The organism is Flavobacterium sp. K77, assembly GCF_021608205.1.
GTDB lineage: Bacteria > Bacteroidota > Bacteroidia > Flavobacteriales > Flavobacteriaceae > Flavobacterium > Flavobacterium turcicum.
The window spans coordinates 57,672-115,342 of sequence record NZ_JAKIHO010000006.1 but is presented as its reverse complement, the minus strand read 5'-3'; the positions used below and the strand labels follow the sequence as shown (position 1 = coordinate 115,342).

Sequence of the window (57,671 nt, the reverse complement as noted above, 5' to 3'; positions counted from 1 at the left end):
TGAATCTGACGGAAGGTATTGGCGCCGGAATGCTTTATCCTAAAACTAATACTACCTTACTTGGCAAAGAGCGTCACGACGATTTTCATGTATCCGGTTACGGAGCTTCAGTAAAAGCTGGATTGAATATAACTTTTTTCAAACATTTTTATATTCAAGGAGAAATCAAAGGTGGTTACATCAACATGCCTGATATTCGCACCACACAAAGCACCGAAGATAGTGCTTCACAAGAATTTTTCTTTTTACAAAGAATAATCGCTTTTGGTGGGATATTTAAACTATAACACTATCACAATAATTCAAAGTACAAAAAAACAGATTCTACAACAAAGAGTCTGTTTTTTTGTTTAAGATTTAATGTTAAAAACATTGTGATAAAATTACCCGTGTAATAGACAAATATTGACTAGATTTGGAAACGAACTGTTTAATCGTCAAAACAATATATAAACATTTCTTAATTTTTTATTTAGCTTAGAAACAGTATCATTAGGTGAAATAATCATGACTAAAAACAAAGAAAATCCTGATTCTGAAGGAATTTATCATTTTGATAATTTCTTTAAAATATCTGCAGACTTTATTTGTATTGCAGGTTTTGACGGTTATTTTAAAAGAATAAATCCAGCTGTTTCTCGAACATTAGGATACACAGAAGCAGAACTTTATGCTAGACCTATAAGTAGTTTTGTGCACGAAGCTGATTTAAAAAATACAATTGAAACCAGGGAGCAGGTCTACAAAAACAAACCACTTCTTAATTTTGAAAATCGATACTTAACAAAAAGTGGAGAAATCATTTGGTTGTCGTGGACTTCAATGCCTGTAATGGAAGAAAAGTTAGTATATGCTATTGCAAAAAATATTACTCATACAAAAAAAAGGGAAGAAGAACGCAATATTTTACTAGCAAAACTAACTCAAATCAATAAAGAACTTACAGTACTTTCACATAAAACTTCGCATGATTTAAAATCGCCACTGAATAATATGCTTGCTGTTTTCAACTTGATAGACACTTCTAAAATTGACGATAACGAAACTCTAGAATTAATAAACATTTTACAGGAAACAAGTCAAAATTTAAGAAATACACTTAATGATTCACTTGATCAACTAGTTGTTAATGAAAATTTACACGCCCAAATTGAAACTGTAAATATTCCCGAAACTTTGGCGTTAGTTACAGCCTCAATCAAATCATTGGTTTTAAACTCCAAAGCTACTATAGCAACTGATTTTTCTGCTTTTGACGAAATAGATTTTAATAAAGGCTATTTGCAAAGTATTTTTTTAAACCTGTTAAGCAATGCCATTAAATATAGTAAAGCTGATAGTTCACCAAATATTTATATAAGTACAAAATATAATAATGGTATCAAACAATTAATTTTTAGCGACCAGGGAATTGGTTTTGATTTAGAAAAAGTAAAAGATAAAGTCTTTGGCCTCTATGAAAAATTTCATGATAATTCAGACAGTAGTGGCATCGGATTGTATCTGGTTTACAATCATATCAGCAGTTTGGGCGGCAATATTTCGGTTAATAGTAAAACGAATGAAGGAACCACTTTTACCATTTCGTTCAAATAATTTTAAAAACCTACAAAACATAAAAAAACCTGTCTCTTTCAAGACAGGTTTTTTATTTAAATATAATTTTGAATTACATTTTTGCTTTCAAAGCTTTTGCCTCAGCAGTCATTTCAAGAGCATTATAAACACCTAATAATGTTTTAGATACATCTTGATTTGTTGGGTTTAATTCAACTGCTTTTGCTAAGAATGGAATCATTGCTTTGAACAAATCTTCTCTTTTCTTTTTCAATTCATCGTAACGTTTTTGATCTTTAGTAGAATTTCCTAATTTATTCATCTCATCAATGATTACCTTCTCATCTTCCAATTTCATGGCAGCAAGATTAATGTAAGCATTCACGTATTGAGGATTGATATCGATTACTCTTTTATAATATTTCTCAGCATCAACTACGTTTTTCGCATTAGCGCTAAGAACACCCAAATTAAAAATTAGCTCGGCATCATTCGGATTCTTTTCTAAAATTTCAGAAACTAGTTTTTTGTAAGTGTCATAGTCTTTCGTTTCTAGGTACAAATTAGCTTCGGTCAAAGCCAAAGACCCATCTTCTGGATTTGCTTTACGTGCCTCTGAAATTGCTTTTTTAGCCTCCTCAACTCTTCCTTTTTCAACCAAGATTAAAGCCATGTTTTTAATAATCTCTCCTCTTTTTGAAGGTACAACCTCTGTTCTTGGTTTTTCATGTGTACCAAGTTTCACCATACGGTCTCTTTCTTGTGCAGTTGTAAAGTAATCCTCTTGAGAAGTTAACTTATTTACTGCAAAAAAACTGGTGCCCTTACCAGAATAATTCAAAGTTTTCAGAGTCCCATAAAGTTCCAAAGCTTTGTCGTAATCTTTAGCATTTACATAAGTTGAAGCTGCATAGTACAAATTGATTGTATCTTTTTTATCTAACAAATAGGCATCATATAACTTTTTAGAACTTTCTGCATGTTTTTCAATTTTAGAATCTGCAATAGCACTATTGATCAATTTAATTTTGATATCAGTTACTGATTTTGTTGCTTGTGCAGAAAATTTTGATTTCCCTGAAGCTTTTTCAGCATCAAGCAAATCTTGAAAAGCTTTTGCAGCGGTTGAAAGACTAGCATCTGTATTTACATTTTTATTAGCTAAATCTAGGTATGTATTTCCTTTAACAAAAAAGAATTGTGCCTTTTCAGCATCTGCTGCATTAGCAATTAATGACTCCGCCTCAGTTAAAAATGTGGCCGCCTCTTGAGATTTACCACCTTTTAAAGCCTTTTCAGCAGCTTTAATTTGGTCTTTTTGAGCAAAAGTAGTTACTGATATCAATAACGCTGATGCTAATACTACATATTTACTGTTCATGGTATTCTAATTTAATTTATAATTGTTTTAATTTATGTTTATTCTTCAGATTCTTCTTCGTCTTCAACATCTTCGTCGTCCTCGATAACTTCATCTTCGTCGTCTTCATCTTCTTCAACAACTTCTTCCTCTAGCACTTCCAATACAGGTTTAACTCTTTCGATAGCAACTGTTTCTAAAACATTTCCATCCTCATCAACAACAACCTCGGCAACATCGTCTTTCATAACTTTAGTTACCGCCGCGATTGAGTCTTTACCTTTCAAATTGATCAATTTCACTCCTTGAGTTGCACGCCCCATTACACGTAAATCTTCAATTGCCATTCTGATTGTAAGTCCTGATTTATTAATAATCATTAAATCATCAGCATCAGTAACTGCATTAATCGATATTAAGTTTCCTGTTTTCTCGGTAATATTAAGTGTTTTGACACCTTTACCACCACGATTAGTAATACGGTACACATCTTCTCCATCCTCGTCAACTAATTTGGTACGTTTTCCGTATCCGTTTTCAGTTACAACAAGAATTTGTGAATCGTTAATATTATCTTTAGCAACAGTAACCATGCCAATTACTTCATCCGAATCGTCTTTCAAGCTAATTCCGCGAACTCCAGATGCTGTTCTACCCATCGGTCGCGTTTTAGTTTCCTCAAAACGAACCAGTTTACCTGATTTAACCGCTAAAATAATTTGACTTTCGCCATCAGTTAATTTTGCTTCAAGTAACTCATCACCTTCTTTAATTGTAATAGCCGCCACCCCATTTACACGCGGTTTTGAGTATTTTTCTAATGAAGTTTTCTTCACTTGACCTTGTTTTGTAACCATAATTAAGTTGTGACTATTGATATAATCTTTGTCCTTAAGATCTTGGGTACAAATGAAAGCTTTCACTTTATCATCGCTTTCAATATTCACTAAGTTTTGAATTGCTCTACCCTTAGCTGTTTTGCTTCCTTCTGGAATTTCGTACACACGCATCCAGAAACATTTCCCTTTTTGGGTAAAGAACATCATATATTGATGGTTTGTAGCTACAAACATGTGTTCTAAGAAATCTTGATCACGAGTTCCTGCGCTTTTTTGTCCAACTCCACCTCTATTTTGAGTTTTGTATTCTGTTAAGTTGGTACGTTTGATATATCCTGCATGCGAAATTGTAATTACAACATTTTCATCGGCGATCAAATCCTCAATACTAACATCTCCACCAGAATATTGAATAGTAGAACGACGCTCATCGCCATACTTATCACGAATTTCTTCGAGTTCTTCTTTTATCAAAGCCGTTCTCAAATTAATATCAGCTAATAATGCTCTTAAATGATCAATCAATTTCATGATCTCTTCGTACTCCGCTCTTAACTTGTCTTGCTCCAGACCTGTTAATTGACGTAAACGCATTTCAACAATGGCACGAGATTGAATATCAGATAACTGAAATCTCTCCATCAATTTGTTGCGAGCTTCCTCCGTATTTTTAGACGCCTTAATCAATGCTATTACTTCGTCAATATTATCCGAAGCAATAATCAATCCTTCTAAAATATGAGCTCTTTCTTCGGCTTTGCGCAAATCAAATTGTGTTCTACGAATAACCACATCATGACGGTGCTCTACAAAATAATGAATCATATCTTTCAGATTCAACATTTGCGGACGTCCTTTTACCAAGGCGATGTTGTTTACACTAAATGAAGACTGTAATTGTGTAAACTTATAAAGTGTATTTAAAACTACGTTTGGAGTAGCATCACGTTTTAAGATGTACACAATACGCATTCCGTTTCTATCCGATTCATCACGAATATTAGCAATACCATCGATTTTTTTATCGTTTACCAAATCAGCAGTACGCTTAATCATGTCTGCTTTATTGACTTGGTATGGAATTTCAGTAACAATGATACACTCCCTTCCATCTACTTCTTCAAAACCAACTTTAGCACGCATGACAATACGTCCTCTTCCAGTTTTGAAAGCTTCACGAACTCCTTCGTACCCATAGATAATACCTCCTGTTGGAAAATCAGGTGCTTTAATATGTGTCATCAACTCGTCAATCTCAATATCGTTATTGTCGATATAAGCTAATGTTCCATTAATTACTTCGGTAAGGTTGTGTGGTGGCATGTTAGTAGCCATACCTACTGCAATTCCTGTTGCGCCGTTTATTAATAAAGTCGGAACACGCGTGGGCATTACTTTAGGTTCATATAAAGTATCGTCAAAATTCAATTGAAAATCGACTGTTTCTTTTTCGATATCTGCCATGATTTCTTCAGAAATCTTGCGCATTCTAGCCTCAGTATAACGCATTGCTGCAGGACTATCACCATCAACAGACCCAAAGTTACCTTGACCGTCAATTAATAAATAACGCATGCTCCATTCCTGAGCCATACGCACCATGGCATCGTATACAGAAGTATCACCGTGTGGGTGGTACTTACCAAGAACCTCTCCTACAATTCTTGCGGATTTTTTATGGGCTTTATTTGAAAAAACTCCTAAATCATACATACCATAAAGAACTCTTCGATGTACAGGCTTTAAACCATCTCTAACATCTGGAAGCGCTCGAGATACAATTACAGACATTGAATAATCAATGTAAGCTGACTTCATTTCATCTTCTATGTTAATAGGAATTAACTTTTCTCCTTCAGACATAAGTTGTTATATTAAAATATTATATTAGTTTCAAAACGTGCCAAGATACACTTTTTAGATTTTTTTTTACCACTTTACAGCAACATATTTCAATGATTTATTAACAAAATCAAACCCGCTTTTAGTTGATAATTTAAGGTAAATTTAACTCTTAAATCGTGATATTTTTTGTCTCTTAGCTGACATGCGCAACAAGAGGAACGGTTTTTGTTTTTCAAAATGCAATTCATTAAATTTACGAGATCAAATATATAATATGGATGATAATTTTTCACCAAGAGTAAAAGACGTTATAACCTACAGTAAGGAAGAAGCCTTACGTTTGGGTCATGACTTTATAGGTACTGAGCATTTAATGTTAGGTATTTTGAGAGATGGCAGCGGAAAAGCGATTCAGATATTGAACAACCTAGATATTGATCTAGAACATTTGCGCCGAAAAGTAGAAATATTAAGTCCTGCAAGCCCTACCCTAGAGGTCAATGTAGAAAAGAAAAATTTACATTTGACTAGGCAGGCAGAGCGCGCCTTAAAAACTACTTTTTTAGAAGCAAAAGTATTCCAAAGTACCTCGATAAGTACCGCACATTTGCTGCTATGTATCTTAAGAAACGAGAACGATCCTACAACCAAGCTATTGAATAAGCTAAAAATAGATTATGATATAGCCAAAGAACAATACATTAATATGACGCCAAACGACGAAGATTTCAGAGAAAACTTGCCACGCAATGAGTCTTACAATGACGATTCAGGACAAGATGACAGTTTGAAAGAAGGAACTTTCAACAATCCGACAAACAAATCCAATAAAAAATCAAAAACTCCAGTTCTGGACAATTTTGGTCGTGACTTAACCGAAATGGCCGAAGAGGGCAAGCTAGATCCTGTCGTAGGACGCGAGAAAGAAATAGAACGCGTATCGCAAATTTTAAGCCGTCGCAAAAAAAACAATCCTTTACTTATTGGTGAGCCCGGAGTGGGAAAATCAGCAATTGCCGAAGGTTTAGCGCTCCGCATTATTCAAAAAAAGGTTTCGCGTACACTTTTTAACAAACGAGTGGTAACTTTAGATTTAGCAAGTTTAGTAGCTGGAACAAAATACCGCGGACAGTTCGAAGAGCGTATGAAAGCAGTCATGAACGAACTTGAAAAAAACGATGACATTATATTGTTCATCGATGAAATCCATACTATTGTGGGAGCAGGTGGCGCTACAGGTTCATTGGATGCATCTAATATGTTTAAGCCGGCTTTGGCTCGTGGAGAAATTCAATGTATTGGAGCTACAACTCTTGATGAATACCGTCAATACATTGAAAAGGATGGCGCATTGGAAAGACGTTTTCAAAAAATCATTGTTGAACCTACATCAGTTGAGGAAACAATTACGATTTTGAACAATATCAAAAACAAATACGAAGATCACCACAATGTGACCTTTACACCTGAGGCAATTGAAGCTTGTGTAAAATTGACCGACAGATATATGTCTGAGCGATTTTTACCAGACAAAGCAATTGATGCACTTGACGAAGCAGGTTCGCGTGTACACATTACCAATATCGAAGTACCAAAGCAAATTTTAGATCTTGAGCGTCAGTTAGAAGAAGTTCGCGAGATGAAAAATGTAGTGGTTAAAAAACAAAAATACGAGGAGGCTGCAAAACTTAGAGATGATGAAAAACGCATCGAAAAAGATCTTGCTATTGCTCAAGAGCAATGGGAAGAGGACGCTAAAAACAACCGCATAGAAGTTACAGAGGACAATGTTGCCGATGTAGTTTCCATGATGAGTGGCATACCGGTAAATCGTATTGCGCAAACAGAAAGTAACAAGCTTGCCAAATTACCAGAGCTAATTGAGAACAAAGTTATTGGTCAAAAAGAAGCCGTTGTTAAAATAGCACGCTCTATTCAGCGTAACCGTGCAGGATTAAAAGACCCAAATAGACCAATTGGATCGTTTATCTTCCTTGGTCAAACAGGAGTTGGTAAAACGCAATTGGCTAAAGTTTTAGCAAAAGAATTATTCGACTCAGAAGATGCGTTAATCCGTATTGACATGAGCGAATACATGGAGAAATTTGCCATTTCAAGATTAGTGGGTGCGCCTCCAGGATATGTAGGCTATGAAGAAGGAGGTCAACTTACTGAAAAAGTAAGAAGAAAACCTTATTGCGTAGTGTTATTAGACGAAATTGAGAAAGCACATCCTGATGTATTTAATATGTTACTTCAAGTTCTTGATGACGGATTTTTAACGGATAGCTTAGGCAGAAAAATTGATTTTAAAAATACAATTATCATCATGACATCTAATGTGGGTGCTAGACAGTTAAAAGATTTTGGTCAAGGCGTTGGATTTGGCACAGCTGCAAAAGTGGCTCAAGCAGATGACAATTCGAAAAGTATTATTGAAAATGCTTTGAAGAAAACATTTGCTCCTGAATTTTTGAACCGTATTGATGATGTTATTGTTTTCAATGCACTTGAAAAACATGATATTGATTTAATTATCGAAATCGAACTGAAAAAACTATATGCTCGTGTGGCTGAATTGGGTTATAATTTAAACCTTTCAGATACTGCAAAAGCATTTATAGCTGATAAAGGGTTTGACAAACAATTTGGTGCTAGACCACTAAAAAGAGCGATACAAAAATATGTAGAAGACACACTCGCCGAAGAAATAATTACTTCAAAAATTCTAGTAGGCGACGAAATATTCATGGATATAGAAGAAGGAGCTCAGGAATTAACTGTAAAAGTGCACAAAGCTGGAGAAGCTACCAATTTGTAAAAACCACTTTTTAATTGATAATAAACCCGTTACGTTTTTATAACATAACGGGTTTATTCTTTACAGTAAACCAACATTTTGTGAAAACAAATAGCTACATTTGAATTTTAAAATAAGATTAAATCCGCAATTTATGTCAGATAATAAAGTAATTTTAGGTAGCGAAGAATGGTGTTCTTTTCCAGAATTAGGCATTCCTACCATAAAAGCCCGTGTCGATTCAGGTGCTAAAACATCAGCATTACATGCCATTAACATCGCACCCTTTATCAAAAACGATAGTAACTGGGTAAAATTTGACATCAATCCCATTCAAAATAACTTAAAAACAGTAATTCACTGCGAAGCTCCACTAGTAGACAAACGTATTGTAAAAAGTTCAAGTGGTTTTAGAGAACACCGCTATGTAATCCAAACTAATGTTCAACTTGGTAGCGGGCAATGGCCTATAGAAATGACTTTGACCAATCGTGACTCCATGGGTTTTCGTATGTTATTGGGTCGTGAAGCAATGAGCGGAAGAGTTTTAGTTGATCCTGAACAAAAATATTTACTAGGACAGCCTTCCAGCGATACTTTAAAAGAATTGTATAAAAATTCAGAAAAAGCAAGTTCAGGATTACGCATCGGACTTTTGGCCAGTAACCCAGAATTATACAGCAACAAACGTATTATGGAAGCCGGCGAAATGCGAGGCCATGAAATGCACTTTTTGAACATAAAGGAGTGCTACATGAAATTGGATGCTAAAACTCCTGAAATTCACTATCGTGGTGGTAAGATTCTAAATCAATTTGACGCGATAATTCCGAGAATAAGACCAAGTATCACTTTTTACGGCTGTGCTTTGACAAGACAATTTGAGGCTTTAAAAGTTTATTGCTTGAACTCATCTAATGCTATTACTCAGTCGCGTGACAAATTATACTCTTTACAATTGTTACTCAATCATGGTGTTGCTATTCCTACAACGGGATTTGCAAATTCACCTTTGGATACTGATGATTTAATTAAAATGGTAGGTGGCTCTCCTTTAATTGTAAAATTACTTGAAGGTACCCAAGGAAAAGGTGTTGTTTTGGCAGAAACTAAAAAAGCTGCGGAAAGTGTTATTAACGCCTTTAAAAGCTTAAATGCTAATATTTTGGTTCAAGAATTCATAAAAGAAGCTAATGGTAAAGATATTAGATGCTTTGTAATTGACGGAAAAGTAGTTGCTGCTATTCAACGTGAAGCAATGCCAGGAGAATTCAGAGCTAATATTCACCTCGGGGGAACTGCATCAGTTATTAAAGTGACTCCAGAAGAAAAGAAGATCGCCATTCGTGCAACTAAAGCAATGGACTTAAAAGTGGCGGGTGTTGATATTATTCGATCTTCAAAAGGCCCCTTGTTACTTGAGGTAAATTCTTCTCCTGGTCTTGAAGGTATTGAAGGAGCCACCAATAAAGATATTGCTGGCGAAATGATTAAAGCAATTGAAAAGAACTTCAGACAAAAAATAGAGCTTAAATAAATTCCTGATGGACTTTTCATGCCAATAAATGATTTAAACTTTGATCTGCCTGAAGAAAAAAATAAAATAATAAACCTAAAAAAATGAACGAGTACTTAACTATAATTCTTAGAAGTAGTGCCGTTTATTTTTTTATGGTGGTTGCATTACGGCTCTTTGGAAAGAAAGAACTATCTCAGTTGAATACAGCCGATGTTATATTAATTTTACTCATAAGCAATTCAGTCCAAAATGCAATGGTTGGAGATAATACCAGTTTATGGGGCGGACTAGCAGCAGCTTCGGTTCTTTTTACTATTAATTTTACTTTAAAAAAACTAATGTACAAATACCCTAGTTTTAGTAATTTCATGCAAGAAAAACCAGAAGTATTGATCCATAATGGTAATCTCGATTTTAAATCATTAAGCAAATTGAACATCACATCGGACGAGTTAAAAGAAGCTATGCGCGAACACGGAGTCGAACATTTTAAAGATGTAAAACTTGCAATGTTAGAAATTGATGGTAATATAAGTATCATTTCAGGCAAAGAAAACATTAGACAAACCTTCCACAAACGAAAAAATACTCATCATTCGAAACAGCCCACGAGTTTTACAGATCTATAATGATATTATATAGTACGAAGTCAGAAAAAAATAGCTATAAAAAAAACCATTCTGAGAATGGTTTTTTTTTTATAATATTTTGTTTAGATAAAAATGCGAAACAAGTAATAAACAAGTGCAGCTAATATTGCTGAGATTGGAATTGTAAGTACCCAAGCCCACATCAAACTTACTGTCATTCCCCATCGAACAGCTGAAACACGTTTTGTTAAACCTACACCAATAATAGAACCAGTGATCGTATGGGTCGTACTAACAGGAACTTTAAAATGCTCTGTAAAATACAATGTTAATGCTCCTGCAGTTTCTGCCGCGACACCTTCAAATGAAGTTACTTTTGTAATTTTAGATCCCATTGTCTTAACAATTTTCCATCCACCACTCAAAGTTCCTGCTGCAATGGCAGAGTAACATGCAAGCGGAATCCACTCCGGCATTTTGAAAACACCCTCATCGTTTGGTAAAACAACATCCAACCACTCAGGCATCATATCTTGTGAAATACCGCTTGTTTGAATATACACTGTTACAGCAGCAGCTATAATTCCCATTACTTTTTGAGAATCATTTCCACCATGCCCCAAACTAAAGGCAGCAGAAGACAGTAATTGCATCTTCTTTAACCATTCTGTTGATTGATGTAAATTTAAGCTACTAAAGATTAGACAAAATCCACTTATTGAAAGTACTATGAACGCTACTAAAAACCACTTGATGTTGTGTGTTTCAAAAACCACACTCCAAAAATGCGATTCAAAACGAGGTTTTACAATAGCATCGTAATAAATCATTTGACTTTCAACAAACCAAATTGTCAGTAAGATTACAAAAACAGTAAATATTTTTGGTCCAATTTCTCTTTTGGAAGCATTAAGCAACCAAATAGAAATTAAATAAGACATTAAAGCACCCAATAAAGGAGCTAAAACGATAAAAGCAATGATAACAAGAACTCCAGAAGGGAAACCTCCATCTTTACCGGCTGTGTACCAGTTTACAGTGTCGTACCAGTAGGCTGTCTCCATTTCGGCACCTGTACCTGTAGTATAAGAAGAAAAACCGTGCACCATTAAGGCATGAGCAATTGCTGCTCCAGCAAAACCACCAATTAAAGTATGTGACGAACTAGAAGGAATACCTTGCCACCATGTAAATAAGTTCCAAATAATGGCTGCAATAACACCGGCTAGAATTACTACCAAATCAATTTCCATGGTGTTGGCTGTTTTTGCAACAGTATCTGCAACACCAAAACCAAAAACCCAGTATGCCAAAAAGTTAAAAAAAGCGGCCCACACAACGGCTTGAAAAGGCGTCAAAACCTTTGTAGCAACTACAGTCGCAATCGCATTAGCAGCATCATGAAAACCATTGATGTAATCAAAAATTAATGCTAAGACTATGATTACTATTAAAAGAGTAAATTCCATATTTATAATTTCAGAATAAAACGGATTGAATTAAGAGTGCTTCACAGAAATAGATTCTAAAACACCTGCAACACTTTTGCATTTATCAGTTGCCGTTTCTAAAACAGATAATACTTCTTTGTACTTGATGATGTTTTTTGCATCTGTTTCATTTTCAAACAAATCTAAAACCGCTTTGTCATAAACGTTATCCGATTTGTTTTCTAATTTATTGATACGAGCACAAGCATCAGTGATATTCTTCATTTTTTTCAAATCTCTCAATTCGCGAATAGCAACATCGATGTTTTGACAAGCTTCTAAATTGATTTCAGTCAACTTACGAATCGATTTCGTGATTTTGTCAACTTGGTACAAACGCATTCTACTTGCTGCACCGTGAAGGTTACCTGCAACGTTATCAATAGCAGTAATTAACGAGTGAATATCCTCTCTATCAAACGGAGTAATGAAATTTCTACTCAATTCTAAGTTAGTTTGACGGGCAATGTCCTCTCCTTTTTGTTCCAACACATCAATTTTTTGAAAAAGAATTTCACGCTCTTTCAAAGGTAAATTAACTGCTTCGTGTAAATTTTCAGCAATTTCAATCAAATTGCTTGAAGCTTCTTCGAAAAGAGGGAAGAACTTTTTGTCTTTTGGAACCAAAAATTGGAAAAAATTATTAATGTTCATTTCATTTAAATTTAGTTTGGCAAAATTACTTCATTATTCAGCGCGAATGTTAAGTTAACATTAACAAATCGCTTTCAATATCGAAAGAGTTCAAAAAAGCAATTGTCTTTTCGATATCATAATGCAATATTCTGTCTTCTTTGACAAACGGGACTTCGCCGCGGTAAACTATCAAAAAACTTTCTATGAACGGACTAGACTGCAGAGGTCTTCGATAAGCTATTGCTTGAGCTCCTGTGAGCAGTTCAATAGCTAAAATACGCTCCACATTTTCAAGAACTCGTAAGGCTTTCGTCGCTGCATTTGCACCCATACTCACGTGATCTTCTTGGCCATTACTAGATACAATGCTATCAACGCTTGCAGGAGTTGCCAATTGTTTGTTTTGACTTGCAATACTTGCTGCGGTGTATTGCGGAATCATTAAACCCGAATTCAATCCTGGATTATCAACCAAAAACGGAGGCAAATTGCGCGTTCCTGAAATAAGCTGAAAGGTTCTACGTTCAGAAATACTACCTAACTCCGCTAATGCAATAGCCATAAAATCAAGCGCTAAAGCTAATGGCTGACCGTGAAAATTTCCTCCAGAAATAATCTGATCTTCGTCTACAAAAATATTTGGGTTATCGGTTACCGAGTTTATTTCTATCTTGAAAACTTGCTGTACATAGGCAATAGCATCTTTTGAAGCACCATGAACTTGCGGCATACATCGAAAAGAATACGGATCTTGAACCTGAACTTTTGGCTGTGAAATAATTGTACTTCCCTCTAAAAATTCTTTAATCCTTTCGGCTGTTGCCAATTGTCCTTTGTGAGGTCTGATTTGGTGAATTAACGCATCAAACGGTTCTATCCTGCCATCAAAACCCTCCAATGAAATGGCTCCAATTAAATCTGATAAATACGAAATTTTAGCTGCTTTCAAACTTACATAAGCTCCATAAGCACTCATAAACTGAGTTCCGTTCAATAAAGCCAATCCTTCTTTTGATTGTAAAACAATAGGTTCCCAATTAAAAAAACGCATTACCTGTTCAGTCGGAACTATCTTGCCCTCAAAATACACCTCTCCTTCTCCAAGTAAAGGCAATGCCAAATGTGCAAGCGGAGCCAAATCGCCCGATGCTCCCAAAGAGCCTTGTTCATAGACAACTGGCCAAATTTTATTGTTGTACATAGCAATCAAGCGCTCAACCGTTTCGAGTTGTACACCGGAATAACCATAACTCAAAGACTGAATTTTTAAAAGCAACATAAGCTGCACAATGGGTAAAGGGACCTTATTTCCGGTACCACAAGCATGCGACTTGACTAAATTTTCTTGTAATTGCGCTAAGTTATCCTTGGAAATTTTGACATTACAAAGTGATCCAAAACCTGTGTTAATGCCGTAAATGGGTGTTGCTTGCAACTCCATTTTTTTGTTTAAGTAGGTTCTACAACTTAAAATTTTGTCTTTGCTCTCCTCCGATAAGCACAGTTTTTTATCTTGATTGATTATTTTGTGTAACAGATCAAAATCAAGAGTTTCACTTGTAATATAATGCGTTGAATTCATCGGTTTTCTATTTGGAAAGTAAAAGTGATTAATTCTTTAGGATTACACAATACCAGTTGCATTTTATTTCAAAAAAAGATTGAACAAATCTTAATGATTCTGGTGAAAACTGTAAGTGAGATACATAGCTTTTAATGTAGTTCACAACTAGAATTCGAATCAAATCTTCATTTCGGGGTATTGTTTCAGCTAAAACCCAGGATTTATTTCCTACTTTTTCTTGATCAAAAAAGGAATATAAATACGAATACTGAGATATGACCGTACTAAAAACAACCAATCTTTAGCAATTCTTAATTTAAAACTACAATAATCAAATATTCACAAAAAGAGCATTTTAGACTTTCATTTCTACAAAAAACCTTATTTTTGAAAAACAATCATGGAACAAAAAAATTACATACTAGTTTCTTCTAAATCGATCTCAACTGAGGCGATTACTACCATGACGTTTACTACAACTACCACTACCCCTTTGGGGTAAACAATCTACATATAACCAAGTATTTTTATTTGTCTCCTATTTACAAAGAGACCAAACTACAGTTGTAAAAAGGTATTTACAACAATAAAATACGATCTCATTCACACAAACACAGCACACAACTTTATACATTACAACACATGAAAGTCTTAAAATTTGGTGGCACATCAGTAGCCAATGCCCAAAATATAAAATTAGTTTTAGAAATAATTGAAGAATCAAGATCAGGAGAACACTTAGTTGTAGTGGTTTCTGCGTTTAGTAAAGTCACTGATTTACTACAACTCGCATCGCAAAAAGCAGCACAAGGCGATGATAGATTCAAAGAATTAGTAGCAGAAATCGAAACCAAACATTTAGAAGCGCTTAAAGCATTGATTCCTGTGAGCGAGCAAAGTGCTTTGTTGAGTCATATAAAACGTATCATCAATCATCTTGAAACTTTATTGGATGGCTGTTTCTTGCTGGGCGAACTATCTGCTAGAACATCAGATACAATACTGAGTTTTGGTGAACTACTTTCAGCATACATTATTTCTGAAGCTTTACAGCAAAAAATAAAAAACAGCGGTTACAAAGACAGTCGCGAACTTATTAAAACTGATAGCAGTTTCGGAAAGGCAAGCGTAAATTTTGAGGTAACGAATGCTTTAATTCAAGAGTACTTTCAAACAAACAATCAGGAAGTTGTGATTATGCCTGGATTTATAGCTGCTTCAACAGAAGGAATTACTACTACTTTGGGGCGTGGAGGTTCAGATTATACGGCAGCAATACTTGCAGCAGCCTTGCGAGCGCATCAATTAGAAATTTGGACGGATGTAAACGGGATGTTTACTGCAAATCCTAAAATTGTAAAGCAAGCCAAACCAATTGCAAACTTGTCGTATCAAGAGGCTATGGAATTGTCTCATTTTGGAGCCAAAGTACTTTATCCGCCAACAATTCAGCCCGTTTTACGCGAGAGCATTCCTATTTTGATTAAAAACACTTTCGATCCCACTGCCATTGGCACCTATATTTCGAATGACATTTTTACGCAAAATAGTCCCGTAAAAGGCATCACTCACATCGATTCCATTACATTGGTAACTCTTGAAGGTTCAGGAATGATTGGTGTTTCTGGATCATCAAAACGTCTTTTTGAAGTGCTTTCACAAAAAAACATAAACGTAATTTTTATCACACAAGCTTCTTCGGAACATTCTATTTGCATCGGAATTTTAAATTCAGATGCTGACACAGCTGAAAATGCCATCAACAAAGCCTTTGAAATAGAAATTTCTCAAAATAAAATTCAACCTTGCATCGTTGAAAAAAATTTATGCATTATCGCTTTGGTTGGTGAAAACATGAAAAATCATCAGGGATTAAGTGGCCGAATGTTTAGTACTTTGGGTAAAAACAATGTCAATATTCGAGCAATTGCTCAGGGTGCTTCTGAACGAAACATATCAGCAGTGATTAATGAGCGTGATGTAAAAAAGGCTTTAAACACGCTTCACGAGAACTTTTTTGAAGAAAACACCAAGCAATTGAACCTTTTTGTGATGGGCGTAGGTAATGTAGGCGAAAAATTCATTGAACAAATTCACCAACAGAAAAAATTCCTAAAAGAAAAATTAAAAATCAACTTACGTGTTATTGCTTTATCAAACTCACGTAAAATGTATTTTGACGAAGACGGAATTTCTTTAAAAGAATGGCAATTTTTGCTAGACACAGGCGATGCAGCTGATGCTTCTCTGTTTTTCAAAACAGCCAAAGAACTCAATTTACGTAACAGTATATTTGTAGATATTACTGCAAATGAAAGCGTTTCGCAAACCTATGAACATTATTTAAAACAAAATATTGCCGTAGTAACTTGCAACAAAATTGCTTGCGCATCTGAGTTTGATAATTATAAAAAATTGAAAAAATTATCTCGCCAATACAATGCGCCATTTTTATTTGAAACCAATGTTGGAGCGGGTTTACCAATTATTGACACCGTAAAAAACCTGGTGGCATCTGGAGATAAAGTCAATAAAATTCAAGCCGTTTTATCGGGTAGTTTAAACTTTATTTTCAATAATTTTAATGAAAGCAGCAGTTTTCATGATGTAGTTAAAGAAGCAGGTGTTCAAGGATTTACCGAGCCTGATCCGAAGATTGATTTGAGTGGAATTGATGTAGCGCGTAAAATTTTAATTCTGATTCGTGAAAGTGGCTACAAAATGGAAATTGACGAAATTTCAAACGAATCTTTCCTGCCAGCAGCTTGTTTGGAAACATCAAACAACGAGGCCTTTTTTGCATCATTAATTTCGCATGCTGATCATTTTAACACCATACTTCAAGAGGCAATTGCTAAAGATTCGCGATTAAAATATGTAGCTCAGTTTGAAAATGGAAAAGCTAATGTTGGCTTGCGTTTCATCCCGAAAGACCATCCTTTTTACAATTTGGAGGGAAAAGACAATATCGTGCTCTTTTTCACAGACCGTTACTCTGATCAACCGTTGCTAATTAAAGGAGCTGGTGCAGGAGCTGCAGTAACCGCTTCCGGAATTTTTGCTGATGTGATTCGAATTGGAAATATTTAAAAAATAGTTTAAAGTCTTCTTAGTTTAAAGTTTCAATTTCAAGAACTGAAAACAACTTTAAACTTAAAACAAAAAATCATGAACGAAATAAAGTTATTTTGCCCTGCAACAATTGCCAATTTATCCTGCGGATTCGATGTTCTAGGTCTTTGCTTGGAAACCGCAGGCGATCAGATGATTGTTCGAAAATCTACTGAAAAGGGAGTTCGAATCATCAAAATAGACGGTGCTGATTTACCTTTGGAAACCGAAAAAAATGTGGCTGGTGTCGCAGCTCTCGCGATGCTGGAGCAAATTGATTCGCCATTTGGATTCGAAATTGAAATATACAAACGCATCAAAGCTGGCAGTGGTATTGGCAGTAGCGCAGCTAGTTCAGCAGGCGCCGTTTTCGGTATTAACGAATTATTGGATAAACCATTTACTAGGAAAGAATTGGTATTATTTGCCATGCAAGGCGAAAAGTTAGCAAGCGGAAATGCACATGCTGATAACGTGGCGCCTGCACTACTTGGCGGTTTTACACTTGTTAGGAGTTCGAGTCCGCTTGATATTGTAAAAATTCCAAGTCCAACCGATTTATATGCAACCGTTGTTCATCCTCAAATTGAACTCAAAACTTCTGATGCCCGCTCCGTATTAAAACAAACCGTTTCGTTAAAAAGCGCCATCACACAATGGGGAAATGTAGGCGGCTTGGTTGCTGGCTTGTACACGCAGGATTATGAATTGATTGGTCGCTCGTTACACGACGAAATTGTCGAACCACTTCGTTCTGTATTGATTCCTGGTTTTGATCTCATTAAAAAAAGTGCTTATGCAAATGGCGCGCTCGGCTCTGGAATTTCAGGTTCTGGACCTTCAATTTTTGCCTTGAGCAAAGGACTAGAAACTGCCAATGCTGTTGCAAAAGGCATGAGCAAAGTATATGATGCAATGAATCTACCTTACGAAATACATGTTTCAAAAGTAAATGATGAAGGAATTAAAATTATCTAAACGATAATTTCAGTTGCTTACAAAGCAATAATTTAAATTAAAAAAATAACACAACTACTTACAACATTAAGCATGCAATACTATAGTTTAAACCACAATGCCCCAAACGTTACTTTTCAAGAGGCCGTTGAGCAAGGATTAGCCAGCGACAAAGGTTTGTATTTCCCAGAATCGATAACACGACTTCCTGATAGTTTTTTCGAAAATATTGAGAAAATGAGTCATGAGGAAATCGCTTTCGAAGCCATTAAACAATTCGTAGGAGACGAAATTCCTGGAGCAATTTTAAAACAAATCATTTCAGAAACACTTTGTTTTGATTTTCCTGTTGTTGAAATAGAGAGTAATATTTTTTCACTTGAATTATTTCATGGTCCAACCATGGCGTTTAAAGATGTTGGGGCAAGATTCATGTCACGATGCTTAGGCTATTTTAACTCTGATAAAAATAACAGCCACAATACCGTTTTAGTGGCTACATCTGGCGACACAGGAGGTGCAGTTGCAAGTGGTTTTTTGGGAGTTCCTGGCGTTGACGTTGTAATTTTATATCCTTCAGGAAAAGTAAGCGACATTCAAGAGCGTCAATTGACAACCTTGGGGCAAAATATAACAGCACTTGAAGTTGATGGTTTTTTTGATGATTGCCAAGACATGGTTAAAAAAGCCTTTTTAGATGAAACATTGCGACACAAAAATCTTACTTCGGCTAATTCAATTAATATTGCGCGTTGGTTGCCGCAAATGTTTTACTTTTTCTTTACCTACAAAGCTTTAAAAAAACACAACAAACCTCTAGTTTTTTCGTGCCCAAGTGGAAACTTCGGCAACATTTGCGCGGGAATTGTAGCCAAAAAAATGGGTTTACCTGTTCAACATTTTATTGCAGCTACAAATGTAAATGATACCGTTCCACGCTTTTTAGAAGAAGGAAAATACAATCCTAAACCATCAAAAGCAACCATTTCAAATGCAATGGATGTAGGAAACCCGAGTAATTTTATACGCATTCAGGAGCTTTACCAAAATGATTTAGCAGAATTCAAAAAAGATTTTAGTTCGTTTTCATTTACTGATGAGGAAACCTTGGTTGCAATGAAAAATATATTTGATAAATCTGGCTATGTTGCTGAACCTCACGGCGCGGTTGGCTACATTGGTTTAAAACAAGAATTACAAAACCATCCTGAGGCTATTGGTATATTTTTAGAAACAGCCCATCCCATTAAATTTTTAGATACTGTAGAGCCTGCTTTGAAGATAAAACTACCAATTCCGATGCAAATTGAACCAATATTAAACCAAGAAAAATTGAGTGTTTCAGTACGAAATTATGAGGATTTGAAAAACTATTTGTTACAGAATTAATCCATTAGAAACAAAATTATATAAGGAATTCAAATGTGCGGTTTACGATGCGCCTTTTTTATATCTTTGACATCCTAACACGTAAAAAATGATGATTACCAAAGCAACCGCATCTGATATCACGGCACTCAACACATTGATAAATTCGGCTTATCGCGGCGAATCCTCTAAAAAAGGCTGGACTACAGAAGCCAACATTTTAGAAGGTTTGCGAACCACCGAAAGGGAATTAGCAGAAACCTTAAATGATCCGAAAAATACTATCTTAAAATACACTGATCAAGACAAAATTATTGGTTGTGTTTTGTTAGTTCAAAAGGAAAATCAACTGTATTTGGGAATGCTGACAGTATCACCCGAATTACAAAATGGAGGTGTTGGTAAAAAACTACTTCAAAAAGCTGAAATTCATGCCAAATCACTTTCATTACCCAAAATTGTAATGACAGTAATATCTGTTAGAGAGGAACTAATAGCATGGTACAAACGCAATGGTTATACAGAAACAGGCGCACGCGAGCCATTTCCCTCAAGTGATGTCCATATTCCGATTACAGCTGAGCCACTAGAATTTTTAGTTCTCGAAAAGGTACTTTAAGAAAACCATTTGGGTTACAAAACCATTTCTTCAAATAGGCGTTGGGTAGTTAAATCTAAATCATCGCACAGTCCCGCATGCGGACGAGAAGTTTGTATCACAGAGCTGCGCAAGGCGGTTAACCATCTAAAACGAGAAGGAATATCAAACTGCGCTATTGGGCCTGCTTGTTTTTCGCCATGCGCAATTTTTGCCAAAGCCTCGACATTTAATTGCAGTTGTTCAACGTCTAATTCTTTCGAAAATAATTGCAATTTCAAAGCATTGATGGTAAAAAGAACTTTAATAAATTTGGCTTTTTTACAAAACAGAATGACACCAACATTGAGAAATTCTTCGCGCTCAACTTGAGGTACCACTCGTATTACCGCGTACTCATATAAGTGTTTTTCTTGCATTTTGCGCTTCTTTTATAAAAATTTCAGAATGTTGTAATCGGGTCGTTAAAAAGTTGAAATACACTTGGCGGATTTGTTCAGGAGTTTCATCTGTATCTTCCCAATGCAACCAAACTTCAGGGATTAAATTGACAATTTCTTGTAAAACCTTAGGCGTTAAAAGAGTTTTACTAGCAGCATCTACTTCATCAAGTAACGTAGCTTGTGGCAAAAGTACATGATCTTTAATCAACCCAAAAGGACTTTGTGCATGCTTCTCCCATGTAGTCCAAGAATGATGAAAGTACAAACTAGCACCGTGATCAATCAACCACAATTCTTTTTTCCACAACAACATATTAGTATTTCTAAACGTACGATCTACATTGGTAATAAAAGCATCCAACCAAACAATTTGAGAAGCTAATTTAGCATCAACTTGCGTAACTACAGGGTCAAAATTAATAGCACCAGACAAATAATGCAGTGCCAAATTAAGACCTTGACTACCTTGTAGTAAATCTTGAATTTCTTCATCTGCCTCTGAGCGACCAAAAGCTTCGTCAAGGTGTGCAAAAACCAATTCAGGCATTTTCAAACCCAAAAAACGAGCAATTTCTCCCCCAATTAACTCCGCAATAAGTGCTTTTACACCATGCCCTGCTCCTTTAAATTTTAAGACATATTTAAAATCATCATCGGCTTCAGCTAATGCGGGCAACGATCCACCTTCCCGTAAAGGCGTAATGTAACGCGTCACGTTTACTGTTCTCAGATGCAGTGTTTTATCCATAATTTAATTGGCTAAGGCATTTTTACCTATTTGCAAATTTACAAATAAGTGCTGTAAAATATCAGAATTAGCACCAATACTATTTATTGGGCATTGCTAATCGAATGAATCGATATTCATTTTCCTAACCGATAATCAAAAAACACAACACCGAAAACGATTGAAATAATCCCTCAAAGAACCTTTGTCACACCGAATAAAATCAATAAATTAGCGACTTAAAATTTTAGATTCAACACAATGAAAAATACTGCGCTAACGCACATACATGAAAGTTTAGGAGCAAAAATACTACCATTTGCAGGCTTTAACATGCCTATTTTATACGAAGGAGTTAATGCTGAACACGAAACCGTACGTAACGCGGTAGGTGTTTTTGATGTTTCGCACATGGGCGAATTTTTGCTTACGGGACCAAATGCTCTAGCTTTAATCCAAAAAGTAACATCAAATGATGCAGCTACTTTAACTATTGGAAGAGCGCAATATTCTTGTTTACCTAATGCTGATGGCGGAATTGTAGACGATTTATTGGTGTACAAAATGAAAGAAGAGCAATATCTTTTGGTCGTAAATGCATCAAACATTGATAAAGATTGGGAATGGATTTCTAGCCACAATGATTTAGGTGTAGATATGAAAAACCTATCAGACGACTATTCACTTTTAGCTATTCAAGGGCCAAAAGCAGTTGAGGCAATGCAATCATTAACTTCTGTTGATTTAGCGTCTATTGCCTATTATCATTTCGAAGTGAGTGACTTTGCAGGGATTGAAAATGTTATTATTTCAGCAACGGGATACACAGGTTCAGGCGGCTTCGAAATTTATTGCAAGAATGATGAAGTAGAGCAAATTTGGAACAAAGTTTTTGAGGCAGGTGCTGCATTTGGAATCAAACCAATTGGTTTGGCAGCTCGTGATACTTTACGACTGGAAATGGGATTCTGTTTGTACGGAAACGACATCAACGATACCACCTCGCCATTAGAAGCTGGTTTAGGCTGGATTACAAAATTCAACAAAGATTTTGTGAATGCCGCAAATTTAAAAGAACAAAAAGAAAAAGGAGTTAGCCGCAAATTAGTAGCTTTCGAAATGCAAGAACGTGCCGTACCAAGACACGATTACGAAATAGTGAATGCTGAAGGAACTATAATTGGTATTGTAACTTCAGGAACTATGTCGCCTTCTATGAACAAGGGAATTGGATTAGGATACGTTACCACAGAAAACAGTAATATTGATCGTGATATTTTTATCCGAATCAGAAAAAATGATGTTCCTGCAAAAGTAGTTAAGCTACCTTTTTACAAAAAATAATCCTTTAAAGGATCTTAAACAAAAAACCGGTAAGCAGTAGCTTCCGGTTTTTTTTATCTCGAACTTCAAGAAATTAGTTTATTTTTTATGAATTGTGATGCTTGCTTTCTCCCCTTTCTTTAAATTCGACATTAAGTCAAAAGAGGTATCTCCATCAAACAAAGTAATTTTAGCGGTATTAGGGGCTATTGTACCTTCGTTAATTGCTTCAATTTTAAACTCATTTTTAGTCCCATCCAGAAATACTTCGATAATTCTTTTAGCATTGGTTAATTTATGCTTGGTCAGAATTAATTTGTTATTTTGATAAATATTTACCACATCGCCATCTTCTTTACCAATGTCGTAAATCTCCATTTTAAATTTATTCGATCCCCAAAAAACATTTAAATTTTCATCGTTACTCAATCGATTTGTTTTTAAACTGTCCAAGACTTTCAAAGGATTAATATTCTCTTTAGTTTTCACATCAACCTTATTCGATTTTTGAATGCGATTATTTACCTTATTGACCAAATTATAAAGTTTAGTACTTCCTATTAAAACAAGTGTACCATCAATACACTTCTGTTTATTTTTGTACAAACCTTTAAATGCTCCTTCTAATTTACTAGTACTTTGCACCAACTTTAATTTTCCTGAGAAATTAACAAAACAAAATGCACTCTGCTCAAACTTTGATTTGGTGTACACAATATTTGTTTCGCGGAACTCAAACAACTTTAGTTTTTTATTATAGCTACCTTCTATTAAATTTTTGGTTTCATGCTTACCTGCTAAATCAGTAATTGAATAGCCCTTTAATTTTCCGTTCAATTCCTCAAAAACCAAACGGTATGTGATAACACTTTTTTCATTTCCATTCAGTTTTAATGCTCCAAGAAACTCATAATTATTTTGTGAAAATGCTTTTTCTGCTGTTAGGAAGTATCCTAGGAGGCACAGAAAAAAAATTGTTCTTTTTTTAATAAAAATATACATCGGTATTTTAGTTTTTTATTTATATTTGGCACAAACTTAAACTTTTTCTTATGAAAATCAAATTACTTTTTACAGTTGTACTGTTATTTTTAGGTGTTTTGACAACAACCTACGCGTCTTTCCCTGTGCAAAGAGCAACGAGTGAAAACACTACAGTAGTGAACACTCAAGAAGATGAGTTATCATCTCCAGCCGCTATTGCAAGCGGAAAAAGCCAATTGATAGCTTTATTATTAGCTTTTTTCGTTGGTGCAATTGGTATTCACCGTTTTTACCTAGGGTACACTTGGCAAGGAATTGTTCAGTTGTTAACATTCGGAGGTTGCGGAATTTGGGCTTTAATTGACTTAATTCGCATCATCACTGGAGATTTACAACCAAAAGGAGGTTCATACTCTACAACACTTTAAGACAACCTAAAAATGCGTAAAGCTTATTTTTACCTTTCGAATCTTGTATTGATATTAGCGCCAATTGTTTTGCTCTTTTTACCGAAAACTTTGTTTGATAATGGAGAAAGCACTTGCTTGTCTGTAGTATTGGCAGGAATTGAATGTTATGCTTGCGGACTCACAAGAGCTGTAATGCATTTTATTCATTTTGACTTTATTAAAGCTTGGGAATATAACCCACTTTGCTTTGTTGTAGTACCGATGCTATTTGTCATGTGGCTAAAAGCAATTTACGATATTCAAGGTAAAAAAATGCCGGGCATTATAGGTAGATTAACTTATCCAAAAGAGGCTTAGGCCTCTTTTTTTTGCTTTATTTTTTTATATTTGCACTTCAAAATAATTAATAGAAATGGGAAGAGCGTTTGAATTTCGAAAAGGAAGAAAAATGAAACGTTGGTCAGCAATGGCCAAAGCGTTTACCAGAATTGGTAAGGATATCGTGATGGCTGTGAAAGAAGGTGGACCAAATCCAGAAGCCAACTCCAGACTAAGAGCGGTGATCCAAAACTCGAAGGCAGTTAACATGCCAAAAGAAAATGTGGAACGCGCCATCAAAAAAGCAACTGACAAAGATACAGCTAACTACAAAGAACAATTATTTGAGGGTTACGCTCCACACGGAATTGCTATTTTAATCGAAACAGCAACAGATAACAATAATCGTACAGTAGCCAACATTCGCAGTTATTTCAATAAATGTAACGGTACTCTAGGAACGCAAGGATCTGTGGAGTTTATGTTTGACCACACTTGTAATTTCCGTATTCCGAATAACAACCAAGATATCGAAGAACTCGAATTAGAATTTATCGATTTTGGTGCAGAAGAAATTTTTGCTGATGAAGATGGTATTTTAATTTATGCGCCTTTTGGAAGCTTTGGAACCATCCAAAAAGAACTAGAAAGTCGCGGAATAGAAATTCTTTCTTCAGGTTTTGAAAGAATTCCACAAATTACTAAAAAACTTACTGAAGCTGAAATGGCGGATGTGGAAAAATTGATCGAAAAAATCGAAGAAGATGATGACGTGATGAACGTGTATCACACTATGGAAGAATAAATTCCTTGTTATACAATTCTAAAAGCTCTTGTTTTACAAGGGCTTTTTTTTTACCGCTATAATTAACCACAAAGCAAAAAAAACTCCAGATTGCTCTGGAGTTTTGTATGGAATTTAATTCAATGTTGAACTATTTAATGAATTCGATTTTTTGAACTTCCTCTTCGTTGATGCTATCAAAAAAGCCTTGCTCATTCATCCAATCATCGCTAAATACTTTGCTCATATAACGAGAACCATGATCAGGAAAAATAGCAATTACGTTGCTGTTTTCATCAAACTCTCCTTCTTCAGCATATTGCTTGATGGCTTGCATAACTGCACCAGAAGTATATCCTACAAACAAACCTTCTTTTTTAGTGATTTCACGAGCAGTATGAGCACTTTCCTCATCAGTCACTTTCATGAACTTGTCAATAATATCAAAATCAGTTGCCGATGGAATTAAATTTTTCCCTAACCCTTCAATACGGTATGGATAAATTTCTTCGTTATCAAACTCTCTTGTTTCGTGGTATTTTTTTAACACCGAACCAAAAGCATCTACTCCTAAAATTTTGATATTCGGATTTTGCTCTTTCAAATATTTGGCAGTACCAGAAATAGTTCCTCCGGTTCCGCTGCAAGCAACTAAATGCGTAATCTGTCCGTTAGTTTGTTTCCAAATTTCTGGACCGGTAGAGTTATAATGTGCATCAATATTCAACTGATTAAAGTATTGATTGATGTAAACTGACCCTTTTGTTTCTTCGTGTAAACGTTTTGCAACATTATAATAAGATCGCTCATCATCTGCTGAAACGTGCGCTGGGCAAACATAAACTTTGGCGCCCAAGCTACGCAACATGTCAATTTTATCTTTTGATGACTTTGAACTTACTGCTAAAATGCAATTATACCCTTTAATGATACTTACCATAGCCAAACTAAATCCCGTATTCCCTGACGTAGTTTCTATAATGGTATCACCAGGAGTTAAAATTCCACGTTTTTCAGCTTCTTCAATTATATATAATGCAATTCTATCTTTAGAGGAATGTCCTGGATTAAAAGCTTCAACCTTAGCGTAAAAATTTCCAACTAGATCTTCAGTAACTTTATTTAGTTTAATAAGGGGTGTATTCCCTATTAATTCTAAGACATTATTATAAGCAGATATTTCTTTTTTCATAAAAAAATAGTTAGTCGCACCGACTATAAATTCGAACGCGCATGGTGCAAATTTAACAAAAATAATCTAATTAGTTTTTAATTTCTTCTAAATCTAACAAAAAACTGTATTCCTTAGCGAGTTCTTTCAATGCTTCAAATCGCCCTGAAGCCCCGCCATGACCCGCATCCATATTGGTATTCAAATACAAAACGTTATCATCGGTTTTAAATGCACGAAGCTTGGCCACCCATTTGGCAGGCTCCCAATACTGCACCTGCGAATCGTGCAGGCCTGTTGTAATAAGCATATTAGGGTATTTTTGTGCTTTTACGTTATCATAAGGCGAATAAGACAACATATAATCATGGTATTTTTTTACGTTTGGATTTCCCCATTCGTCGTATTCACCCGTTGTCAATGGTATAGTATCATCTAGCATGGTTGTTACAACATCAACAAACGGCACCTGAGCAATTACGCCTTTATACAATTCAGGAGCCATATTGACCACCGCACCCATTAACAATCCACCTGCTGAACCTCCTTCAGCGTACAAATGATCTGCAGAGGTATAACCTTGCTCTATTACAAATTTCGAGCAGTCAATAAAATCAGTAAACGTGTTTTTCTTTTTCAGCAATTTCCCATCTTCGTACCATTGCCTTCCTAAATCTTCGCCTCCGCGGATGTGTGCAATTGCAAAAACAAATCCACGATCTAAGATAGAAAGTCGTGTAGAAGAAAAATAGGTATCCATCGTTACACCATATGAACCATATGCATAAAGTAATAAAGGATTTTTACCATCTTTCTTTAAGCCTTTTCTGTAAACCATCGAAATTGGCACTTTGGTACCATCCTTCGCAGTAGCCCATACACGTTCTTCGGTATAATTTTCTTTATCAAATTTACCACCTAGAACTTGTTGCTCTTTTAGAATCGTTTTCTCCTTAGTTGCCATGTTAAAATCAATGACTGACGAAGGTGTAGCCAATGACTGGTAACTGTAACGCAAAACATCTGTATCAAAATCGATATTCGTCGTAGTGAAAGCATTGTAAGTCTCACTACCAAAAGGTAGATAATAGTCCGCTTCCCCACTCCAAGGCATAATTCGGATGTGATTTAAACCATTGGAGCGTTCTTCTACAACTAAATAGTTTTTAAAAATTTCAATATCTTCCAGCAAAACATCTTCACGGTGTGCAATTACATCTTTCCAATTTTCTTTAGATGTAGCGTTTTCTGGAGTTTTCATTAGTTTGAAATTACTCGCCTTATCCTTGTTGGTCAAAATGTAGAAAGAATCACCAAAATGCGAAATACTATATTCTAAACCACGAACCCTTTTTTGAAAAATCGCAAATTCGCCGTCAGGCTGCTCCGCATTTAAAATGCGGTACTCCGTTGTTAGGGTACTTCCGGAACTGATTACAATATATTTTTTGGACTTTTCTTTACCAACAGAAACACTAAATGTATCGTCTTTTTCATAAAAAACAACCACATCTTGATCAGCTGAAGTACCTACTTTGTGTTTAAAAACCTTATCGGAACGCAACGTAACCGTGTCTTGTCGGGTATAAAAAATAGTTTTATTATCATTTGCCCAAACTGAACTACCGTCAGCATTTTCAATGGTATCAGAGAATAATTCGCCCGTTTCTAAGTTTTTGACTTGAATGGTGTAAATTCTTCTTCCCACCGTATCGATTCCGAAACTCACCAATTTATTATCAGGGCTGATACTCATACCGCCAAGTTGAAAATAAGAGTGACCTTTGGCTAATTCATTACAATCAAAAAGAATTTCTTCTGCAGCGCTCAAGCTTCCTTTTTTTCGAGAATAAATCGGATAATCTTTTCCTGTTTCGTAACGAGTAATGTAATAATAACCATTATACAAATACGGTACGGACTGGTCATCTTCTTTAATACGAGCTTTCATTTCTTCATACAAAGCCTTCTGAAAATCTTTCGTACCAGCAGTAGCAGCTTCGTAGTAGGCATTTTCTTGATTCAAATAATCAATGACTTCTGGATTCTCGCGATCGTTTAGCCAAAAATAATTATCGATACGTTTTTGATTGTGTTTTTCTAGCGTTTTAGGTATAATTTTAGCTTTTGGCTGAGTCATAGGAGTTACTATTTTTTGTGCTTGCACATTACTATTTACAATTGCAAAAATAAGACAAACACCACTAAGGAAGGGTGTGTTTTTCATGAATCTTTTATTGATAATGACTACGCAATATAGTAATTTTGTATCTGAATTAACTTAAAAATAGCTAAACATGGATTTAATGGGAATGATGGGCAAATTAAAAGAGACCCAACAAAAAATAGAAGACACAAAAAAAAGACTTGATACAGTATTGATTGACGAACAAAGTTCAGATGGATTACTAAAAGTGACTCTAACTGCTAACAGAGCGATCAAATCAATTAGTATTGATGATGCACTTTTGGAGGATAAAGAACAACTAGAGGATTATATGATTTTGGTTTTAAACAAAGCTATCGCAAAAGCTTCTCAAGTTAATGAAGCCGAATTGGATGCTGTGGCAAAAATGGATATGCCGATGATTCCAGGAATGGATAATTTGTTTAAATAAAAAAACGTTTAAGGTTTACCATTTTTTGAAATCAATAATAATGGTAAACCTTAAACTTTAAAAAATTTTTGAATTAGTTTTATACTAATTTTTGAAGTGTTTCAAGCACATAAGTATGCATTACTTCTTTATAATCTAAATGGGTTACGATACGTAATTTACCATGACCCATTGAACTAATTAAAATATTTTTTTGCTTTAAAAGTTCGATTAAATTCTTCTCGATTACATTCGGAACCAAAGTAAAAATCAAAATATTTGTTTCTACTGGCTCTACAGAAGCTACCCAACTTACCTTTTTCAATACTTCTGCAATTTCTTTGGCTCTGCGGTGGTCTTCGGCCAAGCGCTCAATATTATTGTCTAATGCATAAATTCCGGCTGCAGCCAAATAACCTACTTGGCGCATTCCTCCACCAAATATTTTTCGGATGCGTAAAGCACGATGAATTGTTGCTTTATCACCCAAAAGCACAGAACCAATTGGAGCTCCCAAACCTTTTGATAAACACACTGAAATCGTATCAAAAATTTGCCCAAAAGCTCTAGGATCTTGTCGTTTAGCTACCAATGCATTCCAAATTCGCGCGCCATCTAAATGGAATTTCAAATTATTGGCTTTACAAACTGCTTGAATTTTTTGCAAATCTTCAATTTCATAACAAGCGCCACCGCCTTTATTGGTAGTGTTTTCAACGCAAACCAAACTCGTTAACGGGCTGTGGTAAAATTCAGGATCATTAATCGCTGCTGCCACCTGATCTGCTGTAATCATTCCGCGTTTTCCATCAAGCAAACAGCAGGATACACCGCTATTGAACGAAACTCCACCACCTTCGTAATGATAAACATGTGCATATTTGTCGGCAATTAACTGCTCGCCTGGTTGCGTATGTAATTTAATGGCCGTTTGGTTAGCCATCGTTCCTGAAGGAAAAAAAAGTCCAGCCTCCATACCGAACATAGCAGCTACCTTGGCTTCAAGAGCAATAACTGTAGGATCTTGCTTGTACACATCGTCTCCCACAGTTGCGTTTAACATGTGCACTAGCATTTCGCGAGAAGGTTTTGTAATCGTATCGCTTATTAAATTTATTTCCATAATATATTTTTATTTAGACACCGTGCAATACTTACAATTGCACCGTCGCATAATTTTCCTATTTTTGTGGCACAAATTTACACAATACGAATTGTTATTTCCAATAAGTTCCGTTAAATCTGAACTAATATTACACAGCAAAAACGTAGCGAGGTAAAATGATAAAATAACAACCTAGTACACTAATTTTTATGACAACTACCGAACAAATAAAAGGTATTGTGGAGCGCCTTGGTGCGTTGAGGAGGTATCTTTGACGTTGATGCCAAACTAATTGAAATTTCTAACGAAGAAGAAAAAACATTTGCTCCCGATTTTTGGAACAATCCTAAAGAGGCTGAACTTTTGGTAAAAAATCTTCGAAACAAAAAAAAATGGATAGAAGACTACAATAAAGCGGTTGAAATGACCGACGAATTAGAGTTAGCCTATGATTTTTATAAAGAAGGAGAACTTTCTACCGAAGAATTAGACGAGCAATACACCAAAACAGAGGTACATATTGAGGCCATCGAATTCAAAAACATGCTCTCTGACGAAGGCGATACGCTTAGTGCAGTCATTCAAATTACAGCTGGTGCTGGTGGAACTGAAAGTTGTGATTGGGCCGAAATGCTTACGCGTATGTACATGATGTGGGGCGAAAAATACGGTTATAAAATCAAAGAACTGAACTTTCAAAAAGGAGAAGCCGCTGGAATCAAGACAGTAACTTTAGAATTTGAGGGCGATTATTCATTTGGCTATCTCAAAGGAGAAAACGGCGTACACCGTTTAGTACGTATTTCGCCTTTTGATAGTAACGCCAAACGACATACTTCATTTGTGTCCGTTTACGTGTACCCGCTTGTTGACGATAGTATTGAAATTGAAATCAATCCTGCGGATATTGAAATTACTACCTCTCGCTCTAGTGGCGCAGGTGGTCAAAACGTGAACAAGGTAGAAACCAAAGTACAGCTGTTTCACAAACCAACCGGTATTCAAATTCAATGTTCAGAAACGCGTTCACAGCAAGACAACAGACAACGTGCTATGCAAATGCTTCGATCACAATTGTATGAAATTGAATTGAAAAAGAAGCAAGCACAACGTGCAGATATTGAAGCCGGAAAAATGAAAATTGAGTGGGGTTCACAAATCCGAAATTACGTGATGCAACCTTATAAACTAGTTAAAGACGTCAGGACAGGCTACGAAACGAGTAATGTGGATGGCGTCATGAATGGTGAAATTGATGCGTTCCTAAAGGCCTATCTGATGATGATGGGACAAAAAGAAGAATAAATTTTAAAATCCTATAAAAACATTTTTATAGGATTTTTTATTAAAAAAAAGAAAATTAAAAATGCATTTGTAAAACTTGAATCACAATCCAATAATAGGCTTAGCGTGGTAAAATCTAAGATTAATTAGGATAACTACGGGTAAATTCTTTTATTTGAAAAATATTTAACTCAAAAACAACCAATTTTTCAATGAAATCCTATACAATTAACGAAATAAACGAAATTCTTAACGGAGAAATCGTTGGGTCAACCCTAACAAGCATTACTGCTCCTGAACAATTAGAAGCTGCCAGCACTACGGAGATTTCATTTATAGGAAACAAAAAATACGAAAAATTTTGGGCAACCTCAAAGGCTTGTACTGCTGTTGTAAATGAAGATATTAGCATCGAACCAGGTGATAATCGAGCTTTTATCAAAGTAAAAAATGCCGACTTGGCTATGTCACAAGTTTTAGAACTTTTTGCTCCACCTACTCCAGTTTTTGCGGTAAGCATACATCCTACTGCAACAATCGATGCTACCGCACAAATTTGCAATGGCGCTAAAATTGGTGCTGGATGCTACATAGGACCGAATGTAATAATTGGCGACAACTCAACTATCTATCCAAACGTAACCATTTTAGACGAATCAACCGTAGGTAAAAATACAGTAATTTGGTCGGGTACGGTGGTAAGAGAGCGCTGTCATATTGGTAACGATTGTATTATTCATCCCAACGCAACAATTGGTGCTGATGGTTTTGGTTTTCGACCTGATCCGCAACGTGGCTTGGTAAAAATTCCACAAATTGGCAATGTCATCATTGGTAACAATGTTGAAATTGGCGCCAACTCTTGCGTTGACCGCGGTAAATTCAGCTCAACCGTTCTTGGTGATGGATGCAAAATTGATAATCTGGTACAAATAGGTCACAACAGTAAACTTGGTAAATTTTGTATCATGGCTGGAAATAGCGGATTGGCTGGATCTGTAACCTTAGGAAACGGCGTAATCATTGGTGGCAGCGCATCGATAAAAGACCACACGACTATTGGTGATGGTGCTATTGTTGGTGCAGGATCTGGTGTAACCGGCGACATTCCTGCCGGAAAAACGATGTTGGGATACCCTGCGGTTGAAGCCAGAGATGCCTTAAAACAATGGGCCATCTTAAAAAGACTCGTTAACGAATCTAAAAATAAATAATTATTTTTTTTATCATATCCATAAAAAAACAGAAGTTCGCTTCTGTTTTTTTGTTTATATAGCAATCAAACACGCTATTTTTTTCACTAGAACACGACATTGATACTAATAATTAAGTTCCTTTTTGTATTTTAGCACAAACTTTTATAACTATAATTGACCATGGATTTGAACTTCAATAAAAACGAAGACCACAATAAACTTTTGTTATCTGCTTTACGCCAAAGATTAAGCGTTGTTAAACTTGGCGGCGGCGAAAAACGAATTCAAAAATTGCATAGCGAAGGTAAAATGACAGCTCGCGAGCGCATAGATTATTTATTAGACCCGAAAGCAAAAAGTATAGAAATTGGAGCTTTTGTTGGAGAAGGAATGTACAAAGAACACGGCGGATGTCCATCAGGAGGTGTAGTGGTAAAAATTGGCTATATCAAAGGCAAACAATGCGTAGTTGTTGCCAATGATGCCACTGTAAAAGCGGGTGCTTGGTTCCCAATTACAGCAAAGAAAAATCTTCGCGCACAAGAAATCGCAATGGAAAACAGATTACCCATCATTTACCTTGTAGATAGTGCCGGTGTTTATCTGCCGTTACAAGATGAAATTTTTCCAGACAAAGAACATTTTGGTCGAATTTTCAGAAATAATGCGCAATTGAGCAGTATGGGTATTACACAAATTGCTGCAGTTATGGGAAGTTGTGTAGCTGGTGGTGCGTACTTACCCATCATGAGTGACGAAGCTATGATTGTTGATAAAACCGGAAGTATCTTTTTGGCAGGAAGTTATTTAGTAAAAGCTGCCATTGGCGAAAGCATCGATAATGAAACTTTAGGCGGTGCAACAACACATTGTGAAATATCAGGTGTGACTGATTATAAAGCCAAAGACGATAAAGATGCTTTGGATAGAATTAAAAAAATAGTCGATAAAATTGGTGATTTTGACAAAGCTGGTTATAACCGTATTGCTCCAGAAAAACCAAAATTTGACGAAAATGAAATTTACGGTTTGTTGCCAAAAGCGCGTAGCGAACAGTACGATATGATGGATATCATTCACCGATTAGTAGATAATTCTGAATTTGAAACGTATAAAGATGGTTACGGACAAACCATAATCACAGGTTATGCCCGCATTGACGGCTGGGCAGTTGGAATTGTGGCTAACCAACGTAAAGTGGTAAAAACCAAAAATGGCGAAATGCAGTTTGGAGGAGTTATTTACTCTGACAGTGCTGATAAAGCAACTCGCTTTATCGCAAATTGTAACCAAAAGAAAATTCCGTTAGTATTTGTACAAGATGTTACCGGTTTTATGGTGGGTTCAAAAAGCGAGCACGGCGGAATCATCAAAGACGGTGCGAAGTTAGTTAATGCCGTTTCTAACTCTGTTGTTCCAAAATTCACTGTCATTGTAGGTAATTCTTACGGTGCCGGCAACTATGCCATGTGTGGTAAAGCTTATGACCCTCGATTAATTTTTGCTTGGCCAAGCGCTGAACTAGCAGTTATGGGCGGAACGCAAGCAGCCAAAGTTTTAGCTCAGATTGAAGCTTCATCACTCAAGGCAAAAGGTGAACTGGTAGACGAAACGAAAGAAAAAGAATTATTCGACACTATCAAAGCGCGTTATGACGAACAAGTTTCTCCTTACTACGCAGCTTCACGATTGTGGACAGACGCCATCATTGACCCTCTTGATACCAGAACTTGGATTTCTATGGGAATTGAAGCGGCCAACCACGCTCCTATTGAAAAAGCGTTTAACTTGGGCGTAATTCAAGTGTAAATCACATTGATTAAATTACTAAAAGCAAAATATATAAAACAAAATAGCCCGATATAAAGTCGGGCTTTTTTTGTGGAACTAAAAAAGTTAAAAATCGATTAGTTATCCTTTTAAAACAAAAAAGTGAGTTGTTTCCAACTCACTTTTCTAACAAATTAAATTCAAAATCTAAACCAAATCAAAACGGTCAAGATTCATTACTTTAGTCCAAGCTGCAACAAAATCGGTTAAAAATTTATCTTGGCTTGTACTGTATGCATATACTTCGGCAAGTGCTCTTAATTCTGAATTAGAACCAAAAATCAAATCAACTCTTGTTCCAATCCATTTGATACCACCAGCCATACGATCGCTACCTACAAAAGCATCATCTGATTCAGAAACCGCTTTCCAAGTAGTACCTAAATCCAATAAGTTCACAAAGAAATCATTAGTTAAAGCATCTACTTTTTTAGTGAATACTCCGTTTTGAGATTGGTCAAAATTAGTGTTCAATACACGTAATCCACCAACCAAAACGGTCATTTCTGGCGCAGTTAAAGTCAATAATTGCGCTTTGTCTATAAGCATTTCTTCTGCAGAAACAGTGTATTTAGTTTTCACATAATTTCTAAATCCATCCGCTTGTGGCTCTAAAACTGCAAACGACTCTACGTCTGTTTGTTCTTGAGAAGCGTCTGTTCTACCAGCTGCGAAAGGAACTGTAATTGCGTGTCCTGCATTTGCTGCTGCTTTTTCAATTGCCGCATTTCCAGCCAAAACAATCAAATCGGCAATTGATAAATGCTTCCCAGTAGTTTGCGCCGCGTTAAATTCATTTTGAATTCCTTCTAAAGTTTGTAAAACACGTTGCAATTGTGCTGGATTGTTGACTTTCCAGTTTACTTGTGGCTCTAAACGAATACGTGCTCCGTTAGCTCCACCACGCTTATCAGAACCTCTAAATGTAGATGCTGAAGCCCATGCCGTACTTACTAATTCAGAAATACTCAATCCTGAAGCTAAAACTTTTGCTTTCAAAGCTGCCTCATCTTCAGCATCTATTAAAGCATGAGTAACTGCAGGAACTGGATCTTGCCAAATTAATTCTTCAGCAGGAACTTCTGGTCCTAAATAACGAACTTTTGGTCCCATATCACGGTGTGTCAATTTGAACCAAGCTCTTGCAAAAGCATCATTGAAAGCGTCAGGGTTAGCCAAGAAATGTCTTGAAATTTTTTCGTAAGCTGGATCTACTCTTAAAGATAAATCAGTAGTTAACATAAACGGCTGGTGCGTTTTGTTTGGGTCGTGCGCATCAGGAACTGTACCTGCTCCTGCATCACCAACTGGTTTCCATTGGTGTGCTCCACCTGGACTTTTAGTTAATTCCCATTCGTAACCAAATAAGTTTTCAAGGTAATTGTTACTCCAAGTTGCAGGAGTGGTTGTCCATGCACCTTCTAATCCGCTGGTAATTGTATCCGCACCGTTTCCAGTACCGTAAGTGTTTTTCCAACCTAAACTTTGCTCTTCCATCGAAGCTGCTGCAGGCTCTGCTCCAACATATTTATTTGGATCAGCAGCACCGTGCGTTTTTCCTAAAGTATGTCCACCCGCAATAAGAGCAACTGTTTCTTCGTCATTCATAGCCATTCTACCAAAAGTCTCTCTGATATCTTTAGCTGCCAATAGTGGATCTGGATTTCCATCTGGACCTTCTGGATTCACATAGATCAATCCCATTTGTACTGCTGCTAACGGATTTTCAAGTTCACGATCACCAGAGTAACGGCTGTGTGGTTCTGTACTTAATGAAAGCCATTCTTTTTCAGGTCCCCAATAAATATCTTCTTGTGGCTCCCAAACATCAACACGACCTCCTGCAAAACCAAATGTCTTAAAACCAGCTACCTCAAGCGCACAGTTTCCTACTAAAACCATTAAATCTGCCCAAGATACTTTGTTCCCGTATTTTTGTTTGATTGGCCATAATAATAGTCTAGCCTTATCTAAGTTAGCGTTGTCTGGCCAGCTGTTTAGGGGTGCAAAACGTTGTGTACCAAAACCTGCTCCACCTCTACCATCTGCAATACGATAAGTACCTGCACTATGCCAAGCCAAACGAATGAAGAACGGACCGTAGCTGCCATAATCAGCAGGCCACCAATCTTGTGAAGTAGTAATTACCTCTTTAATATCATTTTTTAAAACCTCTAGATCAACTGATTTAAATGCCTCCGCGTAGTTAAAGTGCTCTCCCATCGGGTTTGAAGCCACTCCATTCTGACGCAAGATATTTAGGTTTAATTGATTTGGCCACCAATCGCGATTGATTTTGCCATGACGTTCGCTTTGCTTCGGCGCATTTGCACCAGCAGAGAAAGGACATTTACTCTCTCCATTGACATTGTAAGAGGTAGGTCTTGAATTATTTTCCATAATATGTTTGATTTTTAATTTTCTAGTTTCAAATTTACCAATAAAAATTCGAGTGTAATTAAAATTTCAATAGATAAAAACTATACTGTAACAAAAAAATCATACTTCAGACCGATGTTAAACGTCTCTTTCTACCAATTAATCAAATAGATATCCTTGAATTAAGTTCCTTTTCAAAATCAACTACGGAAGCTTGTATTTTATGCTAAAGAAAGCAATTGACATGAGAAAATCAATTAATGAGGCAGACGATCTTTTAAAAGTCCATATACCCAAGTTCCAAAAATAGCAGCTAAAAGAGGAACTAACATCACAGTGGCACCGCTCCCTATTTGTGCAAATAAAGGACCGGGACAAGCACCTGTAAGTGCCCAACCGAAACCAAATAGTAATCCGCCTATAATTTGACCTTTGTGAAAGGGCTTGTCTTGAAATGTAATTGGCTGACCGGAAAATGTTTTGATTTCATATTTTTTGATAATAAATACAGAAAGCATTCCTACTACTACTGCACTACCAATTACACCGTACATATGAAAAGATTCAAAGCGAAACATTTCTTGAATTCGGTACCAACTAATGATTTCGGCTTTAATAAAAACAATTCCGAAAAGTGTCCCGACGATTAAATATTTTAAAGAGTTTAAAAAGCTAACACGATTGCTGTCCTGCTCCTTATTATTAGGTGTAATATTTTTAAATTGATTCATTGTATTAAAATTAAAGTGTTAAGATTAGAGGCAGGATAAAATGAACCATCAGCAAACCACCGATAAAAAAGCAACAAGTTGCAATTAAAGACGCTACTTGCAAATTGGATAAGCCTGAAATAGCATGACCACTTGTGCAACCTCCTGCGTAGCGCGAACCAAAACCAACAAAAAACCCTCCAAGCACCAAAACCACAAAACCAGGAATTGTACCTAAATTAGACCAAGAAAACAATTGTTCGGGAAGCAGGCCTTTAATTTCAGTAATACCATATTGGGCTAAGTCAGTTTGTAATGATGAGGAGATTTGTATAGGATCTGGATTTGAAAGTCCAAAAAAGGCAATCACGCCTCCAAGCACAATTCCCAACACAAAAAATAAATTCCAAATTTCCTTTTTCCAATCGTATTTAAAAAAAGGAATATTTGCAGGTACACAAATAGCGCAGGCATGGCGCAAAGAGGAGCTAATTCCGAATGATTTGTTTCCAATTAGCAATAAAGCGGGAACAGTTAAACCTATCAGCGGGCCAGCGACATACCAAGGCCAAGGTTGTTGAATAAATTCTAAAATTTCCATAGTGTTAATCATAAATTATTTTTGACAAAGGTGAAGTTTTGCACCAAAAGGTTCTGTTACTTTTGTCACATAACTCCTTTTATTTGCAGATTCTTTTCAGGTTAATCTATCAAAAGAATACTTTACAGTCATTCTTAAAGTTTTAAATATTCAAGTTGGTAATCGCCTACGTGTTTTTTATTGTTAGCAATTGATTTTCGGTGAACAAAATAATTTATAATTCCGAAAACAAAAATGATCAATGAACTGGCAAACAAGCCCAATTCGATATAAAAGCTATTTGGAACTGCAATCAAATTTTTAAGGCTTAAACCTGCTATTAAAAAATACATAGCCGTTCGCATAAACGACAAAAAAGTAGATTGATTAGCCAGCGTTGTGCGCTGAAGTGCTAGTTTTTCTCGTAAAATGAGATCTTTATTTTTCTTTTGTTCTGAATTCATCGTGGTACTTATTTAAAATTGAATGCTAATTTGCTCGCAAGAGATTAAACCAGTTTTTCATCTGACACAAAAGTAAGAGCCATATAAAACACTCACAGTGACAAATGTTACAGAGGCAATAATTATGAAATAAAAATGGAAGGATTTGGAAAAGACTGATGCGCAAATTGCTAAAAGCCTATTATAAGAAGGAAATCAAGAATAAAAAAAATGCCGGGAAGATATTGGGATAATAAAAATAAAAAACCCTGTAAATCAATAGATTACAGGGTTTTTTTGTGGAGTCGCCGGGAATCGAACCCGGGTCCAAACAAGCAACTAAAAAGCTTTCTACGCGCTTATTTCCTGATTGAATTTTCGATAGTGTGCTCGGCCAGAAACAACCACACCCTACTTATCTTCTTAATGTCGAAATCCACCCGAAGCTCATGGAAATCTAGGTTTATTTTTACGGTTCCCCTGTACTGAACGCCACAAACCAAGGCTTTCAAGGAGAATCCAGCTTTCCTATCTGATAGGAACGTGGCGTAATCGTACTATAATTCGGATTATGCAGCTAAAGCGTAGTTATTTTCGCCGTGTAAAAGTGTAAGATCTTATATTTACGAGCAAGGTCTCAATGCTCGACGTGCTTACTTATCAATTCGACTTGCTGTCAAAACCAGTCGACCCCATTTTTCTCATTTTTTTTGAGAGTGCAAATGTACACTTTTTTATAATGTACTATTTCAAAAATAGTGCCTTTTTATTTACTCGTCCTGAAATTTAAAAGGATAATCTCCGAATAAAGTCGCCAGTTTTCTAACATCATACGTTTTGCGTGTAAACTTATTTGAAAGTGCAATGATAGTGACGCCTTCCTTAGTTAAAGTAATGTAAGAGGAAGTGTTCCCGTGCCACCAACCATTGTGAAAATAAAAATTTTGTCCTGTCTCCCAATTAATCATTCGGATACCAAGTCCGTAATTTTTAGTTCCCTTACGTTCGTTGCTATACGGCTGGTACACTTGTTTATTTAGGTCTTTCGACAAAAACTGAGCACTGCTCCTAGCACGATCAAATTTCAATAAATCTCGTGGCGTGGAGTAAATATTTTTATCTCCGTACACTGCATCAAGATAATCCTTTCCTATTTCTACTTTATTGCCTTTATACGAAGTGACAGCAGTTTCTTTATCGCGTTCGTAATCAAAAACATAAGTGTTTTTCATGCCTAGCGGCTCGAAAATAATTTTTTTCATAGCCTCTTCATATGACAATTTTGTAATATTTTCTATGATTAGCGCCAACATTGCATAATTGGTATTACAGTATGCAAAACGAGTATCAGTTGCAAACTCTAAACCAATATCCTTGGTTGCCATAATAGTCAAAATATCCATATTAGTCAAAGTATTACGTCTATCCCAAACCGATTTATCACGATCGGTAAAATAAGCATAGTTACGCAATCCGCTACGGTGATTCAGCAAGGTACGCACTGTCACTTCTGGATAAGGAAAAGACTTTAAGATAGTATTTACTTTTTGATCTAAACTCAACCTTTTGGCGTTAACCAATTTTAAAACTGCAGTGGCCGTTAGCACCTTGCTAACTGATGCAATATGCAATGGAGTGTTCGCTGTAATAACAGTTTCATCTCTAAAATTGGAGAAACCTTCGTATTTTTCATAAATGATTTGACCATTTTTGGCTACCAAAAAACTTCCATTTGCAGTTTGATTGGGCCAGTTTTTTTGGTAAAAAGAATCAATTTCAGCCCGCTTCACATTAATATATGATGCAGTCAGTTTTGGCTCAGCTGCTGACAAAGGTTTCATAATTGGCAACCTATTTTTTGGCAATTGATCGTCTCGTAATTCTACCTTTACTTTCTCTTTGGCACAAGATCCAAAAATCAAAAAAAGGAGTGATATATGTAGTATATTTGCGTTTTTAATAAAATTCATTTTGGTATAACTAGAAAGACAAATATATAGAATCAGTCTGTTTTTGCTCCTTCTTTTTTTTAAACCTTAACAGTATTTTATAAGTCCTACAAGGCTTTTGGAATGCTACTAAATTGTACATCAGTGCATACTTGAATAAAAACTATCGAATTTTTCGAAAAAAAATTAAAAGAGAAATGGTATTTGTTATATTTGTAACAAATGGTATTATTAAAGTTATATTATAATTTAGAAAAAACTTATAAAATGAAGTTTGGAATCATAAAAGAACGTAAAAAACCAGCAGATCGTAGAGTGGTTTTTTCTCCAGAGGCATTGGTACAATTACAAAATCAATATCCAAGCATAGAAATTCTTGTTGAAAGTTCAGATTGTCGCATTTTTACAGACGACGCCTATGAACAAGCCGGAATTGAAGTTGGTACTGATCTTAGTACTTGCGACATTTTGCTGGGCGTAAAAGAAGTTCCTGTTGAGGCACTAATTCCTAATAAATCGTATTTCTTTTTTTCGCACACGATCAAAAAACAGCCGTACAATAGAAATTTGCTACAAACCATATTGAAAGAAAACATTTCTTTGTTTGACCACGAAACTATCGTGAATGCTAAAAACCAAAGGCTAATAGGTTTTGGTCGCTATGCTGGCATGGTTGGTGCGTACAACGGAATTCGTGCTTTCGGAATCAAATTTGAATTGTTCAAGTTACCTAAAGCAGAAACCCTTTCGGGAAAAGAAGCGCTGATTGCACAACTGAAACGTGTGATTTTACCTCCAATTAAATTTGTAATTACCGGTAGCGGAAAAGTAGGCAGTGGCGCCAAAGAAATACTCGATGCCATCAAAATCAAATCAGTAACCGTAGAGAATTATTTAACTAAAAATTACACTCAAGCCGTTTACACTCAAATTGATGTTTTAGATTACAACAAACGAAAAGACGGTCAAGTTTTGGATTATTTTGATTTTTACCAAAACCCAACTGAATACGAAACCAATTTTGAACGATTTACCACTGTTTCTGATGTTTATATTTCAGGACATTTTCATGCCAATGAAGCTCCAATGATTTTGACACAAGAAATGTTGAATTCAAAAGATTGTAAGATCAAAATTGTAGCGGATGTTTCCTGCGATGTGAACGGACCAATTGCTTGTACTTTACGTGCCTCAACAATAGCAGAACCATTGTACGGCTACTTGCCGTTAGAAAACAAAGAAGTCGATGTTTTTCATCCGGGTGCGATAGTGGTCATGGCAGTTGATAATTTGCCTTGCGAGTTACCAAAAGATGCTAGCGAAGGATTTGGGCAAATGTTTCTAGAGCATGTGATTCCGGCTTTCTTCGATGGAGATAAAGACGGTATTTTACAACGTGCACAAATTACTCAAAACGGCAAATTAACCGAGAGATTTAGCTACTTGCAAGATTATGTCGACGGTCAATAAACAGATTTTTACGTATATTGGTAACTCATAATTAATACGCTTCGAATAAAATCAGTACTATAATTTATACTCATTAGCCTGTAGCCTTTGGTTACAGGTTTTTTTTTTCAATTCGTTATCCTAACAATTACCATTCAATTAACAATCCGTAAAGACTTGCAAAGGGAAGTATTGCTTAATTTTGTAAAAAAAATACAATGTCAGCATCTCTTCCTATTTCGATTTTAGAATTGGCAATTATCGCCGAGGATAGCAACGCTACTGCAACTTTAGAAAGAACTAAACTACTGGCTCAAACAGCCGATAAATTGGGTTACAAGCGCTTTTGGCTGGCCGAACACCACAATATGGCGCATGTTGCCAGTTCAGCAACCGTAGTTTTAATTGGTCATATAGCTTCGCAAACGCAAAACATTCGCGTCGGCTCTGGCGGAATCATGTTACCCAACCACGCGCCACTAATTGTGGCTGAACAATTTGGAACACTAGCGACTTTGTACCCCAATCGTATTGATTTAGGATTAGGTAGAGCACCAGGTACCGATGGTTTAACAGCGCAGGCTATTCGTAAAGATTTTGTAGAACAATCGCAACGTTTCCCAGAAAACGTAACGGCTTTACAAGACTTTTTTAACGTCAATAATGCTTCCGCAAAAGTACGAGCGTTTCCTGCAGAAGGTGTTGCTGTACCCATTTGGATTTTAGGTTCCAGTTTAGACAGTGCCGCATTAGCAGCAGCTAAAGGACTTCCGTACGCATTTGCAGGTCATTTTGCTCCAAAACTCATGCATCAAGCATTTCAATATTACCGCGATCATTTTGAACCTTCAGCATATTTGCAAAAACCCAAAATCATGGCTTGTGTTAATGCCGTAGCTGCAGATACAGACGAAGAAGCTGCAAAACTTGCCACAAGTTTAACGCAAATGTTTTTGAACTTAATTCGAAACGACCGCAAACCCTTGCAACCGCCCGTTGAAGATATGACTGATCTAATGAACGAAGTAGAAAAATTTCATGTAGATCAAATGACAGCCTGCTCTTTTGTGGGAAACCCTGAAAAAATTGTGCGCGAACTGCAACAATTTATACAATATACACAAATAAATGAGCTCATGATTACGAGTCCGATTTATGATTTTGATGCAAAAATAAAAAGTATGCATCTTATGAAAACAGTTGCAGAATCAATAATTACTTCAAAAAAAGAAAATCTTGTACTGTAGCGTACAAGATTTTTCTTTTTTTATTCTTGAGCCAAAAAATCTTATAAAGAAGACTATTTTAATTTACCCACCATATCTTCTGGTCGAACCCATTCGTCAAATTCTTCCGTGGTGACATATCCTAATCGAACAGCCTCCTCCTTCAGAGTAGTTCCATTTTTATGTGCCAACTGAGCAATTTCTGCTGATTTGTAATACCCAATTTTAGTGTTTAAAGCAGTTACCAACATCAACGAATTGTTAAGCAACTCAGTAATCCTTTTGTAATTAGATTCGATTCCTTGAGCGCAATGCACATCAAATGACACACAAGCATCTGCTAACAATCGCGCTGACTGTAAAAAATTAGCAGCAATCATGGGTTTAAAAACATTTAACTCGTAATGACCTTGCATGCCTCCTATTGCTATAGCAACATCATTACCTAAAACCTGAGCGCACACCATTGTTAAAGCTTCGCATTGCGTTGCATTCACTTTTCCTGGCATAATTGAGGAACCGGGCTCATTCTCTGGAATAAATAATTCTCCAATACCAGATCGCGGTCCCGATGCTAACATTCTGATATCGTTTGCAATTTTGTTTAGAGAAACAGCCAATTGCTTAAGTGCGCCATGGGTTTCTACCAGCGCATCGTGTGCAGCCAAAGCTTCGAACTTATTTGTAGCGGTTACAAAAGGATGACCAGTAAATTGTGCGATGTAATTTGCAACTTTTATATCGTAACCATCAGGTGTATTCAAACCCGTTCCTACAGCGGTACCTCCCAATGCTATTTGAGAGAGATGATCCAATGTATTTTCTAAAGCCCGAATTCCAAAATTTAATTGTGCCACATAACCCGAAAGTTCTTGTCCTAAAGTTAGCGGTGTTGCATCCATTAAATGTGTACGACCTATTTTTACAACGTCGCGAAACGCAATGACTTTATTGTGCAAAGTATCGCGAAGTTGCTGCACTGCAGGAATTGTTTTTTCAACCACAATTTTATAAGCTGCTATGTGCATTGCCGTGGGGAAAGTATCATTTGACGATTGCGATTTATTCACATCATCATTCGCTTTAACAAATGGTTCATCAATACCAATTTGTAAACCCGCCAAGACTTGTGCTCGATTGGCTATTACTTCGTTGACATTCATATTACTTTGCGTTCCAGAACCCGTTTGCCAAATCACAAGTGGAAATTGGTCAGCTAAACTACCCGCTAAAATTTCATCGCAAACGGCACTGATAGCCTCTTTTTTCTCTTCTGATAAAACACCTAAGTCGAAATTGGCGTGCGCTGCCGCCTTTTTCAAATAGGCAAATCCCTCTATTATTTCGATCGGCATTGAGGCAGTTGGTCCAATTTTAAAATTGTTCTTCGATCGCTCTGTTTGGGCGCCCCAATATTTATCCTGAGGTACTTTTACTTCGCCCATGGTATCTTTTTCAATTCGGTATTTCATTTTAAGTATTATTTAGGTGTGTTGGAGAATCTAAAATAACTTTAAACCTCATCATTTCAGCATTTTAAAAACAAACCAAAGTCGTTTTGATTTTTCAAGAAAGTAAGTTAAGCTATTTATTGTAAGGTTGAAAATTGTCATCAGTTTTTATGAAAAATTATTGCTATCACAAAGAATTAAACTTACATTTGTAGCAACATTCAAAATTCCGGAAAACATGTTTGAATTTTCACAGTATTTAGGCTTTTTACTTTTCTTGACCATACTAACTATAGGTTTTTGGTTAATGTTTTTTCTAGTTGGTTTCGTATCCTATTGGGTTGGCGGGGCTAGTTGGGAAGCTTTCAAAGAGAAAAGAGCAAAAAAGAAGCAAGAACAATCAGCATAAGCTTTTTGTTATTATAAAAAAGGACATCCAATGGTTGTCCTTTTTTTTTGGTTTCAATCTAATTTACAAGAACAAAAAAAAGGACTCATTTTCATGAGTCCTTTCTGTTTTATCCTTGATAATCACCTTCGCCATCACCTTGCATTTTGCGTTCTGGTTTCTCGCGTTCGTTTTTCGGTTTGTTAAAACGGTACGTAAATGATAAGTTTATTTGACGCACTCTCCATTGCATTTCGCTGAACGAATTTGCAAATTGTGGTAAGTTAGTTTCCATAATTCTTTTTCGAGAATTAAACACGTCACTTACGTTAAATGACAGCGTACCTTTGTCTTTTAAAACATCTTTACTAAATGCTAAGTTAGCTGCAAATACGCCTAAACTTCTGCCTTGAGCATTATTTTGAGGACCATTGTAAGTTGCATTTGTTTGCCAATCGATTTTATATGGTAAAGTAATTTTTGAAGTAATTCTTGTAAACCATGACGTAGCTACGTTGTTAAAATCTTGTACAACCTCATCACCTGAAAAACTGGTGTAAGTAAACACCCCTTTTGTTTCATTTCTGAAAAAGTTAAAATTCCCATTTAATTTCCACCATTTGTATGGAGAATAATTCAAAGTAAATTCAAAACCTGCTCTGTATTCTGTGGCTAAATTGATTGGTGAGCTTATTGTTACAGGAATACCATTTACAAAATCACCTGATTCTCTTCTTGCAAATTGAAATACATCACTTGTTTTATTTAAATACAAAGAAGTATTAAAAGTCAATTTTTCCCATCTTTTGATGTATCCAAAATCAATCGCATCTGTAAATGCTGGATCTAAATCAGGATTACCAACAAAGATGTTGATGTTACTTGACAAGTTGCTAAACGGATTTAACAAACGTCCTCTTGGTCTTTGAATTCTACGACTGTAACTTACAGAGGCACTACTTTTGTCCGATATCTCGTAAGTAAAAAAGGCACTTGGAAAAAAGTTATTGTACTTTTTTGTATTAAAATCGTCGGTAGCCAACTGATTGATGTTGATGTTTGAATCTTCAAAACGCAATCCTAATAAAACAGAAAACTTGTTAAACTTGGTTCCGTATTGCGTGTACAAAGCATTTACTTTTTCTTTGTATTGCAACATGTTAGTAAAGTTCGGATTAGAAACCCCATCATTAAGCACACTATAATCGGTCAATAATTCTGAAAAATCGCCACGATATCCTGCCTCAAATTGACTAGCTTCTCCCAAAGGAAGAACATAATCCATTTGGATCAAGTTTCTACTTTGTTTTTGATCATTCAATGTAGTATCAAATTTTACCTCACTAGTATTTGTTGCAGTATCCGTAATCAAAGCATCATTGAACTCATCACTCGTTGAGAACGATCCATCAATAGTTAATTTGTGACCATCTTTTTTAAATCTCTTAATGAAGTTCGAAGAGAATTCAACACTTTCATTGTCGCTTCCCTCTAAGTTGATACGATTTCTGCGGTAATTAAAAGATCCATCCCCATTAATATAATCTTGGAATACATTATCAGTGTTATCTCCGTTGCTTTTTCTGTAATTAAATGAATTTGTCCAAGAAGTACTTTCGTTCAAATACCATTCTACACCAAAATTCCCATTGTATCCTTTACTCAATCTTTCGTTAGTACGAGATTCGTTTACAGAATTAGTAATTTGGTTGTTGTCGTTCAAATAATCCGTGTTTGTGATTGCATTTCCTGGATTATTACGATCGTTATATCCTTGTGTAGTAAAAAGGTTAAAATTCTTTGACTTATAATTTAAAGTACCACTCAAACCATAATTAGCAGGATCTCCTACAGAAGCAATTACAGTTCCGTTCAATCCTTGGTTTTTTCCTTTTTTCAAGATGATGTTTAATAATCCTCCTCCACCTTCAGCATCATAACGAGCTGATGGGTTCGTGATTACCTCCACTTTTTCAATAGCATCTGCTGGAATTAAACGCAATGCCTCAGAGATGTTGATTGCATTCGAAGGTCGTCCATCAATTAAAACACGTACATTTTCGTTTCCTCGTAAGCTTACATTTCCCTCTACATCAACAGATACTGATGGAATATTATCAAGTACATCACTTACAGTACCTCCTTTTACCATAAGGTCGTTCCCTACACTGTATACTTTTTTGTCCAATTTAATTTCGACAGTTGTTTTTTCAGCTCTAATAACTACTTCATTCAACTGATTCGCATCTTCATCAAGGCTAATAACTCCAAGATTAGTACTTTTTTGAAGATTTTTTTGTTTGATGTCATTGGATTTGAAAGATATAAATTCAATTTTTATATCATAAACTCCTGGTTTTACCTCAATGTCAAATTGACCTGTTGCATTGGTGATTCCGCCCGCTACTGGTTTCGGATCATTGGGTAGCATAAAGGTAATAGTTGCGTACTCTAATGGCTGCTTGCTTACTTTTTCGACAACCTTACCTGATATTTTAATTTTTGATCCTGCAGCGCCCGGTTGTGCAAAAGTGAAGAGCGATGTAAAAACAAGAACAAGAATTAAAACGGATTTGATTTTTTTCATTTTTTAAAACTTTGGTTACGCTTTTTAGATGACTAAACCGATTAATGGTTTAATAAGGAGAATCACAAAAAAATGTTAATAAAAAAAATACGTACTTAAATTGCTAAAAAATCTTGGAGCAATTTTTCATTACGTCCCACAATAGCTTTGTTACGATCAATTACAATCGGACGTTCGATTAAAATGGGATATTGTACCATTGCTTGAATTATAGCCTCATCAGTCATTTCAGTTCCTTTGAAGTTTTCTATCCAAATTTTCTCTTTTTGTCGAATCAAATCAATTGGTTTGTAGTTTAATTTTAAAAGGATTGCTTCTAATTCTTGAAAAGTTGGCGCTTCTTGTAAATAATTAACAACTTCAAAATCTATATTATTAGATGTCAATACAGCCAAACATGTTCTAGACTTACCGCAACGGACATTATGAAAAACTTTTATCATGAGATATACTTTTAAAATAATTAATGGAAAAATTCTGATTATTTAATGTAACAAAAGTAGCATTTGTTAAACTTATTTAAGAAATAATTAAACTTAATTGTATGTACATCGAACAAGGAATACAAAATAAAAATTCATTTTGGGGCTACATGCTGGGATCGCTGATATTGATAATTGTATCGTTTATTGGACAACTGTTATTTGTAGGTGCGCTTTTTATTGACTCGCAGTCAAACAACCTTCCTTTTCCTACTTCTGAAAAAGGAATGATGCATTATTTCGATTCGAATACAACGTTATTTTTTCTTTTGATTCCTTTCGCAATTGTACTAGCTACACTTTACTTATTGGTTCGTTTTTATCATAATCAATCGTTTTTATCAGTTACCTCTTCGCGCAAAAAAGTAGATTGGAAACGTGTTGCCTTTTCGTTTACAGTTTGGGCTTCGATTACCATTGTCACCACAATTATCTCTTATTTTTTATATCCAGAAGATTTTAAATGGAACTTTAATCCGCTACCTTTTGCCTTTTTGGTAATTATTGGAGCGCTACTAATTCCTATTCAAACTAGTACTGAAGAGTATGTTTTTAGAGGTTATTTAATGCAAGGCTTTGCTACTTTATCAAAAAATAAATGGTTTCCGCTGATTCTTACTTCCTTGATTTTTGGCGGAATGCATTGGTTTAACCCAGAAGTAACGCAAATGGGTCCAATTATTATGGTTTACTACATTGGCACCGGATTATTCTTGGGTATTATCACCTTAATGGATGAAGGCATGGAACTGGCTTTGGGATTTCATGCGGCCAACAACCTCATCGGCGCGTTATTAGTAACCTCTGACTGGTCAGCCTTTCAAACCAACTCCATTTTTAAGGATGTCTCTGATCCTTCTGCTGGCTTTGATGTGATTTTACCTATTCTTATTATCTATCCTATACTATTATTTGTTTTTGGTAAAAAATACCAATGGACCAATTGGAAAGAAAAATTAACAGGGAAAATTTTAAATGACTAACTTTGGTAAAGAACCTAAACCATCTTAAGCTATGATCGCAGCCTATCAAAAAGTACATCCTCTTTTTAAATTAAATGGATTTCATTTGGATCGAGACGATTTATGCCGAGTAGCCTATAGTTTTATTAAAGAAGGTGATTTGTATGAACAAGCTATTGGCTCCTTTATATTAGATTGGTTTGACTCAAAACTTTATTTAGAAGTTAGTACTTCTGGTACGACGGGGGCACCCAAATTAATACAAGTTCAAAAATCAGCAATGGTACAATCTGCTCTAGCTACAGGAGCTTATTTTGATTTAGGTCAAGGAAATAAAGCCTTGCATTGCCTTCCAACACAATATATTGCTGGAAAAATGATGTTGGTGCGTAGTTTTATTTTGGGGCTTGACCTCGATCTTGTAGCACCAAACAGTACTCCTCTTGCTAAAAACACCACAACCTATCATTTTGTGGCTATGGTACCGTTGCAGGTACAAAACTCGATTGATGGTTTGGCCAAAGTAAAAAAACTAATCGTGGGTGGTACCAAAATGAATTCGGAACTACAAAGTTTAGTTGCCAAATTGCCTACTCAAGTTTTTGAAACTTACGGAATGACCGAAACGGTTTCGCACATTGCTGCTAAACGTGTCGGCGCTACTGCTTTCTCTATTTTACCAAATGTTACTATTAGTCAAGATCAAAGAGGTTGTTTGGTGATTGATGCTCCGCTAGTATCCTCAGAAGTTTTGATAACTAATGATTTGGTTGAAATTTTAAATAAAAAAGAATTCATTTTATTAGGTCGAGCAGATAACATTATCAATAGCGGGGGAATTAAATTGATTCCCGAACAAATTGAAACAAAGCTCGCCTCAAAAATAAAAGACCGCTTTTTTGTAGCAGGAATCCCTGATGCTACTTTGGGAGAAAAATTAATTCTTGTCATTGAAGGTGAATCAAGAGAAATTCCACTTAATGTTTTTGAAACTTTAAGTACTTACGAAAAACCTAAAGACTTTCTTTTTGTTTCACAATTTCTAGAAACAGAAAGCGGAAAAGTAAAAAGAAAAGAAGTTATAACTCAGATTCTCCACGAGAAGAATGCATAAAACAAAAACATCTGAAAGTAAAACCAGATATTATTTGATTTCTTTTCAGATGTTTTGTTATTTAATTCAAAACCCTTGATTTACAAAATATAATCCGTGTTGATGAAGTTGGATTCCTTACTATTGAGTAATTCTTGAAGGATCTCGTTATTGTAAGCATTGTCTTTTGATGCTACAAAAGTTCGTATTGAAAACGAACGCAAAGCATCATGGATACTCAAAGTTCCCACTGCCGAATCTTTGCGGCCGGTAAACGGAAACACATCGGGACCTCTTTGGCAAGAACTATTTAAGTTTACACGACAAACTAAATTTACCAATGCATCAATCAAAGGTGCTATCGTTGTAATATCCTTACCAAATAAACTTACTTGCTGACCGTAATTTGATTCGGCCATATCGTTAAGTGGTTCTTGAATTTCACTAAAAGTCATAATTGGAACTACAGGACCAAATTGTTCCTCATGATACACCCGCATAGCTTTATTTACAGGAAAAAGTACGGCTGGAAATATCGCATTTGGAGTTGTTTGTCCTCCTTTTTCATTAATGATGGAAGCCCCATTTGCTATAGCATCATCAATTAATTCTTGAATGTAAGCAGGTTTATCTTTTTCAGGTAATGGTGTCAGAAACACTCCTTTTTCCCATGGGTTTCCAAAGGCAAGCGCATCTACTTTTGCTGCAAAGCGTTTGTTAAATTCTGCTGAAATAGACTCGTGAACGTAAATAATTTTGAGTGCGGTACAACGTTGTCCGTTGAATGATAATGAGCCTGAAATACATTCTTGAATCGCTAAATCCAAATCGGCATCAGGTAAAACAATCGCTGGATTTTTGGCTTCGAGTCCTAAAATAAGTCGCAATCTGTTTTTATTGGGATGTTGATCTTGTAAGGCAATCGCTGATTTACTATTGCCAATCAAAGCTAAAATATCAACTTTCCCGGATTTCATTATTGGAGAAGCTACCTCTCGACCGCGACCGTAAACAATGTTTATAGCTCCTTTTGGAAAACTATTTCGGAAAGCCTCTAAAAGTGGAGAAATTAATAGTACACCGTGTTTCGCAGGCTTGAAAATTACCGGATTTCCCATGATTAACGCGGGAATCAATAATGAAAATGTTTCATTCAAAGGATAATTGTACGGACCGAGACATAATACTACTCCAAGAGGCCCACGACGTACCATGGCGTTGATGCCTTGCACTTTCGAGAAAAAGGCGCTACGAGTATTGAGTTCTTTTAAACTTGTAATAGTATCGTAAATATATTCTACTGTTCGATCGAATTCTTTTTCAGAATCGCCCAATGATTTACCAATTTCCCACATTAATAATTTTACAACTTCGGCACGAGTGGTTTTCATTTGTTCAACAAATCGCTCCATACACTTAATTCGGTCAGCAACTTTCATCGTTGGCCAAAGTCCTTGTCCGTTATTATAAGCTTCACTTGCAGCTTGCACTGCCTCGTTAGCTTCTGCCTCACTCATAAACGGAATAGAACCAAGTAGTGTGGGTCCATAAGCATCGGTCGAAGAGATAGTAGAAAAAACAGGTGAAGTTTGTCCTTCCCACTTTTTTAATTCGCCGTTGATCAAATAGGTATCTTGATTCAATAAAGCTTTAATCTGAAATTCTTCAGGAATTGTATTCATTTAGTTGGTGTTTTGTGGTTAGTTAATTAGCTATTGTAGTAGTTTAAGGCTCTACCACTTCGCCTTCCCAATCTAAGATTCCTCCAAGCAGATTGTATGCATTTTCAAAACCTAATTGATTCATGATTTCGCAAGCTTTGGCGCTACGCATTCCGGAACGGCAATACACATAGTAATTTTTATCTTTATCCAATTTTTCAACAGCGTCAATAAAACCTTGACCTATGTGAATATCAATATTAATAGCGTTTGCGATAAAACCTTCGTTAAACTCATCAGCAGTTCTTACGTCAAGTATTACTGCATTTTCTTCAGCTTCAAACTGAGCTACCCAATCTTCTTGTGTTAAATTCATAATGATGTTTTTTTTGTAAAAATACGACGTTTTTAAGTAACAGTTATCGTGGCTTTTGTTAATTAGATAATAAAAACAAGAAAACGATTTCGCAACCGTATTACAATCAATACTATAGCCGAAATCGGTTTTAAAATTAGCAAAACACCCTATTTCATCGATAGGACATACAAAATTAATTACTTAAAAATAAAGTAGTTAGCTTAAAAAATATATCTAAATCACCTGCTATTTTCTATTTTATAAAGTACTTTTACCAGCATCAAAAATTAAAATAAACATCAGATGATTGTTCCTTTAAAAACAATTTTTCCGCAATTCTCGCCTGACCTACTTGCTGCCATAGATCAAGAAGCTTCCTACCAAACACAAGAAGCAGGAACCATTTTAATGCGAACTGGGCAGTATATTAAAAATACGGTATTGGTTGTGAGTGGCACTGTAAAAATTTATCGTGAAGACCAAGATGGTGGTGAATTTTTTATGTACTATTTACATCCTGGTCAAGCTTGTGCTATATCGATGATTTGTGCCACCAAAAATGAAAAAAGCCAAATAATGGCCAAAGTAGTTGATGAAGTCGAGTTAATCACTATACCGCTGGCGGTTATGGACAAATGGATGATGCAACACCGCTCTTGGTATGAATTTGTAATCGAAACCTATCGAAACAGATTTGAAGAAGTTTTAGAAGTAATTGATAGTATTGCCTTTAGAGCCATGGATGAACGTTTGGAATTCTACATGCAGCGTCATTCAGACTCTTGTGGTTGCAATGAACTAAAATTGTCTCATCAAGAAATTGCATCCGATTTAAACACATCAAGAGAAGTTATCTCAAGACTTTTAAAAAAAATGGAACAAAGAGGTTTGTTGAAATTGCATCGTAATAACATCGAATTGCTTTCTAAAAAATAACATTCATTGTTTCCTTCTTATTTGTAACTTATTATGGAATATTTTGGCTATTTAGCATCAATAATTATCGGACTTTCGTTGGGTTTAATTGGTGGTGGCGGATCAATATTAACAATACCAATATTGGTCTATTTGTTTCAAATTGATCCCGAACTAGCAACTACATACTCCTTATTTATCGTAGGGGTTACATCCTTATTAGGCTGTATTAGCCATTATAAATTGGGGAACTTACAACTCAAGTCGGCTTTGTACTTTGCAATACCATCCGTATTTTCTATTTTAATTATTCGAGAAGTGATTTTTCCGCAAATTGCCACTACCCTTTTTACAATAGCAACTTATCAAGTTTCTAAAAACGATTTAATCATGATTGTTTTTTCGATTCTAATGATGGCGGCAGCAATAGCAATGATTCGAAAAAGCAAACCCATTCCTGAAGGTTTAAAAACAAATTACATACAATTGGGCTTTATTGGCTTTGTTGTGGGAATTGTGACCGGTTTCTTGGGAGCAGGAGGCGGATTTTTGATTATTCCTGCTTTATTATTTTTTGCTAATTTACCAATGAAACAAGCTGTTGGAACTTCCTTACTGATTATTTTTATCAACTCTAGTATCGGGTTTGCGGGCGATTTGTATATCGGGACTGCAATTGATTATCGACTATTATTAGTGATTGCCGCGATGGCTTTTGTTGGGATGCTGATTGGAATTCAAATTTCAAAAAAGATAAATGGAGCACAACTCAAACCTATTTTTGGTTGGTTTGTTTTAATCATGGGCGCGTACATTATTACCAGAGAACTTTTTTTCTAAAAAATATACAACTGTAACAATTATCACTTTTATTACTAAAAAACAAAAGTACATTTGTACTCAAATAAAACATACTATTATGAAAATTGAACAAATATATACCGGATGTTTAGCACAAGGTGCCTATTACATTACTTCAAATGGAGTTGCAGCAATCATTGATCCACTGCGTGAAACGCAACCGTATTTAGATCGTTTGCAAAGAGATGGAGTAGTATTAAAATATATTTTTGAAACTCATTTTCACGCTGATTTCGTTTCGGGACATTTGGACTTAAGCAAGCAAACAGGAGCACCAATCGTTTACGGTCCACAGGCAGTAACTGCTTTTGAAGCTATTTCAGCAACTGACGGGCAATTATTCCCTCTTGGAAATGTAACTATCAAAGTATTGCACACGCCAGGACATACGATGGAGAGTACTTCTTATTTGCTTTTAGATGAAAACGGTAGAGAGCACGCGCTCTTTTCAGGTGATACATTGTTTATTGGCGATGTTGGCCGACCTGATTTGGCCCAAAAAGCGGCGCATTTAACACAAGAACAATTGGCTGCCACATTATATCAATCTTTACGTTCAAAAATCATGACTTTGCCTGATGATGTGATTGTGTATCCGGCGCATGGTGCAGGTAGCGCTTGTGGCAAAAATATGAGTAAAGAAACAGTATCGACCATTGGAAACCAAAAAGCTACCAATTATGCATTGCGTGCGAACATGACGGAAGCCGAGTTTATTCAAGAAGTTACAGATGGTTTGTTACCACCGCCGGCCTATTTTGGTATGAACGTAGCAATGAACAAGCAAGGTTACGAGAGCTTTGAAAATGTTTTAAACCTAGGCATGAGAGCACTTACGGCTGAAGAGTTTGAAGTTGCAGCCTCTGAAACTGGAGCTTTACTACTGGATACTCGAAAAAATGGTGATTTTGCCAAAGGTTTTATTCCGCAATCGATTAATATTGGTATTGATGGCGACTTTGCTCCGTGGGTAGGATCGATGATTGCCGATGTTAAACAACCTATTTTAATTATTTGCGAGGTGGGTCAAGAAGAGGAAACTGTTACCAGATTGAGTCGCGTAGGTTTTGACAATTTGGTAGGCCACTTGGCAGGAGGTTTTGAGTCTTGGGTGACTGCAGGAAAAGAAACCGATACCATCAATAGAATTACGGCCGAAACATTTGCAAAGCAAGTAATTATAGGCGAAAGCAAAGTAATTGATATTCGAAAAGCAACAGAATATGCAGCGGAGCATGTAACAGATGCTTACAGCAAACCACTTGCAGCAATTAATGATTGGATCGAAGACATTGACCCGAAACAACACTTTTTTATTCATTGTGCAGGCGGATACCGCAGTATGATAGCAGCATCAATTTTAGAAGCAAGAGGATTTAGAAATTTTACTGAAATTGAAGGCGGATTTAACGCTATTGCAAAAACAGAGGTTACAAAAACTGATTTTGTTTGTCAGAGTAAAATACTTCAAAACTAGTTCAGCAGTAGTAAAATTATCATAAACCTCAACATCGGTTAGTGTGATTTACCTATTTTAAATAATTTGGAAATCGTACTACCAAATTAAATAAAGATTGTTTTAATGAGTGAAACGAAAGAGATCAACTTGAATGAAACACTAAATAAAAATTATTGGGATAATCGCTACCAAACTAACAATACCCAATGGGATATTGGTCAAGTTGCACCACCAATTCAGGATTTTATAGACTCTATTACTGATAAAAATGCTAAAATTCTGATTCCAGGTTGTGGCAATTGTTATGAAGCCATTTGTTTGCTTCAACAAGGATTTACAGCCATTACATTAATAGATATTGCACCTACATTAGTCGATAGCTTACAGGAAAAATTCAAAAATGACCCAGAAATTCAAGTAATTTTAGGAGATTTTTTCGAACATCAAGGCAGTTATGATTATATTCTGGAGCAAACTTTTTTTTGTGCTTTGTCTCCGCAAAACAGACCCTTGTATGTTTCAAAAATGAAAGAACTACTTACTCCAAACGGTGTTTTGTTTGGACTTTTATTTAACCGAGAATTTGAATCAGGACCTCCCTTTGGCGGAAGCAAAATGGAATACCAGTGTTTATTTGAATCAGATTTCAATATCATTAGCCTTGAAAAAGCCAAGAATTCAATTCAGCCAAGAGCTAATGCGGAAGTTTTTATTCATTTTCTTAGAAAAAATTAAGGTTTGAACTTTTAAAATCAGTTTAATGTTAACTGTCAAGCATTATTTATAATTTCTACTCTTTACAGATAAAAAAACGGATAAGAACTGCTATTAAACAGTTTTTATCCGTTTTTTAATTATTCCTTGGTTAACCACAAGTGCAACATTTTCTCTAAATCAGCTTGTATAATTGGCTTTGGTAAATAATCATTCATGCCAGCTTCAAAACATTTTTCCTTGTCACCAACCATGATTCCTGCAGTAATGGCTATTATTGGAACATCTTTGTAGCCCTCTATTTGTCGAATTTCGGCTGTAGCCTCATATCCATTTTTGTTTGGCATTTGAATGTCCATCAAAATAAGATCGGGTTTGTAATTACGAGAAATTTCAATCGCCTCGCTACCGTCTTTGGCTTCATAAACGAGACAATTTTCAATAATCCGTTTCACTAACGTTTTAGCTAACATCATATTTATTTTATTATCCTCAACAATAAGAATCTTTTTATCTGATAATTCAAATTGAGGAATAGTTGTATTTTCGTCAATAGATTTTTGAATTGCTATTGCTTCATTTTTTTTATGTTTGGCTTTTTTAAATTTAATTTCGAAAAAGAAATCACTTCCTTCACCAAAAGTACTTATCAACTGAAGCCTGCTATTCATCAAGGCCAGAAGCTGGTTTGAAATTGCTAAACCAAGTCCTGTACCTCCAAATTTTCGATTGGTCGAATTATCTTCTTGTACAAAAGATTTAAAGATTTTCTTGTTGTTATCAGTTTTAATTCCGACACCGGTATCCTTCACGGAAAATTTTATTGTAGACCACTTTTGCCCCGAAGATTCTACTTTGTTTATGTCTAAACGAATTTCGCCAAAGTGGGTAAACTTAATAGCGTTACTCAAGAGATTTACCAAAATTTGTTTCAGTCGAACGGAATCGGCTAAAATATATTGCGGAACTAATTTATCGATATTTAGTATTAACTGGATGTTCTTCCTGCTCGCTTGAATTTTAAACAAATTTATAACCTGAGTAGTTAACTTAACAATATTAACCTCTTCGATGGTCAATTCTAATTTTCCAGATTCAATTTTAGAAAAATCCAAAACGTCATTTACAATATCCATAAGTGAGGTTGCGGACTCATTTACGGTTGTCATGTATTCTGCCTGATTTTTCTTTAAATTAGATTTCATTAATAGGTGCGTAAATCCTATAATTCCGTTCAATGGTGTCCGTATTTCGTGGCTCATATTGGCTAAGAAATCTGTTTTAGCTTTATTTGCTGCTTCGGCTTGTTCTTTGGCCTTCAGCAATTCCATCTCGAGTATTTTTTGCTCTGTAATATCGATAAAACTTATAATGACCTCAACCAAATTACCGTGTATATCAAAATCAGGAAAACCATTGACCAGCAACCAAGTTATGGCGCTAGAATTAGACAGTTCTAAGCCGACTTTAAAGTTTTTAAGCGGTTTTCTAGAGGCAATAATTTGATTTACCGGATACCATTCCAATGTCATTTTATCATTGTTTTCATCGTAAAACTTCCAAATCGGACTACTCGCCTTCATTCCCTTCAAGGAGTC

At 35.8% G+C, this 57,671-nt stretch carries 48 protein-coding genes and 1 other RNA gene (2 of these 49 cut by a window edge); 26 read left to right on the top strand and 23 right to left on the bottom strand.

Annotation, left to right across the window (positions count from 1 at the left end):
• Together L1S34_RS11725 and L1S34_RS11720 are read left to right on the top strand one after the other, a co-directional pair.
• On the top strand, positions 1–287 hold the 3' end of the coding sequence (locus tag L1S34_RS11725) for a hypothetical protein (RefSeq protein ID WP_370637621.1). It extends 559 nt beyond the left edge of the window; the window shows 287 of its 846 coding nt (coding positions 560–846); its start codon lies beyond the left edge, outside the window; its stop codon occupies positions 285–287.
• 220 nt (positions 288–507) lie between these two features.
• Positions 508–1,596, top strand: coding sequence for a PAS domain-containing sensor histidine kinase (locus L1S34_RS11720; protein ID WP_236364171.1), 1,089 nt, complete (start codon positions 508–510; stop codon positions 1,594–1,596).
• 73 nt (positions 1,597–1,669) lie between these two features.
• Here L1S34_RS11720 and L1S34_RS11715 read toward each other — a convergent pair whose 3' ends face one another.
• Positions 1,670–2,938 (bottom strand): tetratricopeptide repeat protein, encoded by a 1,269-nt coding sequence (locus L1S34_RS11715; RefSeq protein ID WP_236364170.1) that lies wholly within the window; start codon positions 2,936–2,938, stop codon positions 1,670–1,672.
• Between the two features lie 38 nt (positions 2,939–2,976).
• The gene (gene gyrA, locus L1S34_RS11710) at positions 2,977–5,619 is read right to left on the bottom strand and encodes a DNA gyrase subunit A (RefSeq protein ID WP_236364169.1); all 2,643 of its coding nucleotides are present in this window, start codon (positions 5,617–5,619) and stop codon (positions 2,977–2,979) included.
• Between the two features lie 256 nt (positions 5,620–5,875).
• Between gyrA and L1S34_RS11705 the strand changes: the two genes are divergently transcribed.
• From L1S34_RS11705 to L1S34_RS11695, 3 genes are all read left to right on the top strand, one after another.
• Positions 5,876–8,422 carry an ATP-dependent Clp protease ATP-binding subunit gene (locus L1S34_RS11705; protein ID WP_236364168.1) on the top strand — a complete coding sequence of 849 codons (2,547 nt, stop codon included), beginning with the start codon at positions 5,876–5,878 and terminating at the stop codon, positions 8,420–8,422.
• Positions 8,423–8,555: 133 nt separating this feature from the next.
• On the top strand, positions 8,556–9,938 hold the full coding sequence (gene rimK, locus L1S34_RS11700) for a 30S ribosomal protein S6--L-glutamate ligase (RefSeq protein ID WP_210789980.1): 1,383 nt from the start codon (positions 8,556–8,558) through the stop codon (positions 9,936–9,938).
• 83 nt (positions 9,939–10,021) lie between these two features.
• A complete protein-coding gene (locus tag L1S34_RS11695) occupies positions 10,022–10,549 on the top strand; it encodes a DUF421 domain-containing protein (RefSeq protein ID WP_236364167.1) in 528 nt (175 codons plus the stop codon).
• Positions 10,550–10,632: 83 nt separating this feature from the next.
• Here the strand turns inward: L1S34_RS11695 and L1S34_RS11690 are convergent, their stop codons facing one another.
• From L1S34_RS11690 to hutH, 3 genes are read right to left on the bottom strand one after another with little or no spacing between them, the layout of a single operon-like run.
• Complete coding sequence (locus tag L1S34_RS11690) at positions 10,633–11,979, bottom strand: inorganic phosphate transporter (RefSeq protein WP_236364166.1); 1,347 nt, start codon at positions 11,977–11,979, stop codon at positions 10,633–10,635.
• Positions 11,980–12,009: 30 nt separating this feature from the next.
• Positions 12,010–12,654 carry a DUF47 domain-containing protein gene (locus L1S34_RS11685; RefSeq protein WP_166133731.1) on the bottom strand — a complete coding sequence of 215 codons (645 nt, stop codon included), beginning with the start codon at positions 12,652–12,654 and terminating at the stop codon, positions 12,010–12,012.
• A 49-nt stretch (positions 12,655–12,703) separates the two neighbouring features.
• Entirely contained in the window at positions 12,704–14,218 is a 1,515-nt protein-coding gene (gene hutH, locus L1S34_RS11680) for a histidine ammonia-lyase (protein WP_236364165.1), read from the bottom strand.
• Positions 14,219–14,842: 624 nt separating this feature from the next.
• Between hutH and thrA the strand changes: the two genes are divergently transcribed.
• The 4 genes from thrA to L1S34_RS11660 all read left to right on the top strand — a co-directional run bounded on the left by thrA (position 14,843) and on the right by L1S34_RS11660 (position 20,255).
• The gene (thrA, locus tag L1S34_RS11675; RefSeq protein ID WP_236364164.1) at positions 14,843–17,290 is read left to right on the top strand and encodes a bifunctional aspartate kinase/homoserine dehydrogenase I; all 2,448 of its coding nucleotides are present in this window, start codon (positions 14,843–14,845) and stop codon (positions 17,288–17,290) included.
• A 78-nt stretch (positions 17,291–17,368) separates the two neighbouring features.
• Positions 17,369–18,289 (top strand): homoserine kinase, encoded by a 921-nt coding sequence (locus tag L1S34_RS11670; protein ID WP_236364163.1) that lies wholly within the window; start codon positions 17,369–17,371, stop codon positions 18,287–18,289.
• A gap of 72 nt (positions 18,290–18,361) precedes the next feature.
• Entirely contained in the window at positions 18,362–19,657 is a 1,296-nt protein-coding gene (gene thrC / locus L1S34_RS11665; RefSeq protein WP_236364162.1) for a threonine synthase, read from the top strand.
• 88 nt (positions 19,658–19,745) lie between these two features.
• Positions 19,746–20,255, top strand: a complete 510-nt coding sequence (locus L1S34_RS11660; RefSeq protein ID WP_236364161.1) for a GNAT family N-acetyltransferase — start codon at positions 19,746–19,748, stop codon at positions 20,253–20,255.
• 14 nt (positions 20,256–20,269) lie between these two features.
• On the opposite strand, the gene L1S34_RS11655 is transcribed toward L1S34_RS11660, so the two are convergent.
• Both L1S34_RS11655 and L1S34_RS11650 read right to left on the bottom strand, forming a co-directional pair.
• Entirely contained in the window at positions 20,270–20,653 is a 384-nt protein-coding gene (locus L1S34_RS11655) for a DUF3037 domain-containing protein (protein WP_236364160.1), read from the bottom strand.
• Positions 20,631–21,425 (bottom strand): HipA family kinase, encoded by a 795-nt coding sequence (locus tag L1S34_RS11650; RefSeq protein WP_236364159.1) that lies wholly within the window; start codon positions 21,423–21,425, stop codon positions 20,631–20,633. The genes L1S34_RS11655 and L1S34_RS11650 overlap by 23 nt, the downstream gene beginning before the upstream one ends.
• Before the next feature lie 240 nt (positions 21,426–21,665).
• Between L1S34_RS11650 and gcvT the strand changes: the two genes are divergently transcribed.
• The gene (gene gcvT / locus L1S34_RS11645; RefSeq protein WP_236364158.1) at positions 21,666–22,748 is read left to right on the top strand and encodes a glycine cleavage system aminomethyltransferase GcvT; all 1,083 of its coding nucleotides are present in this window, start codon (positions 21,666–21,668) and stop codon (positions 22,746–22,748) included.
• Positions 22,749–22,826: 78 nt separating this feature from the next.
• Here gcvT and L1S34_RS11640 read toward each other — a convergent pair whose 3' ends face one another.
• Entirely contained in the window at positions 22,827–23,729 is a 903-nt protein-coding gene (locus L1S34_RS11640; RefSeq protein ID WP_236364157.1) for a hypothetical protein, read from the bottom strand.
• 50 nt (positions 23,730–23,779) lie between these two features.
• Between L1S34_RS11640 and L1S34_RS11635 the strand changes: the two genes are divergently transcribed.
• Genes L1S34_RS11635 through L1S34_RS11625 form a run of 3 tightly spaced genes read left to right on the top strand, consistent with a single transcriptional unit; the run spans position 23,780 to position 25,244 of the window.
• Complete coding sequence (locus L1S34_RS11635) at positions 23,780–24,139, top strand: TM2 domain-containing protein (RefSeq protein ID WP_166133712.1); 360 nt, start codon at positions 23,780–23,782, stop codon at positions 24,137–24,139.
• A 12-nt stretch (positions 24,140–24,151) separates the two neighbouring features.
• Positions 24,152–24,478 (top strand): DUF2752 domain-containing protein, encoded by a 327-nt coding sequence (locus tag L1S34_RS11630; RefSeq protein ID WP_236364156.1) that lies wholly within the window; start codon positions 24,152–24,154, stop codon positions 24,476–24,478.
• Positions 24,479–24,533: 55 nt separating this feature from the next.
• Complete coding sequence (locus tag L1S34_RS11625; RefSeq protein WP_166133708.1) at positions 24,534–25,244, top strand: YebC/PmpR family DNA-binding transcriptional regulator; 711 nt, start codon at positions 24,534–24,536, stop codon at positions 25,242–25,244.
• Between the two features lie 130 nt (positions 25,245–25,374).
• On the opposite strand, the gene L1S34_RS11620 is transcribed toward L1S34_RS11625, so the two are convergent.
• A complete protein-coding gene (locus tag L1S34_RS11620) occupies positions 25,375–26,415 on the bottom strand; it encodes a PLP-dependent cysteine synthase family protein (RefSeq protein ID WP_166133706.1) in 1,041 nt (346 codons plus the stop codon).
• A 70-nt stretch (positions 26,416–26,485) separates the two neighbouring features.
• Positions 26,486–28,621 carry a S9 family peptidase gene (locus tag L1S34_RS11615; protein WP_370637618.1) on the bottom strand — a complete coding sequence of 712 codons (2,136 nt, stop codon included), beginning with the start codon at positions 28,619–28,621 and terminating at the stop codon, positions 26,486–26,488.
• 70 nt (positions 28,622–28,691) lie between these two features.
• Here L1S34_RS11615 and L1S34_RS11610 point away from each other — a divergent pair, with 70 nt between their 5' ends.
• Positions 28,692–29,012, top strand: a complete 321-nt coding sequence (locus L1S34_RS11610; protein ID WP_210790012.1) for a YbaB/EbfC family nucleoid-associated protein — start codon at positions 28,692–28,694, stop codon at positions 29,010–29,012.
• Between the two features lie 79 nt (positions 29,013–29,091).
• Here the strand turns inward: L1S34_RS11610 and L1S34_RS11605 are convergent, their stop codons facing one another.
• A complete protein-coding gene (locus L1S34_RS11605; protein ID WP_236364155.1) occupies positions 29,092–30,114 on the bottom strand; it encodes a threonine aldolase family protein in 1,023 nt (340 codons plus the stop codon).
• Between the two features lie 191 nt (positions 30,115–30,305).
• Here L1S34_RS11605 and prfB point away from each other — a divergent pair.
• The 3 genes from prfB (at position 30,306) to L1S34_RS11590 (ending at position 34,385) form a co-directional block, all read left to right on the top strand.
• Positions 30,306–31,401, top strand: a protein-coding gene (prfB, locus tag L1S34_RS11600; RefSeq protein ID WP_236364154.1) for a peptide chain release factor 2 whose coding sequence is annotated in 2 segments (ribosomal slippage) — positions 30,306–30,368 and positions 30,370–31,401 — 1,095 coding nt in all. Because the reading frame shifts where the segments join, the coding sequence is not laid out codon by codon here.
• Positions 31,402–31,592: 191 nt separating this feature from the next.
• Positions 31,593–32,594 carry a UDP-3-O-(3-hydroxymyristoyl)glucosamine N-acyltransferase gene (gene lpxD, locus L1S34_RS11595; RefSeq protein WP_236364153.1) on the top strand — a complete coding sequence of 334 codons (1,002 nt, stop codon included), beginning with the start codon at positions 31,593–31,595 and terminating at the stop codon, positions 32,592–32,594.
• Between the two features lie 162 nt (positions 32,595–32,756).
• Positions 32,757–34,385 carry an acyl-CoA carboxylase subunit beta gene (locus L1S34_RS11590; RefSeq protein WP_236364152.1) on the top strand — a complete coding sequence of 543 codons (1,629 nt, stop codon included), beginning with the start codon at positions 32,757–32,759 and terminating at the stop codon, positions 34,383–34,385.
• Between the two features lie 168 nt (positions 34,386–34,553).
• Here L1S34_RS11590 and katG read toward each other — a convergent pair whose 3' ends face one another.
• The 6 genes from katG to L1S34_RS11560 form a co-directional block, all read right to left on the bottom strand.
• Positions 34,554–36,806, bottom strand: coding sequence for a catalase/peroxidase HPI (gene katG, locus L1S34_RS11585; RefSeq protein WP_236364151.1), 2,253 nt, complete (start codon positions 36,804–36,806; stop codon positions 34,554–34,556).
• Between the two features lie 236 nt (positions 36,807–37,042).
• A complete protein-coding gene (locus L1S34_RS11580) occupies positions 37,043–37,516 on the bottom strand; it encodes a DUF6691 family protein (RefSeq protein WP_236364150.1) in 474 nt (157 codons plus the stop codon).
• A gap of 10 nt (positions 37,517–37,526) precedes the next feature.
• Positions 37,527–38,090: a YeeE/YedE family protein gene (locus tag L1S34_RS11575; RefSeq protein ID WP_236364269.1), complete on the bottom strand. Its 564-nt coding sequence runs from the start codon at positions 38,088–38,090 to the stop codon at positions 37,527–37,529.
• A gap of 140 nt (positions 38,091–38,230) precedes the next feature.
• Entirely contained in the window at positions 38,231–38,539 is a 309-nt protein-coding gene (locus L1S34_RS11570; protein ID WP_236364149.1) for a DUF202 domain-containing protein, read from the bottom strand.
• A gap of 276 nt (positions 38,540–38,815) precedes the next feature.
• Positions 38,816–39,212: a transfer-messenger RNA gene (gene ssrA, locus L1S34_RS11565) on the bottom strand.
• Positions 39,213–39,288: 76 nt separating this feature from the next.
• Positions 39,289–40,488, bottom strand: a complete 1,200-nt coding sequence (locus L1S34_RS11560) for a serine hydrolase domain-containing protein (RefSeq protein WP_236364148.1) — start codon at positions 40,486–40,488, stop codon at positions 39,289–39,291.
• A 246-nt stretch (positions 40,489–40,734) separates the two neighbouring features.
• On the opposite strand from L1S34_RS11560, the gene L1S34_RS11555 reads away from it, so the two are divergent.
• Positions 40,735–41,937: an NAD(P)-dependent oxidoreductase gene (locus L1S34_RS11555; RefSeq protein ID WP_236364147.1), complete on the top strand. Its 1,203-nt coding sequence runs from the start codon at positions 40,735–40,737 to the stop codon at positions 41,935–41,937.
• 197 nt (positions 41,938–42,134) lie between these two features.
• A complete protein-coding gene (locus L1S34_RS11550; RefSeq protein WP_236364146.1) occupies positions 42,135–43,163 on the top strand; it encodes an LLM class flavin-dependent oxidoreductase in 1,029 nt (342 codons plus the stop codon).
• A 53-nt stretch (positions 43,164–43,216) separates the two neighbouring features.
• Here L1S34_RS11550 and fumC read toward each other — a convergent pair whose 3' ends face one another.
• Complete coding sequence (gene fumC, locus L1S34_RS11545; protein WP_236364145.1) at positions 43,217–44,614, bottom strand: class II fumarate hydratase; 1,398 nt, start codon at positions 44,612–44,614, stop codon at positions 43,217–43,219.
• 217 nt (positions 44,615–44,831) lie between these two features.
• Between fumC and L1S34_RS11540 the strand changes: the two genes are divergently transcribed.
• On the top strand, positions 44,832–45,002 hold the full coding sequence (locus tag L1S34_RS11540) for a hypothetical protein (protein WP_166133677.1): 171 nt from the start codon (positions 44,832–44,834) through the stop codon (positions 45,000–45,002).
• 109 nt (positions 45,003–45,111) lie between these two features.
• Here L1S34_RS11540 and L1S34_RS11535 read toward each other — a convergent pair whose 3' ends face one another.
• Together L1S34_RS11535 and L1S34_RS11530 are read right to left on the bottom strand one after the other, a co-directional pair.
• Complete coding sequence (locus tag L1S34_RS11535) at positions 45,112–47,568, bottom strand: outer membrane beta-barrel family protein (RefSeq protein ID WP_236364144.1); 2,457 nt, start codon at positions 47,566–47,568, stop codon at positions 45,112–45,114.
• A 95-nt stretch (positions 47,569–47,663) separates the two neighbouring features.
• On the bottom strand, positions 47,664–48,011 hold the full coding sequence (locus L1S34_RS11530; RefSeq protein WP_166133673.1) for an ArsC/Spx/MgsR family protein: 348 nt from the start codon (positions 48,009–48,011) through the stop codon (positions 47,664–47,666).
• 101 nt (positions 48,012–48,112) lie between these two features.
• Between L1S34_RS11530 and L1S34_RS11525 the strand changes: the two genes are divergently transcribed.
• Together L1S34_RS11525 and L1S34_RS11520 are read left to right on the top strand one after the other, a co-directional pair.
• Positions 48,113–49,033, top strand: a complete 921-nt coding sequence (locus tag L1S34_RS11525) for a CPBP family intramembrane glutamic endopeptidase (RefSeq protein WP_236364143.1) — start codon at positions 48,113–48,115, stop codon at positions 49,031–49,033.
• 31 nt (positions 49,034–49,064) lie between these two features.
• Positions 49,065–50,126, top strand: coding sequence for an AMP-binding protein (locus L1S34_RS11520; RefSeq protein WP_236364142.1), 1,062 nt, complete (start codon positions 49,065–49,067; stop codon positions 50,124–50,126).
• Between the two features lie 80 nt (positions 50,127–50,206).
• Here the strand turns inward: L1S34_RS11520 and L1S34_RS11515 are convergent, their stop codons facing one another.
• Positions 50,207–51,787 (bottom strand): NADP-dependent glyceraldehyde-3-phosphate dehydrogenase, encoded by a 1,581-nt coding sequence (locus tag L1S34_RS11515; RefSeq protein ID WP_166133668.1) that lies wholly within the window; start codon positions 51,785–51,787, stop codon positions 50,207–50,209.
• 43 nt (positions 51,788–51,830) lie between these two features.
• Complete coding sequence (locus tag L1S34_RS11510; RefSeq protein ID WP_236364141.1) at positions 51,831–52,142, bottom strand: rhodanese-like domain-containing protein; 312 nt, start codon at positions 52,140–52,142, stop codon at positions 51,831–51,833.
• Between the two features lie 285 nt (positions 52,143–52,427).
• Between L1S34_RS11510 and L1S34_RS11505 the strand changes: the two genes are divergently transcribed.
• From L1S34_RS11505 to L1S34_RS11490, 4 genes are all read left to right on the top strand, one after another.
• The gene (locus L1S34_RS11505) at positions 52,428–53,060 is read left to right on the top strand and encodes a Crp/Fnr family transcriptional regulator (RefSeq protein WP_236364140.1); all 633 of its coding nucleotides are present in this window, start codon (positions 52,428–52,430) and stop codon (positions 53,058–53,060) included.
• Between the two features lie 33 nt (positions 53,061–53,093).
• Positions 53,094–53,879, top strand: coding sequence for a sulfite exporter TauE/SafE family protein (locus L1S34_RS11500; protein WP_236364139.1), 786 nt, complete (start codon positions 53,094–53,096; stop codon positions 53,877–53,879).
• A 79-nt stretch (positions 53,880–53,958) separates the two neighbouring features.
• Positions 53,959–55,377 (top strand): MBL fold metallo-hydrolase, encoded by a 1,419-nt coding sequence (locus L1S34_RS11495; RefSeq protein WP_236364138.1) that lies wholly within the window; start codon positions 53,959–53,961, stop codon positions 55,375–55,377.
• 105 nt (positions 55,378–55,482) lie between these two features.
• Complete coding sequence (locus L1S34_RS11490; protein WP_236364137.1) at positions 55,483–56,094, top strand: methyltransferase domain-containing protein; 612 nt, start codon at positions 55,483–55,485, stop codon at positions 56,092–56,094.
• A gap of 119 nt (positions 56,095–56,213) precedes the next feature.
• Here the strand turns inward: L1S34_RS11490 and L1S34_RS11485 are convergent, their stop codons facing one another.
• A protein-coding gene (locus tag L1S34_RS11485; protein ID WP_236364136.1) for a PAS domain S-box protein crosses the window boundary here: on the bottom strand, positions 56,214–57,671 show its end. It continues 4,584 nt past the right edge of the window; 1,458 of the gene's 6,042 nt are visible here — the last part of the coding sequence; its start codon lies beyond the right edge, outside the window; the stop codon is at positions 56,214–56,216.

Excerpts from the sequence above, each read along its gene's own strand:
- L1S34_RS11660 (WP_236364161.1), top strand. The coding sequence starts at position 19,746 with ATGATGATTACCAAAGCAACCGCATCTGATATCACGGCACTCAACACA.
- L1S34_RS11620 (WP_166133706.1), bottom strand. The coding sequence starts at position 26,415 with ATGAAAAAAGAAATATCTGCTTATAATAATGTCTTAGAATTAATAGGG.
- L1S34_RS11525 (WP_236364143.1), top strand. The coding sequence starts at position 48,113 with ATGTACATCGAACAAGGAATACAAAATAAAAATTCATTTTGGGGCTAC.
- L1S34_RS11605 (WP_236364155.1), bottom strand. The coding sequence starts at position 30,114 with ATGGAAATAAATTTAATAAGCGATACGATTACAAAACCTTCTCGCGAA.
- L1S34_RS11505 (WP_236364140.1), top strand. The coding sequence starts at position 52,428 with ATGATTGTTCCTTTAAAAACAATTTTTCCGCAATTCTCGCCTGACCTA.
- L1S34_RS11490 (WP_236364137.1), top strand. The coding sequence starts at position 55,483 with ATGAGTGAAACGAAAGAGATCAACTTGAATGAAACACTAAATAAAAAT.
- L1S34_RS11590 (WP_236364152.1), top strand. The coding sequence starts at position 32,757 with ATGGATTTGAACTTCAATAAAAACGAAGACCACAATAAACTTTTGTTA.
- L1S34_RS11685 (WP_166133731.1), bottom strand. The coding sequence starts at position 12,654 with ATGAACATTAATAATTTTTTCCAATTTTTGGTTCCAAAAGACAAAAAG.
- L1S34_RS11705 (WP_236364168.1), top strand. The coding sequence starts at position 5,876 with ATGGATGATAATTTTTCACCAAGAGTAAAAGACGTTATAACCTACAGT.
- L1S34_RS11695 (WP_236364167.1), top strand. The coding sequence starts at position 10,022 with ATGAACGAGTACTTAACTATAATTCTTAGAAGTAGTGCCGTTTATTTT.
- L1S34_RS11625 (WP_166133708.1), top strand. The coding sequence starts at position 24,534 with ATGGGAAGAGCGTTTGAATTTCGAAAAGGAAGAAAAATGAAACGTTGG.
- L1S34_RS11580 (WP_236364150.1), bottom strand. The coding sequence starts at position 37,516 with ATGAATCAATTTAAAAATATTACACCTAATAATAAGGAGCAGGACAGC.
- L1S34_RS11500 (WP_236364139.1), top strand. The coding sequence starts at position 53,094 with ATGGAATATTTTGGCTATTTAGCATCAATAATTATCGGACTTTCGTTG.
- L1S34_RS11540 (WP_166133677.1), top strand. The coding sequence starts at position 44,832 with ATGTTTGAATTTTCACAGTATTTAGGCTTTTTACTTTTCTTGACCATA.
- gcvT (WP_236364158.1), top strand. The coding sequence starts at position 21,666 with ATGAAAAATACTGCGCTAACGCACATACATGAAAGTTTAGGAGCAAAA.
- L1S34_RS11535 (WP_236364144.1), bottom strand. The coding sequence starts at position 47,568 with ATGAAAAAAATCAAATCCGTTTTAATTCTTGTTCTTGTTTTTACATCG.
- L1S34_RS11670 (WP_236364163.1), top strand. The coding sequence starts at position 17,369 with ATGAACGAAATAAAGTTATTTTGCCCTGCAACAATTGCCAATTTATCC.
- L1S34_RS11615 (WP_370637618.1), bottom strand. The coding sequence starts at position 28,621 with ATGAAAAACACACCCTTCCTTAGTGGTGTTTGTCTTATTTTTGCAATT.
- L1S34_RS11510 (WP_236364141.1), bottom strand. The coding sequence starts at position 52,142 with ATGAATTTAACACAAGAAGATTGGGTAGCTCAGTTTGAAGCTGAAGAA.
- L1S34_RS11640 (WP_236364157.1), bottom strand. The coding sequence starts at position 23,729 with ATGTATATTTTTATTAAAAAAAGAACAATTTTTTTTCTGTGCCTCCTA.
- hutH (WP_236364165.1), bottom strand. The coding sequence starts at position 14,218 with ATGAATTCAACGCATTATATTACAAGTGAAACTCTTGATTTTGATCTG.
- L1S34_RS11520 (WP_236364142.1), top strand. The coding sequence starts at position 49,065 with ATGATCGCAGCCTATCAAAAAGTACATCCTCTTTTTAAATTAAATGGA.
- L1S34_RS11530 (WP_166133673.1), bottom strand. The coding sequence starts at position 48,011 with ATGATAAAAGTTTTTCATAATGTCCGTTGCGGTAAGTCTAGAACATGT.
- gyrA (WP_236364169.1), bottom strand. The coding sequence starts at position 5,619 with ATGTCTGAAGGAGAAAAGTTAATTCCTATTAACATAGAAGATGAAATG.
- L1S34_RS11495 (WP_236364138.1), top strand. The coding sequence starts at position 53,959 with ATGAAAATTGAACAAATATATACCGGATGTTTAGCACAAGGTGCCTAT.
- L1S34_RS11690 (WP_236364166.1), bottom strand. The coding sequence starts at position 11,979 with ATGGAATTTACTCTTTTAATAGTAATCATAGTCTTAGCATTAATTTTT.
- rimK (WP_210789980.1), top strand. The coding sequence starts at position 8,556 with ATGTCAGATAATAAAGTAATTTTAGGTAGCGAAGAATGGTGTTCTTTT.
- L1S34_RS11560 (WP_236364148.1), bottom strand. The coding sequence starts at position 40,488 with ATGAATTTTATTAAAAACGCAAATATACTACATATATCACTCCTTTTT.
- katG (WP_236364151.1), bottom strand. The coding sequence starts at position 36,806 with ATGGAAAATAATTCAAGACCTACCTCTTACAATGTCAATGGAGAGAGT.
- L1S34_RS11715 (WP_236364170.1), bottom strand. The coding sequence starts at position 2,938 with ATGAACAGTAAATATGTAGTATTAGCATCAGCGTTATTGATATCAGTA.
- L1S34_RS11630 (WP_236364156.1), top strand. The coding sequence starts at position 24,152 with ATGCGTAAAGCTTATTTTTACCTTTCGAATCTTGTATTGATATTAGCG.
- L1S34_RS11610 (WP_210790012.1), top strand. The coding sequence starts at position 28,692 with ATGGATTTAATGGGAATGATGGGCAAATTAAAAGAGACCCAACAAAAA.
- thrA (WP_236364164.1), top strand. The coding sequence starts at position 14,843 with ATGAAAGTCTTAAAATTTGGTGGCACATCAGTAGCCAATGCCCAAAAT.
- L1S34_RS11555 (WP_236364147.1), top strand. The coding sequence starts at position 40,735 with ATGAAGTTTGGAATCATAAAAGAACGTAAAAAACCAGCAGATCGTAGA.
- L1S34_RS11720 (WP_236364171.1), top strand. The coding sequence starts at position 508 with ATGACTAAAAACAAAGAAAATCCTGATTCTGAAGGAATTTATCATTTT.
- fumC (WP_236364145.1), bottom strand. The coding sequence starts at position 44,614 with ATGAAATACCGAATTGAAAAAGATACCATGGGCGAAGTAAAAGTACCT.
- L1S34_RS11550 (WP_236364146.1), top strand. The coding sequence starts at position 42,135 with ATGTCAGCATCTCTTCCTATTTCGATTTTAGAATTGGCAATTATCGCC.
- L1S34_RS11635 (WP_166133712.1), top strand. The coding sequence starts at position 23,780 with ATGAAAATCAAATTACTTTTTACAGTTGTACTGTTATTTTTAGGTGTT.
- L1S34_RS11655 (WP_236364160.1), bottom strand. The coding sequence starts at position 20,653 with ATGCAAGAAAAACACTTATATGAGTACGCGGTAATACGAGTGGTACCT.
- thrC (WP_236364162.1), top strand. The coding sequence starts at position 18,362 with ATGCAATACTATAGTTTAAACCACAATGCCCCAAACGTTACTTTTCAA.
- lpxD (WP_236364153.1), top strand. The coding sequence starts at position 31,593 with ATGAAATCCTATACAATTAACGAAATAAACGAAATTCTTAACGGAGAA.
- L1S34_RS11515 (WP_166133668.1), bottom strand. The coding sequence starts at position 51,787 with ATGAATACAATTCCTGAAGAATTTCAGATTAAAGCTTTATTGAATCAA.
- L1S34_RS11650 (WP_236364159.1), bottom strand. The coding sequence starts at position 21,425 with ATGGATAAAACACTGCATCTGAGAACAGTAAACGTGACGCGTTACATT.
- L1S34_RS11570 (WP_236364149.1), bottom strand. The coding sequence starts at position 38,539 with ATGAATTCAGAACAAAAGAAAAATAAAGATCTCATTTTACGAGAAAAA.